Origin of the sequence: Devosia sp. (assembly GCF_014860165.1) — a bacterium.
Taxonomy (GTDB): Bacteria; Pseudomonadota; Alphaproteobacteria; order Rhizobiales; family Devosiaceae; genus Devosia.
Genome location: NZ_JACZKG010000021.1, coordinates 1 through 51,272, shown reverse-complemented (window position 1 = coordinate 51,272; position 51,272 = coordinate 1). Strand labels below are relative to the sequence as shown.

The 51,272-nt window shown below is 63.1% G+C and carries 46 protein-coding genes and 1 pseudogene; 25 read left to right on the top strand and 22 right to left on the bottom strand.

The window, feature by feature from the left end:
• Positions 1-188: 188 nt before the first annotated feature.
• Entirely contained in the window at positions 189-515 is a 327-nt protein-coding gene (locus IH615_RS05620) for a hypothetical protein (RefSeq protein WP_291360510.1), read from the bottom strand.
• Positions 516-648: 133 nt separating this feature from the next.
• Here IH615_RS05620 and IH615_RS05615 point away from each other — a divergent pair, with 133 nt between their 5' ends.
• From IH615_RS05615 to IH615_RS05605, 3 genes are all read left to right on the top strand, one after another.
• On the top strand, positions 649-1,269 hold the full coding sequence (locus IH615_RS05615) for a hypothetical protein (protein WP_291360507.1): 621 nt from the start codon (positions 649-651) through the stop codon (positions 1,267-1,269).
• A gap of 332 nt (positions 1,270-1,601) precedes the next feature.
• The gene (locus IH615_RS05610) at positions 1,602-3,011 is read left to right on the top strand and encodes an HD domain-containing protein (protein WP_291360505.1); all 1,410 of its coding nucleotides are present in this window, start codon (positions 1,602-1,604) and stop codon (positions 3,009-3,011) included.
• A complete protein-coding gene (locus tag IH615_RS05605) occupies positions 3,008-3,523 on the top strand; it encodes a hypothetical protein (RefSeq protein WP_291360503.1) in 516 nt (171 codons plus the stop codon). Before IH615_RS05610 ends, IH615_RS05605 begins: the two co-directional genes overlap by 4 nt.
• 41 nt (positions 3,524-3,564) lie before the next feature.
• Here IH615_RS05605 and IH615_RS05600 read toward each other — a convergent pair whose 3' ends face one another.
• From IH615_RS05600 to IH615_RS05585, 4 genes are all read right to left on the bottom strand, one after another.
• On the bottom strand, positions 3,565-4,161 hold the full coding sequence (locus IH615_RS05600) for an ImmA/IrrE family metallo-endopeptidase (RefSeq protein WP_291360501.1): 597 nt from the start codon (positions 4,159-4,161) through the stop codon (positions 3,565-3,567).
• A gap of 134 nt (positions 4,162-4,295) precedes the next feature.
• The gene (locus IH615_RS05595; RefSeq protein WP_291360499.1) at positions 4,296-8,012 is read right to left on the bottom strand and encodes a vitamin B12-dependent ribonucleotide reductase; all 3,717 of its coding nucleotides are present in this window, start codon (positions 8,010-8,012) and stop codon (positions 4,296-4,298) included.
• A 561-nt stretch (positions 8,013-8,573) separates the two neighbouring features.
• A complete protein-coding gene (locus IH615_RS05590; RefSeq protein ID WP_291360497.1) occupies positions 8,574-9,758 on the bottom strand; it encodes an MFS transporter in 1,185 nt (394 codons plus the stop codon).
• Positions 9,758-10,543 carry an APH(3') family aminoglycoside O-phosphotransferase gene (locus IH615_RS05585; protein ID WP_291360495.1) on the bottom strand — a complete coding sequence of 262 codons (786 nt, stop codon included), beginning with the start codon at positions 10,541-10,543 and terminating at the stop codon, positions 9,758-9,760. Before IH615_RS05585 ends, IH615_RS05590 begins: the two co-directional genes overlap by 1 nt.
• 86 nt (positions 10,544-10,629) lie before the next feature.
• Between IH615_RS05585 and IH615_RS05580 the strand changes: the two genes are divergently transcribed.
• Entirely contained in the window at positions 10,630-11,202 is a 573-nt protein-coding gene (locus IH615_RS05580) for a TetR/AcrR family transcriptional regulator (RefSeq protein ID WP_291360494.1), read from the top strand.
• Positions 11,203-11,355: 153 nt separating this feature from the next.
• On the opposite strand, the gene IH615_RS05575 is transcribed toward IH615_RS05580, so the two are convergent.
• Entirely contained in the window at positions 11,356-11,829 is a 474-nt protein-coding gene (locus tag IH615_RS05575) for a nucleoside deaminase (protein ID WP_291360492.1), read from the bottom strand.
• Between the two features lie 197 nt (positions 11,830-12,026).
• Complete coding sequence (locus tag IH615_RS05570) at positions 12,027-12,605, bottom strand: hypothetical protein (RefSeq protein WP_291360491.1); 579 nt, start codon at positions 12,603-12,605, stop codon at positions 12,027-12,029.
• A gap of 127 nt (positions 12,606-12,732) precedes the next feature.
• On the opposite strand from IH615_RS05570, the gene IH615_RS05565 reads away from it, so the two are divergent.
• Positions 12,733-13,101, top strand: a complete 369-nt coding sequence (locus IH615_RS05565) for a c-type cytochrome domain-containing protein (RefSeq protein WP_291360490.1) — start codon at positions 12,733-12,735, stop codon at positions 13,099-13,101.
• Positions 13,102-13,272: 171 nt separating this feature from the next.
• Here IH615_RS05565 and IH615_RS05560 read toward each other — a convergent pair whose 3' ends face one another.
• Positions 13,273-14,337, bottom strand: a complete 1,065-nt coding sequence (locus IH615_RS05560) for a DMT family transporter (protein ID WP_291360489.1) — start codon at positions 14,335-14,337, stop codon at positions 13,273-13,275.
• Between the two features lie 174 nt (positions 14,338-14,511).
• Between IH615_RS05560 and IH615_RS05555 the strand changes: the two genes are divergently transcribed.
• From IH615_RS05555 to IH615_RS05540, 4 genes are all read left to right on the top strand, one after another.
• Positions 14,512-14,895, top strand: coding sequence for an NADH:ubiquinone oxidoreductase subunit NDUFA12 (locus tag IH615_RS05555; protein WP_291360516.1), 384 nt, complete (start codon positions 14,512-14,514; stop codon positions 14,893-14,895).
• Between the two features lie 64 nt (positions 14,896-14,959).
• Positions 14,960-15,337 carry a DUF2155 domain-containing protein gene (locus tag IH615_RS05550; protein WP_291360514.1) on the top strand — a complete coding sequence of 126 codons (378 nt, stop codon included), beginning with the start codon at positions 14,960-14,962 and terminating at the stop codon, positions 15,335-15,337.
• A gap of 189 nt (positions 15,338-15,526) precedes the next feature.
• On the top strand, positions 15,527-16,312 hold the full coding sequence (locus IH615_RS05545) for an SDR family oxidoreductase (RefSeq protein WP_291360488.1): 786 nt from the start codon (positions 15,527-15,529) through the stop codon (positions 16,310-16,312).
• Between the two features lie 63 nt (positions 16,313-16,375).
• Complete coding sequence (locus IH615_RS05540) at positions 16,376-16,867, top strand: GyrI-like domain-containing protein (RefSeq protein ID WP_291360486.1); 492 nt, start codon at positions 16,376-16,378, stop codon at positions 16,865-16,867.
• On the opposite strand, the gene aat is transcribed toward IH615_RS05540, so the two are convergent.
• The 5 genes from aat to IH615_RS05515 form a co-directional block, all read right to left on the bottom strand.
• On the bottom strand, positions 16,860-17,498 hold the full coding sequence (aat, locus tag IH615_RS05535) for a leucyl/phenylalanyl-tRNA--protein transferase (RefSeq protein WP_291360484.1): 639 nt from the start codon (positions 17,496-17,498) through the stop codon (positions 16,860-16,862). The two genes, IH615_RS05540 and aat, sit on opposite strands and share 8 nt — an antisense overlap.
• Before the next feature lie 49 nt (positions 17,499-17,547).
• Positions 17,548-18,894 (bottom strand): acetyl-CoA carboxylase biotin carboxylase subunit, encoded by a 1,347-nt coding sequence (gene accC / locus IH615_RS05530; RefSeq protein ID WP_291360482.1) that lies wholly within the window; start codon positions 18,892-18,894, stop codon positions 17,548-17,550.
• Positions 18,895-18,904: 10 nt separating this feature from the next.
• A complete protein-coding gene (accB, locus tag IH615_RS05525) occupies positions 18,905-19,399 on the bottom strand; it encodes an acetyl-CoA carboxylase biotin carboxyl carrier protein (protein ID WP_291360481.1) in 495 nt (164 codons plus the stop codon).
• Positions 19,400-19,433: 34 nt separating this feature from the next.
• Complete coding sequence (gene aroQ, locus IH615_RS05520; RefSeq protein WP_291360479.1) at positions 19,434-19,871, bottom strand: type II 3-dehydroquinate dehydratase; 438 nt, start codon at positions 19,869-19,871, stop codon at positions 19,434-19,436.
• 91 nt (positions 19,872-19,962) lie between these two features.
• A complete protein-coding gene (locus IH615_RS05515; protein WP_291360477.1) occupies positions 19,963-20,832 on the bottom strand; it encodes a DsbA family protein in 870 nt (289 codons plus the stop codon).
• Between the two features lie 158 nt (positions 20,833-20,990).
• Between IH615_RS05515 and IH615_RS05510 the strand changes: the two genes are divergently transcribed.
• Both IH615_RS05510 and IH615_RS05505 read left to right on the top strand, forming a co-directional pair.
• Positions 20,991-22,136 (top strand): aminotransferase class I/II-fold pyridoxal phosphate-dependent enzyme, encoded by a 1,146-nt coding sequence (locus IH615_RS05510; protein WP_291360475.1) that lies wholly within the window; start codon positions 20,991-20,993, stop codon positions 22,134-22,136.
• A gap of 122 nt (positions 22,137-22,258) precedes the next feature.
• A complete protein-coding gene (locus IH615_RS05505) occupies positions 22,259-22,843 on the top strand; it encodes a hypothetical protein (RefSeq protein WP_291360473.1) in 585 nt (194 codons plus the stop codon).
• A gap of 69 nt (positions 22,844-22,912) precedes the next feature.
• Here IH615_RS05505 and IH615_RS05500 read toward each other — a convergent pair whose 3' ends face one another.
• The 3 genes from IH615_RS05500 to IH615_RS05490 form a co-directional block, all read right to left on the bottom strand.
• The gene (locus IH615_RS05500; protein WP_291360471.1) at positions 22,913-23,284 is read right to left on the bottom strand and encodes a VOC family protein; all 372 of its coding nucleotides are present in this window, start codon (positions 23,282-23,284) and stop codon (positions 22,913-22,915) included.
• Between the two features lie 63 nt (positions 23,285-23,347).
• Positions 23,348-24,037: a YafY family protein gene (locus tag IH615_RS05495; RefSeq protein WP_291360469.1), complete on the bottom strand. Its 690-nt coding sequence runs from the start codon at positions 24,035-24,037 to the stop codon at positions 23,348-23,350.
• A gap of 45 nt (positions 24,038-24,082) precedes the next feature.
• Positions 24,083-26,752 (bottom strand): ribonuclease E/G, encoded by a 2,670-nt coding sequence (locus tag IH615_RS05490; protein WP_291360468.1) that lies wholly within the window; start codon positions 26,750-26,752, stop codon positions 24,083-24,085.
• A gap of 605 nt (positions 26,753-27,357) precedes the next feature.
• Between IH615_RS05490 and IH615_RS05485 the strand changes: the two genes are divergently transcribed.
• The 4 genes from IH615_RS05485 (at position 27,358) to prfB (ending at position 33,005) form a co-directional block, all read left to right on the top strand.
• The gene (locus IH615_RS05485) at positions 27,358-28,623 is read left to right on the top strand and encodes an N-acetylmuramoyl-L-alanine amidase (RefSeq protein WP_291360466.1); all 1,266 of its coding nucleotides are present in this window, start codon (positions 27,358-27,360) and stop codon (positions 28,621-28,623) included.
• A gap of 178 nt (positions 28,624-28,801) precedes the next feature.
• Positions 28,802-31,309: a penicillin-binding protein 1A gene (locus IH615_RS05480; protein WP_291360464.1), complete on the top strand. Its 2,508-nt coding sequence runs from the start codon at positions 28,802-28,804 to the stop codon at positions 31,307-31,309.
• 11 nt (positions 31,310-31,320) lie between these two features.
• The gene (locus IH615_RS05475; RefSeq protein WP_291360463.1) at positions 31,321-31,806 is read left to right on the top strand and encodes a peptide deformylase; all 486 of its coding nucleotides are present in this window, start codon (positions 31,321-31,323) and stop codon (positions 31,804-31,806) included.
• Between the two features lie 73 nt (positions 31,807-31,879).
• A protein-coding gene (prfB, locus tag IH615_RS05470; protein WP_291360462.1) for a peptide chain release factor 2 occupies positions 31,880-33,005 on the top strand; the annotation gives its coding sequence in 2 pieces (ribosomal slippage) (positions 31,880-31,948 and positions 31,950-33,005; 1,125 coding nt in all).
• Here prfB and IH615_RS05465 read toward each other — a convergent pair.
• Together IH615_RS05465 and IH615_RS05460 are read right to left on the bottom strand one after the other, a co-directional pair.
• Positions 33,002-34,147: a M23 family metallopeptidase gene (locus IH615_RS05465; protein ID WP_291360461.1), complete on the bottom strand. Its 1,146-nt coding sequence runs from the start codon at positions 34,145-34,147 to the stop codon at positions 33,002-33,004. The genes prfB and IH615_RS05465 overlap by 4 nt on opposite strands.
• A gap of 64 nt (positions 34,148-34,211) precedes the next feature.
• A complete protein-coding gene (locus IH615_RS05460; RefSeq protein WP_291360459.1) occupies positions 34,212-34,700 on the bottom strand; it encodes a peroxiredoxin in 489 nt (162 codons plus the stop codon).
• 147 nt (positions 34,701-34,847) lie between these two features.
• On the opposite strand from IH615_RS05460, the gene IH615_RS05455 reads away from it, so the two are divergent.
• Positions 34,848-38,339 (top strand): AsmA-like C-terminal domain-containing protein, encoded by a 3,492-nt coding sequence (locus IH615_RS05455; protein ID WP_291360458.1) that lies wholly within the window; start codon positions 34,848-34,850, stop codon positions 38,337-38,339.
• A gap of 134 nt (positions 38,340-38,473) precedes the next feature.
• Here IH615_RS05455 and tyrS read toward each other — a convergent pair whose 3' ends face one another.
• Positions 38,474-39,724: a tyrosine--tRNA ligase gene (gene tyrS, locus IH615_RS05450; RefSeq protein WP_291360456.1), complete on the bottom strand. Its 1,251-nt coding sequence runs from the start codon at positions 39,722-39,724 to the stop codon at positions 38,474-38,476.
• A gap of 151 nt (positions 39,725-39,875) precedes the next feature.
• Entirely contained in the window at positions 39,876-40,538 is a 663-nt protein-coding gene (locus IH615_RS05445) for an alpha/beta hydrolase (protein ID WP_291360454.1), read from the bottom strand.
• 286 nt (positions 40,539-40,824) lie between these two features.
• On the opposite strand from IH615_RS05445, the gene IH615_RS05440 reads away from it, so the two are divergent.
• The 9 genes from IH615_RS05440 to aroA all read left to right on the top strand — a co-directional run bounded on the left by IH615_RS05440 (position 40,825) and on the right by aroA (position 49,736).
• The gene (locus IH615_RS05440) at positions 40,825-41,964 is read left to right on the top strand and encodes an aminotransferase class V-fold PLP-dependent enzyme (protein ID WP_291360453.1); all 1,140 of its coding nucleotides are present in this window, start codon (positions 40,825-40,827) and stop codon (positions 41,962-41,964) included.
• Positions 41,965-42,031: 67 nt separating this feature from the next.
• Positions 42,032-43,534 carry a Fe-S cluster assembly protein SufB gene (sufB, locus tag IH615_RS05435; protein ID WP_291360451.1) on the top strand — a complete coding sequence of 501 codons (1,503 nt, stop codon included), beginning with the start codon at positions 42,032-42,034 and terminating at the stop codon, positions 43,532-43,534.
• Positions 43,531-44,007: a cupin domain-containing protein gene (locus IH615_RS05430; RefSeq protein WP_291360450.1), complete on the top strand. Its 477-nt coding sequence runs from the start codon at positions 43,531-43,533 to the stop codon at positions 44,005-44,007. The genes sufB and IH615_RS05430 overlap by 4 nt, the downstream gene beginning before the upstream one ends.
• Positions 44,008-44,084: 77 nt before the next feature.
• Positions 44,085-44,834: a Fe-S cluster assembly ATPase SufC gene (gene sufC, locus IH615_RS05425; protein ID WP_291360512.1), complete on the top strand. Its 750-nt coding sequence runs from the start codon at positions 44,085-44,087 to the stop codon at positions 44,832-44,834.
• Positions 44,835-44,837: 3 nt separating this feature from the next.
• On the top strand, positions 44,838-46,049 hold the full coding sequence (sufD, locus tag IH615_RS05420; protein ID WP_291360449.1) for a Fe-S cluster assembly protein SufD: 1,212 nt from the start codon (positions 44,838-44,840) through the stop codon (positions 46,047-46,049).
• 160 nt (positions 46,050-46,209) lie between these two features.
• Entirely contained in the window at positions 46,210-47,430 is a 1,221-nt protein-coding gene (locus IH615_RS05415) for a cysteine desulfurase (protein ID WP_291360448.1), read from the top strand.
• Positions 47,431-47,442: 12 nt separating this feature from the next.
• The gene (locus IH615_RS05410; RefSeq protein WP_291360446.1) at positions 47,443-47,853 is read left to right on the top strand and encodes an SUF system Fe-S cluster assembly protein; all 411 of its coding nucleotides are present in this window, start codon (positions 47,443-47,445) and stop codon (positions 47,851-47,853) included.
• Between the two features lie 50 nt (positions 47,854-47,903).
• The gene (locus IH615_RS05405; RefSeq protein ID WP_291360444.1) at positions 47,904-48,284 is read left to right on the top strand and encodes an iron-sulfur cluster assembly accessory protein; all 381 of its coding nucleotides are present in this window, start codon (positions 47,904-47,906) and stop codon (positions 48,282-48,284) included.
• Between the two features lie 174 nt (positions 48,285-48,458).
• On the top strand, positions 48,459-49,736 hold the full coding sequence (aroA, locus tag IH615_RS05400) for a 3-phosphoshikimate 1-carboxyvinyltransferase (protein ID WP_291360442.1): 1,278 nt from the start codon (positions 48,459-48,461) through the stop codon (positions 49,734-49,736).
• Here aroA and IH615_RS05395 read toward each other — a convergent pair.
• Both IH615_RS05395 and IH615_RS05390 read right to left on the bottom strand, forming a co-directional pair.
• A complete protein-coding gene (locus IH615_RS05395; protein ID WP_291360440.1) occupies positions 49,733-50,803 on the bottom strand; it encodes a GGDEF domain-containing protein in 1,071 nt (356 codons plus the stop codon). The two genes, aroA and IH615_RS05395, sit on opposite strands and share 4 nt — an antisense overlap.
• Before the next feature lie 145 nt (positions 50,804-50,948).
• Positions 50,949-51,272 (bottom strand): annotated as a pseudogene (locus IH615_RS05390) (hypothetical protein); the annotation flags it as partial.

Genomic DNA, 51,272 nt, shown 5'->3' with positions numbered 1-51,272 from the left:
TGGGGTTTTGGGCAGGTTCGGGCCAGGTACGCTGTGTCGCAAGCGCAGCTGCCGGGTTTCCCCTGCCTGGACCAGGCGACCCCGATCCACCCATCTCCCCGCCCGATGCTTCGTCGGCACCGCGTGAGCGGCGGGAATGGGTGGAGTATGGCATGGGGATCTGGCGCGGGGATAAGTCGCTCCGTATCTTAGCGCGGCAGCGCGGAGGGCGCGCGGGAATCGAGTTCGGGATAGCGCTCCTCGAAACGCAGGGCGGCGATGGCGAGTTCATCGACCACCAGCGCCAGGTCGATGGCCGAAAGCGGCGCCTGGGCGGGCAGGGACGGCAGGCGGCCGAAATCGCGCTCGCGGGAAAACACGGCATTGGCAGCCGCGATCACGGCATTGCAGCGCGCCACAGTGGCCGGGCCGACCGGCCCGGTGGCTTTGCCGCGGGTGACTTTCATCAGGGCCGCAAGTGGCTTGGCGAGGCGGCGATAGGCGCGGATGGTACGTTGGCTGGGCGATGTGGCCATGGTGGTTCCCCCTGATGAAAGACCCAGTGTAACCCCGGCCGGAACGGCGGGGACAAATCCATGCGCCTTCACAGCCGCGCGATCGGGCCCTCGGCGCGTTGCCCGGCGGCCCCAACTCGCCTATCTGGGCAGCATGGCGCGCGTGAAGAAGATCGATGACGGACCGGTCCTGACCCGGGAATGGCCGCTGCCGGCTGCCGCCACGCTGGGCTCGTCGGTGCGTGCCAGGGGCATCATGCTGGAAGTGCGGGCGCGCCTGCCGATGGCGCTGCGCAAGGCGATAGAGGTGCGGGCCGGGGTGCTTGTTCTCAGCATGCCCGAAAGCGCGGCGGCGGAATTTGCCGTTGCAGCCGGGATCGTGACCGGGGTGCTTGACGGCATCGAGAGCCTGCCGGTCATCCCGCGCGAGATCGAGGATATCCTCGATATCAAGACCTCCGAGCGGCATCGCTGGCTCAAGGACGGGCGACTGCCCAGCGCCGGAACCCGGACGGTGAAGCTGCGCGGGCGGGCAAGAAAGATCACCTTTCACGTCTTCGATCCGCGCCATGTGGAAGAGCTGCTCGACAGCGGCGTGATCGACGACTGGCGCGAGCAGGACGCCGAGACGGCGCGCGAGAACCGGCGCCGCGCGGCGTGGCAGCGCAAGCTGGTGCGAGCCGAGAAGGCCGGAACGGCAGCGCCCGAGGCGAGCGGCGAGCAGGTGCAACTGGTGGGCTGGGACGCGTTCGAGCGGCTGGGGCTGTTGCGGTAGGCTGCCGGCTGCTTAGAGCGCGCCTATTGATGCCGGCACACGGCTGGGAGCGACCCATGGGATCGGTTCGGTGGTTGGTACCGCTGCCGCTGGCGGCGGCTTTGGCGGCTGCGGCAAGCCGGCGCCGCCGGAGGACCGGGCGAGCCTGATCGGCAGACGTGTTGGGATGATATCCGGCTAGCAGCGGGTTTCATGTTGATAGCTGCCTCTCCATTTAAACGGTCTGTTTACGGAATCGGCCAAAGCTGCAACTGGGGTAGATATCGGCATCATTCGAGCTTCTCAGACTCGTGTGTACGTAGTATGTTCTGCGTGAACAAAGTGAGAACAAGATGATTTCCGGATCGAGCTATCAGGGGCAGAGGATAAGGGATCCCCTCCATGATCTTATCGAGTTCCGCGAAGCTGCCGATGAATTCGAACATATGCTCTGGAGGGTTGTTCAGACTGAGCCATTTCAGAGGCTTCGCCGCATAAAGCAGCTAGGCTTTTCGGAGTTCGTTTATCCTGGCGCAACGCATTCTCGCTTTGCTCATAGCTTGGGGGTCTTCCACACCGCTAGACGGCTAATGGAAGTCGTAAAGCGACATGTGCCACGTCCATCAGAAAGCAAAATTCAACGGGCGTTGGCAGCCGCGTTAGTGCATGACGTTGGCCACGGTGCATTTAGCCATGCTTTTGAGACGGTCGGAAAGCGTCTTAAACTTAAGATGGCGGATCATGAGCACGTCAGCAATGAGCTGATACGGAACAGCGAAATTTCCAAAGAATTGAATGAGCTAGGAAGCGGCTTCGCTACCGACGTGGCGGATATCATTCAAGGATCTGGCAAGAAGACCGTCTATAGAGCCGTAGTTTCCAGCCAATTCGATGCGGATAGGTTGGATTACATGCGTCGCGACCGTCTTATGACTGGCACTCAACATAGCGCCATCGATTTTGAATGGCTTATTGCCAATCTTGAGGTTGGTAAGGTCGCGGTTGGAATGGATGACGAAAAGCTAGGTGAGGTTGAGACCTTTGTCCTAGGGCCGAAGGCCTTCTTTGCCGCTGAGGCATTTGTTCTTGGACTTTTTCAGCTCTATCCGACGGTCTATCTTCATAAGACGACGAGAGGCGTTGAGAAGATATTTGTCGAGCTTCTCGCTCATGTTTTTGAACTCGGGCGCCAAGGGCATTGGCAGAAGACCGGTCTGCCGGAAAACCATCCTCTAATTCAATTCGCAAAAAACGCGGATGATCTATCTCGCGCCCTACTGCTGGACGATTCAGTGGTTTCTGGTGCGCTTCCAATGATGATGGATGCCGACGATCCTCTCATCGCGGACTTCTCTAGGCGGTTGCGCACTCGCGATCTTTATAAGTGCATGGACGTTCGTGCGGGTGTCACGCAGACAATTGATCCAGATGGCGTCGGCGACGACGAGAAGGTGAATGAGATCGATGCTGCCTGCGAGCGAATAAACCTGAAGCTCACTGACTGGTCGTCGGCAAGTGGATCGGTGCCGCGCGCACTTTTTGATAGTGCGGAGCGTTCCCCTTATAAGGAAATCGGGCAGACAAAAGGTCCCTTGGATCAGATCAATATCCGCACGGAAGGCGACAAACTTGTAGACCTTAAAAGCCGGTCGCAAGTTGTTGCCTCACTGAAAACGTTCAAACTTGCTAGAGCCTACGTGAGCCGGGAGGACCCGGAGGCAGTGGAAATGGTGGAGAAGTTAACTAAGGAATTAGGGAAATGAGTATGCAACAGAAAGCTCAAAGTGCCGCGCGCATAATTCAGGATGCGGGTGGTCGAGTTGTGGGGCGTACAAGGTTGCAGAAGATTGCATATCTTCTGCACGCTGCTGGATTAGAGGGAGAGTTTTCCTTCGTCTACAAGCATTACGGACCTTTTAGTGAGGACTTGGCCCAATATACGAGGATTGGTGAACTGCTGGGTCTCTTGTCCGCCACTGAGCAGCAGGCGCAGTGGGGAGGTTCGTATTCGACTTATACAGTTAATGAGCAGCACGTTGATCATGTTAACTCCGCTCGCAATCAGCTGGCGCATATAGCTGCGGAAGCAGATGCCGTTGAATTGGAATTAGCGGCTACCGCTGTCTTCCTGCAAAAGGAAGGTTATCCAGATCCGTGGGCGGAGACTGCTCGGAGGAAGCCTGAGAAAGCAGAGGGCGGACGTATAAAAAAAGCAAAAGTCTTGTACCGGCAATTGCAAGCCGTCCAAGTACCAACTGCTCTTCCTAATATCTGAAAAGAAGGCCCCGACTAGGGGCCCTCTCTATTGGGTATGAATTACGAGTTCCAGGTAATGGTGTTAAACCGCATCAATCCCATGGCTTCCGCGTAGTTGTCCTCCGGCTCCGCTGCGTCCTCCAAACGATTGGGATACTTTGAATACCGCTGGAGACTTATCATTCGTCGCTCTGCCATTGCCACGGATAGGCCAAATTGCTGGGCAAGAGCGTCAGCGTCGTAGATATCTAGATTTGAGGCTGACCTAAGCGGAATCGCGAAAGCCAAAGCAAAATCATCCGCCTCCTGTTCGTCAAATTCGATCGAACGACCGAACTGACGTTTGCCAGCTATTTTTCGGTTGCGAGCTGCGTGTCCCAAAACAGCATGCCCAATCTCGTGAAAGACCGTGAACCTGATCTCCGGATCAGCATGTTCGAGGCCCTCCCAAAGCGCGTCGGACAGCACAATTGTTCTGGTGGAATCGTCCCACATCGCCACCGCATCGGCGAGAACGTGGTCTTCGTCGCGCCGGTAGTCCGAGATGATCCCGGCGATCTTCATTCGGCGCAAAGTATCAAGCACATCAAGTAGCGTGTCGTCCGGAATGCCTAAATGTGCCCGAAGTCGCAGCACCAACTCTTCGATACTATTCAAGGTAGTTCTCCGTACTTGGTTTGTTCAATTCTTGATTTGGCTGCGGAGCGTATTCGCACCGCAGCCTTCGTTGCCGACTACTAGTCAGCTAGAACAACAACACACGCACGCAAGCCAGCTCCTCCTGCCAGTCCTCAGCTACACCCAGTCGTCGTCCCGCACGTATCGCACTTCAAACACGTGCCGTTCCGCACCATCGTGAAGTTATGGCACTCGGTGCACTGGTCGCCCGTATAGCCCTTCATCTGGGCCTCGGCCCGGAGCAGTCCCGCGTCCTTTGAGGGCGGCGGGCTGGGGATGGGGCTGAGTTCAGCCGGCGCGAAGGCGGCCGGGGCGATCTGGGTGTCCACCTTGAGGGCGGTGGCGGAGCGGAGCGCCGTCACGGTGGAGGTCTGCATCGCCTGGACCGGATTGTACTGCGTCTGGTCGCCCGAGACGATCATCAGGTTCTTGTTGGCAACACGGCCGCGGGTCATGCCGCGGGAGACAAAGCGCTCGGCGGGCACCGGGGCAGGGGCGGCGGCCGCAGCGCGCGGCGCACCCTTGTCCTCGGCTACGCCCTTGCCGAGCGAGGTGGGGCTGTCGGGATTGACATGGGCGAGGTCATCCCGGTCGAGATAGGAAACGGCCAGTTCGCGGAACACGTAATCGAGGATCGAGGTCGCGTTCTTGATGCGGTCATTGCCCATGACCATGCCGGCGGGCTCGAAGCGGGTGAAGGTGAAGGCCTCCACATATTCGTCCAGCGGCACGCCATATTGCAGGCCCAGCGAGATGGCGATGGCGAAGTTGTTCATCATGGCGCGGAAGGCGGCGCCTTCCTTGTGCATGTCGATGAAGATTTCGCCGAGACGGCCATCGTCATATTCGCCGGTGCGCAGATAGACCTTGTGGCCGCCGACGACGGCTTTCTGGGTATAGCCCTTGCGGCGATCGGGCATTTTCTCGCGGTCACGGACCTGCTCGATGATGCGCTCGACAATGCGTTCGGCCACGACAGGGACGCGCTGGGCAGCGGTCATCGCCGCCAGTTCCTCGGCGGCATCTTCCTCGTCATCTTCATCGGCGGCAGACAGCACCGAGGAATTGAGCGGCTGGCTCAGCTTGGAGCCATCGCGATAGAGCGCGTTGGCCTTGAGAGCCAGGCGCCAGCTCAGCATATAGGCTTCCTTGGCGTCTTCGACGGTCGCATCATTGGGCATGTTGATGGTTTTCGAGATCGCACCCGAGATGAAGGGCTGCGCGGCCGCCATCATCAGGATATGCGACTCGATCGAGAGCGAGCGCTTACCGATCTTGCCGCAGGGAGCGGCGCAATCGAACACCGGCAGATGCTCGGCCTTGAGATGTGGCGCGCCCTCGAGGGTCATGGCGCCGCAGACGTGGATATTGGCAGCCTCGATATCCTTCTTGCTGAAGCCCAGATGGGCCAGCAGGTCAAAGGAGAAATCGGCCAGGTTCTCGTCGGTAACGCCGAGCGACTTCAGGAAATCAACGCCCAGCGTCCACTGGTTGAAGATGAACTTGATGTCGAAGGCCGAGGCGGTCGCGGCATTGAGCGCGGCGATCTTCTCGTCGGTGAAGCCCTTGGACCGCAGGGTGGACGGATTGATGCCCGGAGCCTGGTTGAGATTGCCATGGCCGACGGCATAGGCCTCCATCTCGGCGATCTGGCTCTCCGAATAGCCCAGGGTGCGCAGGGCCGGGGGCACGGCGCGGTTGATGATCTTGAAGTAGCCGCCACCGGCGAGCTTCTTGAACTTGACCAGGGCGAAATCGGGCTCGATGCCGGTGGTGTCGCAATCCATCACCAGACCAATCGTGCCGGTCGGGGCGATCACCGAGACCTGGGCATTGCGGTAGCCATGCTTTTCGCCGAGGGCGAGGGCATTGTCCCAGGCGGCCTTGGCGCGCTCGGAGAGCTGGGCATCGATCAGCGATGCATGGTCGAGCGGCACCGGATTGATGGAGAGGCCTTCATAGCCCTCGGCATGGCCATGGGCGGCGTTGCGATGATTGCGGATGACGCGCAGCATATGCTTGGCATTGCGCTTGTAATCCTTGAACGGGCCCAGCTCCTTGGCCATTTCGGCCGAGGTGGCGTAGCTGACGCCGGTCATGATGGCGGTGACGGCGCCGGCAATGGCGCGGCCTTCGGCGGAGTCATAGGGGATGCCTGAGGTCATCAGGAAGCCGCCGATATTGGCGTAGCCGATGCCGAGGGTCCGGTATTCAAACGAGCGCTCGGCAATCGCCTTGGACGGGAACTGCGCCATCATGACCGAGATTTCGAGCACGATGGTCCAGAGGCGGACGGTGTGCTCATAGGCTGATGTGTCGAACGAGCCATCGGCATTGCGATAGGGCAGCAGGTTCACCGAGGCCAGGTTGCAGGCGGTGTCGTCGAGGAACATGTATTCCGAGCAGGGATTCGATGCATTGATCGGACCGGCCTCGGGGGAGGTGTGCCACTCGTTGATGGTGGTGTGATACTGGATGCCGGGATCGGCCGAGGCCCAGGCGGCATAGCCCACCTGTTCCCACAGGTCACGTGCCTTGAGCGTCTTGGTGACCTTGCCCGACGAGCGGGCCTTGAGCTGCCAGTCGCCATCGCCTTCGACGGCGCGCAGGAAATCATCAGTCACACGGACGGAGTTATTCGAATTCTGGCCCGAGACCGTGAGATAGGCCTCGCTGTCCCAATCGGTGTCGTAGACCGGGAATTCGATATCCTTGTAGCCCTGCTTGGCGAACTGGATGACGCGGTAGATGTAGTTCTCCGGCACCAGCGCCTTCTTGGCGGCGCGGACTTCGCGCTTGAGGGCGGGGTTCATCGCCACGTCGAAGCAATCGTCGCCCGACCCTTCGCAGTTCACGGCGGCCTTCATGATCAGCTTGAGGTGCTTGGAGACGACCTTGGAGCCGGTCACGAGGGCGGCAACCTTCTGCTCCTCCTTGACCTTCCAGTTGATGTATTCTTCCACGTCCGGGTGATCGATATCGAGCACCACCATCTTGGCGGCGCGACGGGTGGTGCCGCCCGACTTGATGGCGCCGGCAGCGCGATCGCCGATCTTGAGGAAGCTCATCAGGCCGGATGACTTGCCGCCGCCCGAGAGCTTTTCGCCCGAGCCGCGCAGGGCCGAGAAATTGGTGCCGGTGCCCGAGCCATATTTGAACAGGCGCGCTTCGCGGACCCAGAGGTCCATGATGCCGTTTTCGTTCACCAGGTCGTCATTGACCGACTGGATGAAGCAGGCATGCGGCTGCGGATGCTCGTAGGAACTCTTGGACGAGACAAGCTTGTGGGTGAAGGGGTCGACATAGAAATGGCCCTGGCCGGGACCATCAATGCCATAGGCCCAGTGCAGGCCCGTGTTGAACCATTGCGGGCTGTTGGGGGCAACGCGCTGGGTGGCGAGCATATAGGCGAGTTCGTCGAAGAAGGTGCGGGCATCCTCTTCACTGTCGAAATAGCCGCCCTTCCAGCCCCAATAGGTCCAGGTGCCGGCCAGGCGGTCGAAGACCTGGCGCGAATCCATTTCCGAGCCATAGCGCTCGGCTTCCGGCAGCTTGGCGAGCGCAGCTTCGTCAGGGACGGAGCGCCACAGCCAGGACGGCACGGAATTTTCTTCGACCTTTTTGAGGACCTTGGCGACGCCGGCCTTGCGGAAATACTTCTGCGCGATGATGTCGGCAGCCACCTGGCTCCAGGTAGACGGAATGGCGATATTCTCGAGCTTGAAGACCACCGAACCGTCGGGGTTGCGGATCTCACTCGTGGCCGAGCGGAATTCGATGGACCCATAGCGATCCTGATCGGCAGACGTGAACCGGCGTTCGATGCGCATTCGTATTCCCCAATGTAACGAGCACGATTGTGCCCGCGAGCCGAAACCCGGCTTCTCATCCAAATCTGTGTTGACGCTTCACCAACCGAGCCCGGGAGGCGGGCTCGAGAAACTTGCCTGTCGCCCAGGTCCGGCGCCGGTCTTGTGCCAGCGCTCCACCCAGGGCTTGCCCGCTACAACTGATGTACCGGACCGTCGAAAACACTCTGCCGATTCAAACGAGGCGTCAACGCCAGAAATCACAAGGTCTAGTGTCCAAGGTGGTCGTCGCGACAACCACTAGTAGGCCTAATATGTGGATTACGGGGACAAACTGCAAGGAAAACGCGGTGTTGAGCGAGGAGATTTACCTGAGCTGAGACAATGGGTGAGGACCCAAAACGTGAGCAGAGAAAGCCTCGCTAAAGCCAAGCGAATCCTAGGGGATCGTGCTTTGCCGATGGCCCTTAATAGTGCGCTAACCATGCTGCCGATTGCCAGAATCGGCGGGTGACAAAGCTGTCAAGCGCAGAAATTTTGGCCCAATAGTGGCAATCGTGGTTTGACTACCAGTGGTGGTGCTCAGTCGATGGCGGCCATGCCGCGACGATGGCCCAGCACCACCCAGAGCGCCACAGGCACCATGGCCAGCCCGGCCCAGCCATAGGCAGGAAGAATGCCCAGCCAATCGGCCAGAAATCCAAACAGCAGGGTTGCGCCGATGCCGACGACATTCTCGGCGACGATCAGCGCCGAAGTCGTGGTGGCGCGGCTGCGCCCATCCATGAGGCGGTGAAAGCGCGCTTCGGCCAGCACGGCCACCGGAGCGATGGCGACATAGGCCAGCTCAAGCGCCAGCACATACCAGGGATTGTCCCCAAGTGAGGCCACGACGAGCAGGGCGCCACCCAAAAGGGGCAGGGCCCAGGCCAGCCAGCGACGGCCAGCAAGCCGGTGGGCAGCGACGCTGGCATAGGCGTAGACCAGTTCGACCCCGCCGGCCAGCACGCCCCAGAGCCAGATCGGCACCGCCACGGCGAGATAGTAGAGCTGGTCGAACTCCTCCAGCAATTCAAAGGCAATCAGCCCCACCGCCATGTAGACGGTGACGAACCGCAGATCGGCGTGACGGCGGAATTCACCAATGGCATCGGCGAAGTGCGAGAGATAGGTGATCGGTGCCTCGCCGGGCTCGGCGACCCGTGCCTGCCTGACATCGCGCAACCCCAAGGCCAGGACCGCGCCGATCAGCAGGGGCGGAATGGACCACCAGATCGCCCAATCCATATTATATTGGGCGACGAAGCCACCAACCAGCGCCCCGGCACCGATTCCCAGCCCCTCGGCGGCATTGTCGCGCCCCAGCACCTTGTCGAAATCTTCACTGCGGCCGGCCGCGGCCAGGCGCTCATAGAGTAAGGCCTCGCGGCTGCCCGATTGCAGCGCCTGTCCGGCGCTCCAGAACAGGAAGCCCAGGCCATAGAGCCAGAAATTGCCCTGGGCCACGCCCCAGCAGACGAAGGTGAGCGCCTTGAGCAGCGGCGCTGCTATCAGAAGGGTGCGGCGGTCGAAATGATCGGACAGGGCGCCCGAAGGCATTTCGAGGACAATGGCCGAAGCCGACCAGAAGGCGAGGAGCACGCCGATCTCCCCGACCGAAATGCCCTCCAGCGCGAACAGCGCCGTATAGATGGCGTAGGCCAGCATGAAGTCGAACAGGAAAACATAGGCGTAGTAGAGGCCGAGGAATCGCCGCAGGCTGCCCATCAGAACAGCTCGTCCAGCGTGCAGTAATATCGATAGCGCTCTTCGTCCCAGGCGGCTCCATAGGCGGCAAGGAAAGGGGCCACATGCTCCTGCCCGCAATTGTAGATGATGCTGCGACAGGCGAGGGCGAGATCCTGCCAGCGATCGGCGACGCCCAGCCGTCCGCAGTCGATGACGCCAGAGAAGGCGCCATGCAGCGCCATGATGTTGGGGAGGCTCGCATCGCCATGGGCGACGACGAGGTCCTCGCTGTCTGGCCGGTTTTCCAGCAGCCAATCCATTACCTGCTGCGCCGTCCATCCCTCGCGGGACGCATCGAAGTCGGTTTCATCGACGCGACCGGCGGCCACGTTGGCGCCACCGCTCGCCAGCTTGACATCGAGTTGATTCCCAAACGGGCAAGTGGCGGGATCGAGCGCATGCAGGGCGCGCAGACCCGTCGCCAGAGCGTTACGCAAGACTTCGGGTTGATTGACCAGGTGCGTCAGGTCGATGCCGGGCAGGGCGGTCATCAGCAGCCAGTCCTGCCCATCCGCTGTGAAGCTGTCGAGCAGTCGCGGCGCGGGAACCGGCGTGGTGCCCAGCCAGGACAGGCGTTCGGCCTCGCCGGGCAATTCGCTCAGCGCGTGCTGGGGCGCGGCCTTGAGGAACAGCGTTTCGCCGGCGTCCTCGATGCGCCAGACCGATGCGTCCGATTGGCCAATCGTCACCAGATGGCTCGGACGGCCGGCAAGCGCCGAAAGCCGGGCGGGAAAAACAGGGCTGCCAGCGAAACCGGTAGACATCGGACGATTCCTGTTTCAGAACGATAGGTGAATAACTCCGGTCGAGACGGTGGTCAATGAATTTCAGAATGATCGGTCTGTTATAGATGGCGCGGCCCAGAACCTATGAGCGCGGCGAGGTGCTGGACAAGGCGATGAGCCTGTTCTGGCGGCTTGGCTACGAGGGCGCTCATCTTGCCGCATTGGTAGAGCATACCGGCCTCAACCGCTTCAGCCTCTACAAGGAATTCGGCGGCAAGGCCGGGCTCTACGAGGCGGCTTTGGAGCGGTTCCTGGGCTACCTGCTGGGGCAGTATCGCGAGATACTCACCCGCCAGCCGCTGGGGCTGGAGAATATCGAGGCCGTGCTGCGCTCGCTGCAATATGGCAGCGAATACTATGGCTGCTTCATGATCAACACCCTGACCCAGCGCGACACGGTGCCTGAAGGCGCCTATGGCAAGGCGCTGGCAGCTGGCGAGGAAATCGAGGCGCTCTATGCCGGCAACCTGGCCAACGCACTGGCGCGCGGGCAAATCGCTGATGGCAGCAATGTCTCGGGCCTGGGCAAGATGCTGCAGACGCTGGACCAGGGACTGCACATCCAGGGCCTGGCCGGGGCGACCGATGCGCAGAAGGACCGGGTGATCTCGGCGGTGATGGCGGGGCTGAGGGTTTAGTCGGGGGCAGGTCCGGTTCCGACCCCATAGTGGCCGTTCGGCCGGCCGTAGCTGCTTCCTAGAAGCGGACATTGGAGGGGTCGGGCAAGACGGCACGCTTGCACGGGAAGCGGGCGCTATCCGGCGCTGTTACGGCATACTCTGGCGTAGCCGCTAGGCCTTGCCCAGATGCCTCGGCCAGAATTCCTGATGCACCTTGGCAGCCTCCTCTTCGAGGTCCGTCGGGCCAACCACGTCGACCGAGCGCGCACCCGTCTGCAGAACAGCCCGGGTCGGCACGTTCAAACCGATTCCAGCAATCTCGCCAAGCCGCTCTTCAGAGCAAGCGAACACCACACGCCCGATGCCTGACCAGTAAATTGCCCCTGAGCACATCGCGCACGGCTCAGTGCTGGAATACAGTGTGCAGTCGGCGAGAAATGCGGGGTCGTAATGCTGTGCGGCAAGTTTGACTAAGTTCATCTCGGCGTGGTTCGTCATGTCGTGGCCGCTGAAGACGCTGTTTTCAGCGCGCAAGATGACTTCGCCGTTCTTCACGAGCACGGAGCCAAACGGCTCGCCACCGTGCTGCAAGGCAGATTTCGAGAGGGCGATCGCCTCGCGTAAGAATGACGCGTGGTTGTCCATCGGATTTTCCCAGAGACCAGACTGGAAGAGCTTAACTGGAACCCTACAGATTTCCAAGGGACGGCGGTCATCCTTGCTGGAAGCTCGGCAACTTCGGGCCTCGTATCCGCCATTGCGGCACCTAGGACGACCTTTGTGAGAACCGACCGGAGACGTCAGTGTCCGTCAGGATAGGCAGGCGGACACTGACCGCTATTTCAGGGTTTATGATGATCACACGCGGCGTTGGGGTTGAACGGCATCAACTCGCCCATCGGGTTTTCCCGGAAAAGCCAGACATGCTGATCGTAGTGGGGCATGAAGCCGTGTGCCTCATCGCCCGGCGTCGATGCATCGTCGGCCATGTGATCCCACTTGCGGCCGTTGAGGACCAACTCCTCACTTTTCGCCGCGCCGTTCCAAGCGGCTTCGAACACCAGGTTCTCGACCGCCACCAGCTCAAGCGAGCCGTCCTCCTGGGGTTCGTAGATCAGTACCGACGGCTGCTTCCAGTCCGTATAGGTCGACTTGCCGTCAACGCGCGGCGCCGTTGCAGTAATCTCGAGCAGCATGGGGTTTATGTAGTGAAGGCCCATAGCGCCCAATTCGGGCGGCAGACCTTCCCCTTTCGCCGAGACGCAGTGATTTTCGGGTAAAATATATCCGTCGGCGAGCGCGACGGTCACATCCTTGTACTTCGCGACATCGCTGCGAAGCTGGTCCAGGTCGACATCCACAGCAAAGGCCGAGGTTGCAAATGTCGACGCTATAAGCGTGAGAGACACATACCCATTCATAGTCCCCTCCCATCAGACGCGAGCGTGGATGCCGCGTCGTGCAGGGGAAGTTTAGCACCGGGAGATATAAACGCGCGAGCCGAAGTTATGTTATTATCGTGCGCGGTCACGGGGCGGGGATGCCGTCATGAGACTTGTGTGTGCACTGCTGATCTGGCCGATCATGTCGTTTGCAGCGCATGCGGGAGACGATCAATCGGAAGCCTCACCGCCAGACTGGTCCACCGTTGGGGTCATTTTCTCCGAGCATTGCACGATGTGCCACGGGCCACAGGGCGCAGCTCGTGGTTTGCGGCTAGATAACTACGCCGATGCGGTTGCCGGCGGTGACAACGGTCCAGTTCTACTCGGTGGCAACGCTAAGAGCAGTGAGTTGATCCGGCGCCTGCAGGGCGTCAGCACACCGCGGATGCCGTTCCTCAGCTACCCCTTGTCGGACGAGACGATCGAACTCATCGCGCGCTGGATCGACGCTGGCATGCCCGATGCCAAATGAAGGTGATTCTCAGATAAGTCGGAACACCAATGACTGAGAGGAGATTTGCGAACATCGAATGCGGCCAATGACCGCTCTTGGCGCCAAGCGGTCGTTGTGCCCTCGACACCGGCCTGTCCGCAATCCACCCCTCAGCAGACACCATAGCGCCGCTGCTCCGCATCCGCCCCCCTAATGCCCATGCCGGTGATGCAAGTCGGGATAGTGCGGGTGCTTGTGGCGGAGCGGTTCGTGCCGGTGGGCATGGGAATGTGGCTCTGACACCGGTCCATCATGGGCATGCTGATGATGATCATCGTGGATATGCGCGTGATCGTGCTCAAGCGCTTCGTGATCGTGGACATGCTCATGCCGCTCCGAAAGGTGCAGCCACAGGCCCAGGCCCATCAACAGCCCGGCCACGACGAGCTGGACAGTCAGGTCGTCCCGGAACAGCAGCAGCGCCAGCACGGCCCCTATGAACGGGGCGAGGCTGAAATAGGCGCCCGTGCGGGCGGTGCCGAGGTGGCGCAGCCCCAGCATGAACAGGACAAGGCTTACGCCGATGCCGAGGAAGCCGACAACGGCGCCTCCCGCAATGATGGGGAGGCTCGGCAGTCGGGCGCCGAGCGCGAGGGCCATGGCAAAGTTGGTCGCGCCGGCCACCAGGCCCTTGATCATGGCAATCTGCACCGGGTCTGCCGACGAGAGCTTGCGCGTCAGGTTGTTGTCGATGCCCCAGCAGAGGCACGCGGCGGCAATGAACAGCCCGCCCGTATCCAGTTGCAGGCCCTGGCCGGTCCATGACAGCAGCACCGCTCCGGCCAGAATCGCGGCCGCGCCGAGCAGCAGGCGACGATCGACATTTTCCCGGAACACGATCCAGGCAATCGCCATGGTCGCCAGCCCCTCCAGATTGAGCAGCAGAGACCCCGAGGCGGCCGAAGTCTGGGACAGGCCAAGCATCAGGAAGAGCGGCCCCAGCATGCCGCCAAAGACGATCACGGCAGCCAGCCATGGCATATCGGGCCGCTGCAGGGGCGCTTCGACAATGGCTAGGCCCAATACCGGCCGCCCCCAATGGACGAGAGCCAGGCCCAGGCCGGCACCAAGATAGAGGATGCCGGCGAGCAGCCACGGATCGACGACGCCAAGCAATATCTTGGACAGGGGAGCCGATGCGCCAAACAGCACGGCCGCGCCAAGGGCGAGCGGAACGCCGGGCCAGAGGTGGGAATGGTTATGGTTCTCGATCATGCCCGGCAGGCTAGCATCAGGCAGCCTCGGGCGCACCCATAGGTGCCGCCGGTTTGCAGCCGACGATTTCCCGATCACACAACCGCACGAGGGCTAGGCTCCCACCGTGCACCATGATAAACCCGCCCCAACTCGCATTTTCGACGGCGGAATCGACAATTGGCCAAACCCGGTATCAAGAGCTTCCTCACTGAAATCTTCTCCTGGTGGAGCGGCAATACCTGGGGTACGCGGCTATGGATCCGGCGCTTCGGCAACTATGTCGGCAGCGACGAATTCGGCAACAAATACTACCAGGACCGCAAGGCCGATCGGCGCTATGTGACCTATGCCGGCCCGGCCGACGCCTCGGCGATTCCGCCCGGCTGGTATGGCTGTATGCACTATCGCACCGACGTGGTGCCGACCAAGAGCAACTATGTCCCCCATGCCTGGGAGAAGCCGCACCAGCCCAACCTGACGGGCACGGCAGCAGCCTATCGCCCCGATGGCAGCCTGCTCAACAAGGGCGAGCGTCCCCGCGTCACCGGCGACTACGACGCGTGGTCGCCTGAATAAGGGCGGCGCCTTGCGCCCGAGCGCCTCAAGTCTTCTGACTCTCGCGAAACGGCTGGTTCCGGCACTGGGGTTGGCATGCCTGTCCATGGCCATGCCAGCCATGGCGCAGCCGATCGCCAATCCGGTGGCGACCTTCGCCGGGCTCGACAAGATCACTGGCCGCATCACCCGCTTCGATGTCTATATCGACGAGACGGTGCTGTTCGGTGCGCTCGAGATCACCCCGCGTGCCTGCTACAACCGGCCGCCCACCGAGGCGCAGCGCGTCTCGGCCTTTCTCGAGGTCGACCAGCGCAGCCTGACCGGCGTTTCCAAGCGCATCTTCACCGGATGGATGTTTGCCGACAGCCCGGCGCTCAATGCCGTGGACCACGCGATCTACGATGTCTGGCTGATCGAGTGCAAAACCAGCACCGACGTGCCGCCGCCGGACCAGCGCTGAACACCAAAGCTCTCACCACCCACCAGCCGTCACCCTCGGGTCAAGCCCGAGGGTGACGTGCGGTGGTTATGGGCCTGCCGCTACGGCTATGGATTCTCGCGCCGTTGTTGTCGGCTTGCCTCCAACACGTCCGTCCTTGACCTCGGGGTACCGTGGCACGAGGCTGTGGTCGGTCCGGAGGGAAATTGCATGCTGCTCAACAACAAGACCGCCATCGTCTATGGCGGCAGCGGTGCCGTCGGTGGCGCAGTCGCCAAAGCCTATGCGCGCGAAGGCGCCCGCGTCTTCCTGGCGGCGCGTAATCGCGCCGGGCTCGAGGCGGTGGCCGGGGAGATCACGGCTGCCGGCGGCCGGGCCGAGATCGCCACGCTCGATGTCATGGATCGCCTGTCGGTCGATGCGCACCTGGCCGACGTCGTGGCCAAGGCCGGCCCGGTCAAGCTGATGTTCAACGGTGTCTCCTGGGCCGATACCCAGGGTGAGCTGCTGGGCGACATGGCTTTCGAGCGCATGATGGAGCCGATCCGGCTTTCGATGCTTTCGTGGTTCAATACCGGAACCGTGGTCGCCCGGCATATGGGGGAGAATGGCGGCGGGGCCATTGTCGGCATCACCGCCAATGTCGCGCGCTGGCCGGTTGCCTATGTCGGCGGCTTTGGCATTGCCTGTGCTGCGGTCGAGAACTTCCTGCGCCAGCTGGGCATCGAGGAGGGCCCGCAGGGCGTGCGCGTCTGCTGGGTGCGCTCACCCGGCTCTCCCGACGCACCGGGCGTGCGCGAAGCCTGGCAACTGCGGGCGGACGAGAAGGGCATGACCTTCGACGAGGTCCACCAGGAATTCGCCAAGGACACGCCGCTGCGCCGGATCACCGCATTGGCCCAGGTGGCCGATGCCGCCGTGCTGCTCTCGAGCGACCTGGCGGCGGGCATGACGGCGACGCTGGCCAATGCCACGGGCGGGGCGCAGGTCGATTAGCGCAAGCCCGATCAAGCGCGGCTCGCGGCGGGCGCTAGGGTGGCTGCATCCAAGGAGGACCCCATGCTGACCGAACCAATGATCGTCGAAAAAGCCTTCCAGCCCTTTGCCGCCATCCTGCTCAAGCTGCGCCAGCCGGAAATTTCCGAGCAGGCGCCACCCCTGATCGACGATGTCATCAAGTGGGTGAAGGAGAAAGGCGGCGAGCTGACCGGTGCGCCATTCTTCAACTATGTGAGCTTCTTTCCCGGCGGTATCATGGAGATGCAGGTGGGCATGCCCACCGATCGGGTGCTGCCACCGGAGGGACGCTTTGCCACCGGCACCCTGCCGGGAGGGAAATATGCCTCGATCACGGCGACGGTGCCCTATCACGAGCTCCACGATGCCAATATGAAGCTCGATGAATGGGCGCGGGCGCAGGGCCACGACTTTGACGGTACGGTCCAAGGCGACAGTTTCGTCGGCGCCACGCGGCTTGAAATCTATCACAAGGACCCCGGCGAAGACCCCTCGGGTCATCCGGTTACCGAGATCGCCTTCCGCATCAAGTAGTGGTGCGCCGGTCCCAGGCCGACCAGTCACCCGCCACGAGCAGCGCTTCGGCGAGGCGCTCCTCGTACTCCTCGCGCGGGATCTCGATGCCGCCGAGCGAGGCCAGGTGCGGCGTCACGAACTGGGTATCGAGCAGCACGAAGCCACCAGCCTTGAGCCGCTCCACCAGATGCGCCATGGCCATCTTGCTGGCATTGGTCTTGCGGTGGAACATCGATTCCCCGAAGAAGGCCCCGCCGATGGCCAGGCCATAGAGCCCGCCGACCAGCTCTGGCCCATCCCAGACCTCCACCGTACGCGCCACGCCGCGGCGGAACAGTTCGCCATAGACGGTGCGGATGGTCCGGTTGATCCAGGTCGTGTCGCGATCCTCGCCCACGGTGGCGCAGCCCTCGATAATGGCTTCGAAATCGGTATCGACCTTGACGGTGAAGCCGGACTTGCGGATCGCCTTGCGCAGGCTGGCGGAGAGATGGAAGCCATCCAACGGGATGATGCCGCGCATTTCCGAGCTGACCCAGAACAAATCCTCGTCCTCGGCATCCTCGGACATCGGGAAGATGCCGGCGCGGTAGGCCCGGACGATCAGTTCTGGGGTGATTTCGATGTCGAAGGGGCTGGGTTTGGACATGGCGGGCTCCGCACCAGACAAAAGGGGCGCAATGCGCCCCTTCAATGCCTCAGACCTTGTTCTCGGCCAGGTATTTTTCCAGCCAGTGGATGTCGTAATTGCCGGCCAGGATATCGGGCTCGCGGATCAGGCGCTGGAACAGGGGCAGGGTGGTCTTGATGCCGTCCACCACGAATTCGTCGATGGCGCGGCGCAGGCGCTGCAGGCATTCGTCACGCGTGCGGCCATAGACGATGAGCTTGCCGATCAGCGAGTCGTAATAGGGCGGAATCTTGTAGCCCTGATAGACCGCCGAATCGACGCGCACGCCAACGCCGCCAGCCGGGTGGTAGAAGGTGATGGTGCCCGGCGAGGGCGCGAAGGTCTGCGGGTCCTCGGCATTGATGCGCACTTCGATGGCATGGCCATAGAACTGCACCTGCTTCTGCGTCATCGACAGTTTTTCGCCGGAGGCGACGCGGATCTGCTCATAGACGATGTCGATGCCGGTGATGCGCTCGGTGACCGGGTGCTCCACCTGCAGGCGGGTGTTCATTTCGATGAAGTAGAAATTGCCGTTTTCGTACAGGAACTCGATCGTGCCTGCGCCCGAATATTTGAGCTTGCGCATCGCGGCGGCGCAGATCTCGCCGATCTTGTCGCGCTCTTCGGGCAGGATGGTCGGCCCACCGGCTTCTTCCCACACCTTCTGGTGCCGGCGCTGCAGCGAGCAGTCGCGCACGCCCAGATGCACGGCATTGCCCTGGCCATCGCCGAGAACCTGCACCTCGATATGCCGCGGCTTGCCGAGGTACTTTTCCATATAGACCGAGTCATTGCCGAACGCGGCCTTGGCCTCGGTGCGCGCGGTGGACCAGGCTTCGAGTACGTCGGCCTCGGTCTTCGCCACCTTCATGCCGCGGCCACCACCGCCGGCAGTCGCCTTGATCAGCACAGGATAGCCGATTTCCCTGGCGGTCCGGATCGCCTCTTCGTCGCTTTCCACGGCGCCGGCCGAGCCGGGGACCACGGGAATGCCGAGTTCGACGGCCGTTTTCTTGGCGGTGATCTTGTCGCCCATGATCTCGATATGGTGCGACGAGGGACCGATGAAGGTCACCTTGTGCTCGGTCAGGATCTTGGCGAAGCGGGCATTTTCCGACAGGAAGCCGTAGCCCGGGTGCACGGCATCGGCGCCGGTGATCTCGCAGGCGGCCATGATCGAGGGAATGTTTAGATAGCTGTCCTTGGCGGCCGGCGGGCCGATGCAGACGCTTTCGTCGGCGAGGCGCACATGCATGGCATTGGCGTCGGCGGTGGAATGCACCGCGACGGTCTGGATGCCGAGCTCCTTGCAGGCGCGCAGGATGCGCAGGGCGATTTCGCCTCTGTTAGCGATGAGGACCTTCTGAAACATCGGGGTCCCCTTACTCGATGACGACGAGTGGCTCGCCGTATTCCACCGGCTGGGCATCCTGGACGAGGATGCGCGTGACGGTGCCCGAGCGGTGCGCCGGGATCTGGTTCATCGTCTTCATCGCTTCGATGATGAGGAGGGTCTGTCCCTCGGTGACCTTGGTACCGACTTCGGCAAAGGTCGGCTTGCCCGGCTCGGGCGAGCGATAGGCGGTGCCGACCATCGGGGAGGTGAGGGTGCCCGGATTGGAAGCCAGGTCTTCGGCGGCAGCGGGAGCCGCAGGTGGCACCGAGCCGGCTGGCGCCAGGGTCGCCGGTGCGGCGGCCGGCTGGGGCGCGAAATACTGCGGCGCCTGCGCATAGACCGGCGCTTCATTGGCATAGGAGCGCGTAACGCGGACGCGGAAATCTTCCTTCTCGATCTCGATCTCGGCGAGATTTTCCTTGTTGAGCAGCTCGGCAATGGCCCGGATCAGGTCCTGATCGTCTTGCGATGACTTGGTCATTCTTGTCGGTCTCCCGCGCGTGGCGCGTTGATCGTTATTTGAGTTTATCGGCAAGCGCCATCAGCGCCAGTCTATACCCGGTGACGCCAAAGCCGCAAATGACGCCAAATGCGACCGCCGACACATAGGAATGGTGCCGGAAGGCCTCGCGCTGGTGGATATTGCTCAGATGCACCTCCGCGACCGGCAATCCGACGGCTTTGAGGGCATCGTGGATGGCGACCGAGGTGTGCGAATAGGCAGCCGGGTTGATGAGGATGGCATCGGCAGTCTTGCGGGCATCCTGGATCCAGGTGACCAGCTCGCCCTCGTGGTTGGACTGGCGGAAGTCGACGCTGAGGCCAACCTCTTCGCCGGTCTGCTTGCACAGCGTCTCGACATCCTTGAGCGTTGCCGCGCCATAGATATCGGGCTCGCGGGTACCGAGCAGATTGAGGTTCGGGCCGTTGAGGACGAGAACGCGCTTAGCCATGATTTTGCCTTTTGCACCGGCAGTTCGTACCGGCGCAAGCGCGGTTACACGAATTGCACTGAAAAGGCAAAAATCCCGGCAAAAGTAGGGCTTAGCTCTCGCATTGGGTTTCACCGCATTTGCGCATATTGGCAATGCGGCTGCGCAGCTCATCGATGCCGATGGCGCCGGGGATGATCTCATTGCCGATGATGTAGGTCGGCGTGCCGGTGATGTTGAGCGCGCGGGCGATCTCGTAGGAGGTCTGGATCGTCTGGGAAACGGCTTCCGTTCCCATGTCCAGCTCCAGCGCCACCGGCGACAGGCCGAGTTCCTTGGCGGCGGTCAGTGCCACCTGCTTGTCGACCTGGCTGCGGCTGGTGAACAGCGCTTCGTGGAAGCTCCAGTAGTCGGCATCGGACTTCCCGACCAGCACGGCGATGCGGGCCGCATCGATCGACTCGTTGGAAAGGATCGGGAATTCCTTGAGCACGATGCGCAGATTGGGGTCTTCAGCCAGCAGGGTCGCCATATCGGGGAGGGCGGCGCGGCAATAGCCGCAATTGTAGTCGAAGAACTCCACCAGCGTCACGTCGCCGTCCGGATTGCCGAGCACGACCTGGCCCGGATCATTGAAAATGGCCTCGCGCATCGAGGCAATGGCCGTGGTCGCCTGCGACCGTTCCTCTGCCTGGATCGTGGTGTCGAGCGCCACAGACATCCGCTGCAGGATCTTGGGGTCGCTCATGAGATAGGATTCGATCAGCGGGTTGAGCACGGCGGGATCGATGGCGGCGACATCCTGAGGGATGCTGCTGGCCTGCGTGACCTGTTTGGCGTCGTAGGCGGAGATCGCTTCGTCGATCAGGGCCTGCACGGCCTGGATGTCGGTTTGCGGGGCTGGCCGGTTCAGTGCCGAATAGCCAAAGGCGCCGGCCAGGATGCCCACGAGGGCGACAAGGGCAAGAGTGACGCGCGACATGAACTGGTGGTTCCCCCATACATTAGTCGGCCAGCCTTCTAGCAGACGCAAAGCCACATTGGCAGCAGGGAGTGAACGCGGACCTGACACCCGCATCAATTGTTGTTGAGGGACGCTGTCGAAGCGGTTAGGCGAAGGGGCCAGCAAGGAACGCAGTCATGACCGAGAAGCCCGCCGACGGCCTTATGCCGTTCCACGCCATGGAAATCCTCAAACGCGCCAAGGCGATAGAGGCGACGGGCCAGACCGTCTGCCACCTGGAAGTCGGCGAGCCCGGCGCGCCACCCGCGCCACGGGTGATCGAGGCGGTCGGCAAGGCCCTGCCGCAGGCGCAGGGCTATACCAATGCCAAGGGCATGGCCGAGCTGCGTGACGGTCTGGCGGCCTATTATGCCGATTGGCACGGCGTCGCCGTCGACCCCGACTCCATCGTCTGCACCATGGGGTCGTCCGCCGGCTTCATCATCGCCTTTCACACCGCCTTCCGCCCCGGCGCCAGGATCGCCATCACCCGGCCGGGCTACCCCGCCTATGTGAACACCCTGCTGGGACTGGGCTTTGGCATCGTCGAAATCCCGCTCACCCCGGCCAATGGCTGGAAGCTGAGCGGCGCCGATATCGCCGCCGCCCACGCCGACTCGCCATTCGAGGGGCTGCTGTTTGCCAGCCCCGCCAACCCCACTGGCGCGGCTGTGGATCGGGCCGAGCTTGCCGATATTGTCGCCACCTGCAAGCGGCTGGGCGTGCGCTTGATCTCCGACGAAATCTATCACGGCCTCGACTATCGTGGCCCGTCGGTCAGCGCGCTCGAGCTGACGCGCGACGCCATCATCATCAACAGCTTCTCCAAATACTATTGCATGACCGGCTGGCGCATCGGCTGGATGGTGCTGCCCGATGAGCTGGTCCGTCGCGCCGAAATCCTGCAGCAGAATCTGTTCATTTCGGCCCCGACACTGAGCCAGATCGCGGCGACAGTGGCGCTCGGGGAGCGTGACTATGCCGAGGAGCAGAAGGCCGGCTATGCCGCCAATCGAGGCCTGCTCAACGACGGACTGCGCGCGCTGGGCTTCGACATCGGGGCCGCCTCGGACGGAGCATTCTACGCCTATGCCGGAATTTCCGACTTCTCGAATGACTCGATGAGCTTTTGCGAAACGCTGCTCGACCAGGCAGGGGTGGCGGCGACGCCGGGCATCGACTTCGACCGGGCAGGGGGCAATCGCTATGTGCGATTCTCGTATGCCGGCCGGCGCGAAACGATCGAACAAGCGCTTGAGCGCATGGCGGCGTTCCTGAAATAGGGCGGTGGCGGTCAACGCCGCGCGCTGTCCGGCGCTTCCAAATTTATCTGACCACGGAAAGCGGCCTTAATGTCCGTTCTCTATGCTTGTGCCTGCGTTGGTAAGGATGGGAGGTCCATGCCATGCATGCACATGCTGCCGACCCCGACGTGCTCGCCCATTGTGCCGCCCTGGTGGTCGCTCATGACGAGTTCGATTCTGCCGCGCTGATTTCGCTCGGCCAGAAGGTCGGCTTCGGCGTCGTTGCAGACTTTTCCCACTTCACCAATGACTGGAGCGCCCACCGGCTGCTCTTCTTCCTGGTGCATTATGGCATCGGCATCGAGGCCAAGCGGCAATTGCTGGCAAAGCTGCGCCGGGCCAGCTCGATCAATATCTGCTTCGCCCCGATCGTGCTGTTTCTGCAGGACGGACCGGCCGACGAGGTGCTGGACTATATCGAGATGGGGTTCGACGACGTCATCTGCCTGCCCGAGAACAGCCACATCCTCAGCGCACGGCTGGCGAACCAGATCGGCCAGGAACACATCTATGTCGAGACGCGCACCTATCTGGGGCCGGATCGACGGCGGATGGAACTGCCGGGACACACTCACCCGCAGCGGACCGGCCAGGCCGATTATACCAACCTGACCTTGCTGCGAACGCCCGAGGAGGGCGTGCAGATCCTGCGGCGGCAACTGGTGGTGAAAAGCCGGCAGGTCTGAGCCGGAACGAAAAAGGCGGCCCGGGGGCCGCCTTCGTCGCTCTAGGCCGCAAGCGGCAAATCGGTTCCGTCAGCGCGGGCGCGGCGCTGGTGCAAAGACGCGAAGGCGGTGGCCATCGGGATCCTCAACGACGAAGGTGAAGCCGAAATCCATCTCGGTCGGCTGCTGGATGATCCTGGCCTTCTGCTCCCAGTCATCGAAGGTCGTGCGGACGGCGTCGTAACCGTCTTCGCTGAAGCAGACTTCGATGCCGCCAGCCGCGCGCGGCGCAGGCTCGATCTCGCCCTTGATCCACAGACCCAGCTTGATGCCATTGGGCAGCACATAGAGCACGAAGGTCGGCGAATTCTCCACCGGCTGGACGCCGAGCAGTGCAGAGTAGAAGCTGGCACTCGCGGCGGGATCGGCGACGGCGAGCAGGATGTAGTTGAGTGTGCGCATGTCTGTCTCCTTGTTGATGGGGAGACGTTACCGGCCGGGACTGCCAGTTTTCGGCAGTGGCTGTCAGACGGGTGGCACATTCTGTTGCGCGCGCCACTCCTTGAGCATGACGGCGCGCCGGCGCGGGTAGCGGATGTCGGTCGCTTCGAGCCGGGTAATGCGATCAACGCGGAAATGGCGGTAGTCCTGCCGCAATTCGCACCAACCGGCGACGACACGGACCTGTTCGAAAAAACCGATCATAAACGGCCAGATGGTTCGGTTGGTTTCGCCGCCATCAGGTCCCCTATAGGTGATCACCAGCTTGCGCTCATTGCGGATGGCCAGCCGGATTACCCCGGCATCTATGCTGGCCGACGCCAGGCCCATGCGTGCCACGAGCAGGTTGGTGGCCTCGGCGCGCTCGCGCAATTCGGCAGGCAACACGGCGGTGATCTTGCTCAGGGCCTGGCGGGCCGACTGGCTGAGCCTGCTGTCATCGGCGCGGGCCGCCACCCAGCGCGAGCCCAGCACGATAGCCTCGATCTCGTCGGCCGAGAACATCAGCGGCGGCAGCGTGAAGCCGGGTCTGAGCACGTAGCCCAGGCCCGGTTCACCGACGACGTCGGCGCCTTGCGCTTGCAGGGTCGCGATGTCGCGGTAGAGCGAGCGGATGGAAATGCCGAGTTCCTGCGCCAGCGCCGGACCGGTAATCGGGGTCGATCGGTTGCGCAGCAATTGCAGCAGGTCGAGCAGGCGGGCGGTGCGGGACATGGCGGGATAATGAAAAAGGCGGCCCGGAGGCCGCCTTTGTTGTTCCTAGCCCAGACCGAGGCGACGCTGCCACCAGCCGGCCTTCTTCTTGGGGGCCTCGGCCTGCTCGCCTTCGGCTTCCGCCTTGGGCGCGCTGGACGAGACGACGATGCCTTCGGCCGGCAGTTCCTTCTTGGCGCGGCGCGGCTTCGGGGTCTCGGCGGGTGCAGCTTCCGCTGCTGCCACCGGAGCCGGTGCTGCTTCGCTGACCGATGCGGCGGGCGCCGCCTCGGTGGTCTCTGCCTTCGGCTTGCGGGCCCGCGGCTTGCGCTTGGGCTTGTCCTCGGTCGCAGCCGCCTCGGCCTCGGCCGCAGGCGTCTCGATCTCGGCCGGAGCCGCGTCAACCGGAGCCGCGTCGACCGGGGTTCCCTCGGCGGTCTCCTCGACCTTCTTGCGGCGCGTACGCCGGGGCTTCTCGACCGGTGCGGCCTCGGCAACGGCCGGCTCGGCCGCCACGATCTCGTCCTGTGCCAGCAGATCACTTGCCACGGCCGAGGTTTCCGCGACCGTCAGGCCGCCTTCGCCTGCCGGGGACGGTGCCCGTTCGGCACCTTCCTCGCCATCACGGCGATTGCGACGACCGCCGCGACGCCCGCGACGGCGGCGCTTGCGGATTTCGCCTTCGGCCTGGGTCTCGCCGGCGGGACGCGCGGAATTCTCATCCTCGTCGCCTTCGCCATCCTCGTCGGTCGCTTCGGCTTCGACGCTCGGTGCCTGCGCCGCACGCTGCTGCTGTGGCGGGCGCTGGCCAGTGTCGTCACCGCGATCGGCACCGCCACGGCGGCGACGACGGCGACGACGGCGACCTTCGCCTTCGGCACCCTCGGCGGCTGCGGCAGCCGGACGCTCTTCGGCGTCCTCGTCTTCGCTCTCCTCGACGACTTCGTCTTCCTCGACCTCATCATCGATGACGGCGCTGTCGACACGGACATGTTCGGTGACGCGCTGTTCGGCATAGGCCATCACGCGGGCCTCGCCCTTTTCGATGGCGAACTGGTTGCCGGTCATCTTGCCGTCGGCGGTGATGGTGATCGACAGCTGGTTGCGAATTTCCAGCGCCGTCAGCGTCTCGCGCTTGAAGTTGAGGATGTAGAGGGCAACCTCGACCGGTACGCGGACATTGATCGACTGGCCCTGGCGGCGCAGCACATGGTCCTCGATGTGACGCATGATCATCAGCGCCAGCGACTCGACCGAACGCACCAGGCCCGTGCCTTCGCAGATCGGGCACTTGTGGGTGGAGCTTTCGACCACGCCGAAGCGGATACGCTGGCGGCTCATCTCCATCAGGCCGAAATGGCTGATGCGGCCGACCTGGATGCGGGCGCGGTCGTCCTTGAGGCAATCCTTGAGCTTGCGTTCGACCGCGCGGTTGCTGCGGTTCTCCATCATGTCGATGAAGTCGATGACGATGAGGCCGGCCAGGTCGCGCAGGCGGAGCTGGCGGGCGACTTCCTCGGCGGCTTCCAGATTGGTCTGGAGCGCGGTGTCCTCGATATTGTGCTCCTTGGTGGAGCGGCCCGAGTTCACGTCGATGGAAACGAGCGCTTCGGTCGGGTTGATGACGATATAGCCGCCAGAGGGCAGGGTGACCGTAGGCGAGAACATCGAGTCGAGCTGCTGCTCGATGCCGTACTTGGAGAAGAGCGGCTGATCTTCCTTGTAGAGCTGCACGTTCTTGGCGTGGCTCGGCATGATCATCTTCATGAAGTCCTTGGCCTCGCGGAAGGCCTCGTCGCCCGCCACGAAGACTTCGTCGATCTCCTTGTTGTAGAGATCGCGGATGGTCCGCTTGATCAGCGAGCCTTCCTCATAGACCAGGCACGGCGCCTGCGACTTGAGGGTCAGCGAACGCACGCTTTCCCACAGGCGCATCAGGTATTCGAAGTCGCGCTTCACTTCGGCCTTGGTGCGCGAGGCACCGGCCGTGCGCAGGATCACGCCCATGCCCTGCGGCACCTCGAGATCGCTGGTTATTTCCTTGAGGCGCTTGCGGTCGGCAGCGTTGGTGATCTTGCGCGAAATGCCGCCGCCACGGGCGGTATTGGGCATCAGCACCGAATAGCGGCCGGCCAGCGAGAGATAGGTGGTGAGAGCCGCGCCCTTGTTGCCGCGCTCTTCCTTAACCACCTGCACCAGCATCACCTGCCGGCGCTTGATCACTTCCTGGATCTTGTAGTGGCGGCGATTCTGGCTCTGGCGACGGCGCTCCGGCACTTCCTCGAGCGCGTCCGAACCACCGATCGACTCGACCGGCTCGGCATTGGCCGGCGCCTGCTCGATATGGCTGGCGTCGTCGGTTTCCTGCGGATCGGCCTCGGCGTCAGGCTCGCTCACGCCCTCGGGCAGCGAGACGATCTCTTCGGCTTCGTCGTGATGATCGTCCTCGGCCTCTTCGTCGCGCAGCAGCGCTTCGCGGTCGGCGACCGGGATCTGGTAATAGTCGGGGTGAATTTCGCTGAAGGCGAGGAAGCCGTGGCGATTGCCGCCATATTCGACAAAAGCCGCCTGCAGGGACGGCTCAACGCGCGTGACCTTGGCGAGGTAAATATTGCCCCGCAACTGGCGGCGGGTCGCCGATTCGAAGTCGAACTCGTCGAGCCTGTTACCCGATGTGACGACAATCCGTGTTTCTTCCGGGTGGATGGCATCCACCAGCATTCTCTTGGTAGCCATAATGAACTCCGCGCGCTCGCGCGCCGACAAGAGGCCGCCGGAAGACCGGCATCCTTCTGGTGGCGCTATGCGAGGCGAATGGTTTGGGGGGTGTGGCGCGCAGAAGCTCTGCCTTGAACGCGCCGATATGTGTGGTCATGGCCGGAAGATGCAGCGCAGCAAAACGGCAATCGGTAATCTCGATCGCGTCGCGTTTTGTCCGCCTGCGGGCCATCTGACCTCTTCCTATTGGGCCGCCCTTGCATCCGCGGATGAATGGCAGCCGTCCGGTCCACAGGGACCGAAATTCGTGCGAAGCGCAGGATTTGCCGCTTCTGAACCAGAGTCGGGAGCTCTCTTCGTTCCCTGTCCGGCCACTTCCCGTACCGCCGTCGTTGGCCCTGGAGCCACGCAAACTGGTTCTGCGGGAAGCATGCGCTTCACGTCTAGCGTGTAGGGATGTTGCGACCGATTGGCAACAGGAAAGTCAGAACCGGCAGCGGCAAGCCAATTCACCGCAGGTTTATTGGCCCGGCCAGCAAATCATCGCATAAGAGCCGTTGCGCCGCAGAATCGCCAGAACCTGGTGACACACGGCACGTGCGAGATATCGGGGCCTTCTGCGCTTGTTGAAAACCACCCGTCTTTTTATCCTGTCGCTGCTGGTGGCGTTGCTTGGTGCAGCAGTACTGTCGGCGATGCCGCAGGCGCAGGACAGCACGCCCGTGGCGGCCCCTGCCGCCGCTGCGACGGTGGCCCTGCCCAATGTCATGGATGTCCGCGTCTCGGCGACGCCCGAGCGCGCGCGGCTGGTGATCGACCTCGCTGCCAAGACCGAGTTCGCCCTCGTTTCGCTGAGTGAACCGGACCGGTTGGCGATCGACGTGCGCGCCGCGACCTTTTCTGTACCCGAACCGTCAGGCAAGCCGGCCGGCGAGGGCATGGTCGCAGAATATCTGGTGGAGCAGGCCGCTCCAGACCGGGTTCGCACCACGCTGACCCTGTCGGCGCCGGCCCAGGTGCAGCAGGCCTATATGCTCGACCCGTTCGAGGGGCAGCCGGCCCGCCTGGTCGTCGACGTCATTCCCGCCACTGCGGAGGAATTCGCCGCCAATGTTGCCAAGGACCTGGCGGCGTCGGGCTCGGCGACACCGCCGCCGGCCACGCCTACACCCGCTGGCGGTTCGGAACTGCCCATCGCCACGCGGCCCCTGGTGGTCATCGACCCCGGCCACGGCGGCATCGATAGCGGTGCCGAAACGGCCGACGGGATCAAGGAAAAGGACATCGTCCTCGCTTTCGCCCTCCGGCTCCAGGAACTGCTGGTCGCGTCCGGCCGCTTCGACGTGGCGCTGACCCGCGAGGACGACACCTTCCTGCGGCTTGAGGAACGCGTAGCCCTGGCCCGGACCAACAAGGCGGACCTGTTCATCTCTGTGCATGCCGACAGCTTCCAGCAGTCCGAGATACGCGGCGCCAGCGTCTACACACGCGACGAGAATGCGACCGATGTACTCGACAAGGTGTTGGCCGATAACGAGAACAAGACCGATATCATCGCGGGCTTTGCCATGCCGCAGATGGCGCCTGAAGTCGTCGACATTCTGCTCGACCTGATGCGGCGCGAGATGCGCCACCAGTCCTTCATGGCCGCCCAGGCTATCGTGCACCAGCTGCAACCCAGCGTCGAACTCAGGCGCTTCCCCGTGCGGCAAGCAGATTTCTTCGTGCTGCAGGCGCCTGATGTGCCTTCGGTGCTGCTGGAACTGGGCTTTCTTTCCAATGCCTCCGACATGGCCAACCTGCTGCAGGGCGAGTGGCAGGACCGCACGGCGGACGCCCTGGCACGCGGGGTCTCGGCCTATTTCGACGGCCTCGCGCCCGAGGAGTGATGTGACAATTCCGTCACGCGGCCGGAACCTGTCCGCAGGTCGACCGCGGGATGGCGGGCTTGTGATCTACTTTCGGCAGGCCCTCTGCTATGATTCTGCACTGAATCCGGCGCAGTCAGGCAAGGCGCCGAGAGGCGTGAATAGACGGGCGGCGACCCGCTCGGGAGAGAATGACTAGATGCTGCGCTTGCTCGGCTGGATCTTTGGCTTTGGGATGTTTGCGGCGCTGGCCGGCATCGGCGTGGCCGCGGTCTACCTCACCACGGTTGCCGCTGCGCTGCCCGACTATACCGTACTCAAGGATTACCAGCCGCCGGTGACCACCCGGGTGCACGCTGCCGATGGCACGCTGCTGGCCGAGTTCGCCAGGGAACGCCGGCTGTTCCAGCCGATCGAAACCGTGCCGCCATTGCTGGTGCAGGCGTTTCTCTCGGCCGAAGACAAGGATTTCTACTCGCATGGCGGCATCGCCATCGATGGCGTCTTCCGCGCCGTGCGCGACAATCTGCTGGCGCGCATGGACGGCGACAGTTCCATCCAGGGCGGCGGCTCGTCTATCACCCAGCAGGTCGCCAAGAACTTCCTGCTCACCTCCGAACAGACCTGGGACCGCAAGCTGCAGGAGGCGCTGCTTGCGGTCAGGATCGAGTCGACCTTTTCCAAGGACCGCATCCTCGAGCTTTATCTCAACGAGATATTCCTCGGCCTCAACTCCTATGGGGTTGCGGCCGCGGCGCTGAACTACTTCGACAAGGCGCTGTACCAGCTCACGCTGAGCGAGGCGGCCTATATCGCGGCGCTGCCCAAGGGTCCCAACAACTACCACCCCTTCCGCCGCCCGCAGGCCGCCATCGAGCGTCGCAACTGGGTGATCGATCGCATGGTCGAGAATGGCTATGTGACGCTGGAAGAGGGCTCGATCGCCAAGGACGAGCCGCTCAACGTCATTCCCCGCGCCGGTGGCAGCCAACTCTATTCCGCCGAGTACTTCACCGAGGAAGTCCGCCGCGAACTGGCCAAGCTCTATGGCGAGGACCAGCTCTATGGCGGCGGTCTTTCCGTCCGCACCACCCTTGAGCCCAAGCTGCAGGAATATGCGCGTCGCGCGCTGATGAACGGCCTGATCGCCTATGACCACGGCAAGGGGTTCCGCGAGCCGGTGGCCAGCATCGAGATCGGCGAGGATTGGGGGCTCGATGTCGCAAAGATCGTGCCCTTGAGCGACGTACCGGAATGGCAGCTGGCTGTCGTGCTGGAGATGAGCGGCAACGAAGCACGCATCGGCCTGCGGCCGGATGGGCTCGCCGATGGCGCTGTTGCCGACGACCGCGTCGTGGGGACACTGTCGGGGCCGGAGATCAAGTGGGTTTCCAAGCCATTGCAGGAAATCCTTAAGGTAGGGGATGTGGTCTATGTCTCCCCTGTGGCGGGGAAGACTGGCATCTATACGCTCGAGCAGGTGCCCGAGATCGAAGGTGCCCTGGTGGCGATGGACCCGCGCACCGGGCGTGTGCTGGCCATGGTCGGTGGCTTCTCCTACGCCATGAGCGAGTTCAACCGCGCCACGCAGGCCCTGCGCCAGCCCGGCTCGTCGTTCAAGCCCATCGTCTATGCCGCCGCGCTCGACAATGGCTATACGCCAGCCTCGGTGGTGCTCGATGCGCCGGTCGAAATCCGCAATGGCGACGGCTCCATCTGGCGGCCGGAAAACTATGCGCAGGAGTTCTATGGCCCGCAGACGCTGCGGCGCGGCATCGAACGCAGCCGTAACGTAATGACGGTGCGCCTGGCCAGGGATATCGGCATGCCACTAGTGGCCGAATATGCCCGCCTGTTTGGTGTCTATGACACCATGCAGCCGGTACTGGCGATGGCGCTGGGCGCCGGCGAAACCACCGACATGCGGATGACTGCCGCCTATGCCACCATCGCCAATGGTGGCCGCAAGATCGTGCCGACGCTGATCGACCGGGTGCAGGATCGCTATGGCGTCACGGTCTACAAGCACGACCAGCGCCTGTGCCAGGGCTGCAAGGCCACTGAATGGACCGGGCAGGGCGAGCCACTCATCGTCGACAACCGGGAGCAGGTTCTCGACCCGATGACCGCCTATCAGATCACCTCGATGATGGAAGGCGTGGTGCAGCGCGGCACCGGCACGGCCGCAAAAGTGCTCAATCGCCCCGTCGCCGGCAAGACCGGCACCACCAACGACTACAAGGATGCCTGGTTCGTCGGCTTCACACCTGAACTCGCCGTTGGCGTCTATGTCGGCTACGACCAGCCGCGCTCGATGGGCAGCTCGGTCACCGGCGGCACTTTCGCCGTGCCCATCTTCACCGAATTCATGGCCAAGGCGCTCGAAGGCAAGCCGGCGACCCCGTTCAACGTGCCGCCGGGCATGAGCACGGCCTGGATCAACCCCAATTCCGGCGTTCAGGCCTTCGAGGGCGAGGCCGGCATCCGGGAAGCGTTCAAGCCCGGCACGGGGCCGAACCTGATGACCTCGGTGATCGGCGTCGACGTCAATGCCTTCGACGCCCTCCAGCGCCAGCAAATGATGCAGCAGCAGTACAACTCCGGCTTTGTGACCCCGCAGGCGCCGACCGAGAGCATCGGCAACCAGCTCGTCTACGACCCCAATACCGGCCAGTGGGTTAGCCCGGGGCGCGGCGGCCTCTTCTAGTGGCCGATTTCGTGACCTACCCACATGTGGCCCTGGTGCGGAAGGCAGCGCCACGGCCCGTCGATGGGGTGATGCTCGCGGCGGGCGAGCGCCTGCTGGAGGCAGCACGAAGTGTGCAGGCCTATGGGCTGGCGGCAGCCCATCTCGGCCTCGATCAGCCCTTGGTGGTGATCAGCGTGACCAGCGACCCGACCCAGCGCGACTATCGCGTGCTGTACAATCCGGAGGTTGTACTGGCTTCGGGCAACAGCAGTGTCGGCCCGGAAGGCTCGGTATCGCTGCCCGGCATCGAAGTGCCGGTCGAGCGCGCGACCTGGGTCGAAATCGCCTATGACAATGCCGATGGCATCAGGGAAACCGCGCGGTTCGAAGACTTCGTGGCGCGGGTGGCGCAGCACGAGATCGACCAGATGAACGGCGTGTTCTTCCTCGCCCGCATATCGCGGCTCAAGCGGGACACCGCCCTGCGTAAGTTCGAGAAGAGCCGGCGTGTCTGAAAGCGTGGCAGGCCGAGGTTGATCCCTGCCGCCGCCTCCGCTAAACGGGACGCCACTCTGAAGGAATTGACCAATGCGTACGGAAATCGAAAAGACCGTCGCCGAAATCGAGCAGGTTCTGACCCTGCTGAGGAGGCATCTTTGACTGGGATACTGCTGAACTGCGCCTCGACGCGCTGACCGCCGAGACCGAATCTCCCGATTTCTGGAACGACCCCGAAAAGGCCCGCGCCAAGATGCGCGAGCGCGACGAACTCGACGTGGCCGTCAAGGCCGTGCGCGAGCTCGAAACCGGCATTCGCGACAATGTCGAACTGATCGAGATGGGCGAAGCTGAAGGCGATGCCGAGATCGTCAAGGATGCGGAAAACGCGCTGATCGAACTCAAGGCCGTGGCCAAGCGGCGCCAGATCGAGACCCTGCTGTCGGGCGAAGTCGACGCCAATGACTGCTATGTGGAAATCCACTCCGGCGCGGGCGGCACCGAGAGCCAGGACTGGGCCAACATGCTGCTGCGGATGTACACCCGCTGGGCGGAACGGCGGAAGATGAAGGTCCAGGTGCTCGAAATGCATGACGGCGAAGAAGCCGGCATCAAATCGGCCACGATTCAGGTTTCCGGGCACAATGCCTATGGCTGGCTCAAGACCGAGAGCGGCGTGCACCGACTGGTCCGCATCAGCCCCTACGATTCGGCGGCGCGGCGGCATACCAGCTTTTCCAGCTGCTGGGTCTACCCTGTCGTCGACGACTCGATCGACATCGAAATCCGCGAAGCGGACCTCAAGGTCGACACCTATCGCGCCTCCGGTGCCGGCGGGCAGCACGTCAATACGACGGACTCCGCCATCCGCATCACCCATATTCCGTCAGGCATCATCGTGGCCTGCCAGCAGGAGCGCAGCCAGCACAAGAACCGCGCTACGGCCATGGCCATGCTCAAGTCGCGTCTCTACGAGGCCGAATTGCAGAAGCGCGAGGAGGCGGCCAACGCCCAGGCGGCCAGCAAGACCGATATCGGCTGGGGCCACCAGATCCGCAGCTACGTGCTGCAGCCCTACCAGATGGTCAAGGACCTGCGCACCGGCGTCGAAAGCGGCCAGCCCTCGGTGGTACTGGATGGCGACCTCGACGAGTTCATGGAAGCGGCCCTGGCCCAGCGCGTGGGCGTGGCAACGGATGTGACGGCCGAGGACTAACCGAGAAGCGCCAGCAGGCGCTTGCCGGCCTCGATGAACGCCTTGGGATTGATGGCACTATCGGCCTTGCGCACCTCGAAGTGGAGGTGCGGGCCGGTGGAGCGGCCGGTGGAGCCAACCTTTGCGATCGGCGTGCCGGTATTGACAGCCTGGCCTTCCTCACTGAGGAACCCCGACAGATGGGCATAGCGCGTGATCAGGCCATTGGCGTGGGTCACCTCGACCACGTTGCCATAGCCCGATTTGGTGCCGACAAAGCTGACGATTCCCTTGCCGGCGCTCAGCACCGTAGTGCCCTTGGGCGCCGCGAAATCGAGTCCGGAATGGAAGGCCCGCCCGCCGGTGAATGGGTCGCTGCGGTTGCCGAAACCCGAGCTCTGGCGGAAATTGCCCGATACCGGCATGTGGATGGGAGCGCCCTCGATGCTGTCCCGCGCCGCCTTGTAGCGGACCAGGGCCGCCATGACTGCGTTGGCGTCGTTGATCATGGGTGAAGCATCGCCGCCTTCCAGGGGCGCCAGCAGCGGTCCGCCCACGCCGTCCAGGCCTTCGGGCAGGTCAACCTCGATACCGAGGTCGCCCAGTTCGGCGACGATGCTGGCCGTGCGCTCCGACGCCGTTTCGGCAATGGAAGTCATGGCGAACTCGGTTTCGCCCATCATCTGCGCCACTGCGGCGGCGGTGGCGTCGATGTCGGGATTGCCCGAGGCGAGGGGGGCGAGAGCCACGTCTCCGGCTGCCGGTGTGGCCAGCGCGGCGGCCTCGATGCCCAGTTCACCGGCCTTGTCGACCAGCACACGCACCAGCTGGTGCTGTTCCAGCAGCACTTCCTGCTGCTGCGCCAGCTCCTGCAATTGCAGGTTGATGTCGCCCGCCTGCGCATAGCTGCGCGAGTGCAGGCGATCGACCTCGACGCGCAGCTGCGCGATGCGGTTTTCATAGGCCTCGATGACCTGCTCGTTCTGGCCGCTGAGCAGGCGGGCAATATCTGATGACAGGAGGAACGCGGTGACCAGCAGGGCATTGCCGGCCAGCAGCACCGCGAACATGCCGTAGAAGAGTGCCGGGGGAATGCCGTGGCGGGAAGCCCTGGCTTGCTGCGGTCCGCTGTCGGACCGTCCGAAACTGGCCTGGTTACGCACCCAACATACCCCGCAACGCCACAAATATGGTGAGCAGAGTATGACCGGTTGTGGTTAACAAAGGCTATTTGTGGGGCGCGCCAGCCACATGCGCCTCAAGCGCTTCCAGCATTTTCTGGGCATGACCGAGGATGCGCGTGGCGCGAATGATGCGCGCCACCCTGCCATCGGCATCGATGATGAAGGAGGTCCGGATCAGCCCCATGAATTCACGGCCATAGAGCTTCTTGAGTTTCCACAAACCGAACGCCTCGATGGCCTGGTGCTCCGGATCGGCAGCCAGCGGCGCGACAAGGCCGTATTTCTTGCGGAACTTGACGTGGCTCTCGACGCTATCAGGAGAAATCCCCACCATCCTGGCGCCCAGGGCGGCGAATGCGGAGGCCCGGTCCGAGAACTCCCGGTTCTCGTCAACGCAGCCGCCGGAATCGTCTTCCGGGTAGAAATAGAGCACCACAGGCTTGCCCCGCTGGGCCGATAGCTGGAACGTGCTGCCATCATCGAGAGGCAGGGTGAAATCGGGGGCGATATCGCCTTCGCTCAGTTCCGGCATGCATAACGCTCCGTTGAACAGTCCCAGTGCACCATAATGTGGGTGTCAGTGCCATATTCCAGCCGGTATCATTGGGCAAGAGACCGCCTTCTGCGGTTGATTCTTGAGGTGCCGGCAGATAGCGGCAGAGCCTCGTTCTGGAAGCAAGTGAGCGCGTCAACCCTACCCGCAGACACTCCGGTTTCGCCCTCGGCGCAGCGCAAGCGACCTCCCGCGCGCCACGCGGCAAAGCTGGCCGTCTGGGTGCTGGGTATTCCCTCGGTCCTGCTGCTGCTGCTCTACCTCGTGCTGCTGGTTACCCCCATCCGCCTGCCATTCGGCGGGCAGGCCGTCCGCTCCCTGATCCAATCGGCCCTGCCGCCGACCTCCCGCCTCGAACTGGGTGAAATGAACCTGGCGCTGGAGGGCGGCGTGTGGCCGGTCATCCAGTTCGCCCCGGTACTGCTGACCGATGGCAAGTCAGGCGCACGGGTGGCGATGGATGCGCTCGAAGTCGGCTTCTCGCCCGCGCGCGCCCTGTTCGGCCAGCCCGGCGCCACGGTGACGATCGTCCGGCCGCACATCCAGATGGTGCAGGACCTGTTCGGGCCGCGCATTACCAGCTTCGAGTTGCTCGACGATCCCGAGGGCGGTCCACCGGTTTTGCGGGTGCAGGAGGGACAGGACGCCTTTCCCACCGTCGCGATCTCCACCAGCGGCATTGGCATCGCCGGCACCGGTGAGCCCCCGGCGATGCGCTCGGACAATGACTGGCTGATCTATAACCTGGAGGCCAGCGAGCAGGGCATAGCCGACATCGTCGAACAGGCGGCGCAGGGGCGGTTTTCCAAGCTCGTCATCCGTGACGGCATCGTCGACATGAGCGACACGGTCTATGGCCTGTTCCGGCGCTTCGAGGCCATCAACCTCGAAATCGGCCCGACACCCGACCGCCGCAATACCAATGGCCGGTTCTCGGCGACGCTGGGCGGTCGCACCATGACCGGCAACCTGTCGCGTACCGTCGATGATGCAGGCAATTCCCGGCTCGAGGCGGACGTCACCAATATCGATTTCGCGGCGCTGCTGCCCTTCATCGACGATGCCACCAGCCTCGCCGCCATGCGGGGAGCGGGGGCGCTCTCGATCGACGTCAACTTTGAGCCGGCGGGCGGCAAGCTGGTCGATGGCCGGTTCAAGATCGACCTCACCGGGCTCGACCTGCGCATCGCCGACGCCTATTTCCCCATCGCCAGCTCGATCCTCGATATCACATGGAATCCGGCAGCGGGCCAGTTCACCCTGGGCGACGGTGCGCTGCAGATCGGGCAGAGTTCAGCCCGTGTCTCGGGCACCTTCGCCATGGGCCTCGACCCCAAATTCGGCCCCACCATCGGCATTGCCCTCAGCGCCCGCGACGTGGTCATCCACCCCAACGATATGGCAGCACCGGCCGAGCCGTTCGAAAGCATGGAATTCTCCGGTTGGTCCGCGCCCCTGTACGGCGCCCTGGGCATAGACCGCTTCCTGGCCCGCAAGGGCGACGCCACCGTGGAAACGACCGGCCGCATCGACATGCTGCAGGCCGGTCTCGGCATCGATATGACATTGGCCGGGCAGGGGGTCAGCGCCGACGACCTCAAGCGCCTATGGCCCTATGTCATGGGCGGCGACAGTCGGGACTGGTTCGTCGCCAACGTCACCGAGGGCACGGTGGTCCGCTCGCGCATGGAGTTCAAGTTCCCCGTCGGCAGCCTGGGGCTGGGCAACGAGGACAAGCCCATCCCCAAGGACAGCATGCAGATCGACATGATTGGCTCGGGCGTTGCCATCAAGCCGACGGCGCAGATGGACCCGATCGCCATCGATGGAGAGACCCGGCTGCAGGTGGACGACAGCAACGTCATCATCTCGGCCGGCGGCGGCAAGCTGGCGACCGGGGGTGGAGAAATCCAGGTCGCCAATCCGGCCCTGGTGATGGACAATTCCAACCCCGATGAGAGCATTATCGAGATATCGGGCGATATTTCCGCACCGATTCCGGCGCTGCTCGATCTTGCCAGGACCCAGCAGCCCGACGCCCTGACGGCCGTGCAGTTGCCGGTCGATCTTGAATCGATCACCGGCGCCGTCGATCTGGGACTGGTTGCCACCATCAACCTCGCCGACGAGGCGAGCGGCCGGCCGATGGACATCGACTATGTCGTCAATGGCACGGTCGCCGATTTCGCCAGCGCGCAGCCGATCCAGAATCGCAGCATCGGCAATGGCCAATTGGCCTTCAGCGCCAACCAGGACGGCTATCAGCTCGGCGGCACCGCCGATATCGACGGAATGCCCGCCGAAGTCGAAATCTCAGGCACGCCGACCACTGAACCGGCCTTCCGCCTGTCCTCGACCATCGACGTGGCGGACCTGGCCAGGATGGGCTTTGATGCCTCCGAATTCCTCTCCGGGCGCGTTCGCTTCGTGGCCAAGCCTCTTGCCGACGGTTCACTGCAGATGGCGGTGGACCTCAAGGAGGCGGCGCTCAACATCAAGGATATCGGCATCAGCAAGGCGGCCGGCACATCGGGCACACTCAGCGCCATCATCACGCCGTCGGGCGAGATCACCCAGCTCAACAATATCGACCTGTCCTTTGGCACGGTCCGCGCCATTGGCGACATCACCTATCACGCCACCAATGGCTTGCAGGCCGCCAGCTTCAGCCGTTTTGGTTTGAGCGAGGGCGATGATGCCCAGCTCGACCTGGCGCCGATGCAGGGCGGCTATGCCGTGCGCATCAGCGGCAGCCAGCTCGACCTCAAGCCCATGCTGCGCCAGTTCTTCGGGCTGGGCGAGGGCGCCGGTGGCGTGCAGGCGACACAGTTCGACCAGACCATCGCGCTCGACGTGAAGCTCGATCGGGCGATTGGCTATTACGCCACCACGGCCTTCAACCTGGACCTCGACCTGCTGCTGACCGGTGGCGACATGCGGCGCGCCAATCTGACGGCGCAGTTCAGCGACGGCAATGCCCTCTCTGTGACGACCAACCCCGCACCGAACGGGCGCACGCTGTCGGTCGCCTTCAACGACGCCGGCACCATCCTGCGCCTGCTTGGGGTCTATTCCCAGCTTGCTGGCGGCTCGGGCAGCCTCGTGCTGACGACCGACCGGGATATCGACTCGGAAGCCGGGCAACTGGTGATGCGCGATTTCGCCATTGTCGATGAGGCCAACGTGGCGCAGATCCTGGGCAATCATTCCGACTCCCGCGCCGCCATCGCGCAGCAGAACCGGCTCGACTTCGACGTTGCCCAGGTGGAGTTCCAGCGCCGTTCGGACCGCGTCGAGGTCACCAATGCCATGCTGACCGGCGACACCGTCGGCGGTACTGCGCGGGGCTTCATCTACACCGATCGTCGGCAATGGGATTTGACGGGGACCTATGTGCCGTTATTCGGGCTGAACAACGCCTTCCAGCAGATTCCGATCCTGGGGCCATTGCTCGGTGGCCGCGAGGGCGAGGGGCTGGTCGGCGTGACCTTTGCGGTGCAGGGGCCGCTGGACAATCCGCAATTCCGCATCAACCCGCTGTCGATGCTGGTGCCAGGGGCCTTCCGCGAGCTGTTCGAGTTCCGTGCCAAGGAGCAGCCGCCGGCCCCGGCGCAATAAGGCGATCCCAACGCCGCATCGCTCTCCCCCGGTGCCATCCCCGCGAAGGCAGGGATCCCCGTTTGCGATAGTCAAGCAAACCGAGATTCCCGCCTTCGCGGGAATGACCCGGTGGTGGATGGAGGATGTGAGCCTCAGACCGGCTTGATCAGAGCGTGGCGCTTCTTGCCGACCGAGAGTTTGATCACGCCCTCGCTGAGCAGGGCATTGTCGCCGATGCTGAGCTTGTCGTCATCGATGAGAGCGTCGTTGACGCGAACCGCACCCGACTGGATATGGCGGCGCGCCTCGCCGTTCGAGGCGGCCAGCCCGGCCGTGACCAGGGCCGCCAGGATGCCAAGACCATTGGCCAACTCGGCATGCGATACCGTTGCCGTCGGCAGCGACAGATCGATGCCGCCGGCTTCGAACGTATTGGCAGCGGTCGCCGCCGCCTGGATCGCAGCGTCCCTTCCATGCACGATGGCGGTGACTTCCGTGGCCAGCACCTTCTTGGCCTCGTTGATTTCATTTCCGCCAAGCGCGCCCAGCTTTTCGATCTCCGAAATCGGCAGGCGGGTGAAGATCTTGAGGAACTTGACGACGTCGGCGTCTTCCGTGTTGCGGAAATACTGCCAGAAATCATAGGGGCTGAAGAGGTCGCCATTGAGCCAGACAGCGCCGGAGGCCGACTTGCCCATTTTCTCGCCGGATGACTTGGTCAGCAGCGGCGTGGTCAGCGCGTAGAGCTGCGGCCCACCCATGCGGTGGCTGAGGTCGACACCATTGATGATGTTGCCCCACTGGTCAGAGCCGCCCATCTGCAGCACCGTGCCATAGCGCCGGTTGAGCTCCACGAAGTCATAGCCCTGCATGATCATGTAGTTGAATTCGAGGAAGCTCAGCGACTGCTCGCGGTCGAGCCGGAGCTTGACCGAGTCGAAGCTCAGCATGCGATTGACCGAGAAGTGCCGGCCGACATCGCGCAGGAATTCGACATAGTTCAGCTTGAGCAGCCAATCGGCATTGTTGACCATGATGGCCGGGTTGGAGCCGCCATAGTTGAGGATATTGCCGTAGACGCGCTGGATGGAGTCGATGTTGGTCTGGATCTGCTCAACCGTCAGCAGCTTGCGCTGGTCGTCGCGGAACGAGGGGTCGCCGACCATGGAAGTGCCGCCGCCCATCAGGCTGATCGCCTTGTGGCCAGTTTCCTGCAGCCAGTAGAGCATGGTGACGGTGATCAGATTGCCGATATGGATCGAGGTCGCCGTGGCGTCATAGCCGACATAGCCCGAGATCGGCCCTTTGAGGGCCAGGGCATCGAGCCCTTCGGGATCGGAAATCTGGTGGATGAAGCCGCGCTCGTCGAGGACGCGCAGGAAATCGGATTTGAACTTGGTCATCGGGTGCGATCCCTGAATGCCGCCCACCCACCGGGTCATTCCCGCGCAGGCGGGAATCTCCGTTTGACTGGGCTCGATAGAGAAACAGAGGTTCCCGCCTGCGCCGGAATGACTCCGTGGGTTTGAAGCGATCGCGCGAATACGCCCGAAACTAGCGCCCGCCGCCGGCGGCGATCTCCTGCCGGCGACGGTCGAGATAATCGGCCGAGCGGGTGGTCAGTTCGTCGATCTTGCCTTCGAAGAAGTGGTTGGCGCCTTCCACGATCTGCTGCTCGATGACGATGCCCTTCTGCGTCTTGAGCTTGTCGACCAGCTTCTGCACCGAGGTGGGCGGCGCCACGCGATCCTTGTCGCCATGGATGATCAGGCCCGAAGACGGGCAGGGGGCCAGGAACGAGAAATCGTAGAGGTTTTCCGGCGGGGCCACCGAGATGAAGCCCTCGACCTCGGGGCGACGCATCAGCAGTTGCATGCCGATCCACGCGCCAAACGAAAAGCCGGCGATCCAGCAGCCGCGCGACTCGCGGTTGATGACCTGCAGCCAATCGAGCGCAGCGGCGGCATCGCTCAATTCGCCAATGCCGTGGTCGAACATGCCCTGGCTGCGGCCGACGCCGCGCGAGTTGAAGCGCAGCACGGCAAAGCCGCGCTCGGCGAACATGTAGAAGAGATTGTAGACGATCTGATTGTTCATCGTTCCGCCGAACTGCGGATGTGGATGCAGCACGATCGCTATAGGCGCGTTGGGCTCTTTGCCCGGCTGGTACCGGCCTTCGAGACGCCCTTCGGGCCCGTTGAAGATCACTTCTGGCATGGTCTTGTTCTTCCGGCCGTTCGGCTCTGTTGGTGCGGTTTTGCGAGGCTCCGTGCGACGGCGTTGCGGCTTGACTAAGGCCGCTCCGCTGCCTAAAACATGGGTCGCAAAATCAGTTTAGAATTGTTCGAAACTCGGTTTAAGGCCGCCATACGGCCTGCAAGAGCGCCCCTTGTAATGAAGTTGGGCAGCAAATTTCAAGAAGTGTTTGAGTCGACAGCCGCGTGAGCGCTCCGGCTCCTGCATGGAATACATGACCGGCGCGCATGCGCCACACGGGAAACCGATGACCAGACCGGCGATCTATCTTGATCATAATGCCGCGTCCCCGCTTCTGCCGGAAGCGCGGGCGGCGCTGGTTGCTGCGCTCGATCTGACCGGCAATGCTTCATCGGTGCACGGCCATGGCCGCGCATTGCGTAATCTCATCGATACCGCCCGCAGCCAGGTGGCAGCCCTCGCGGGCGCCGAGCGCAAGCAGGTGGTGTTCACCGGCTCGGCGACCGAGGCGATCACCCAAGCCATTGTCGGCGGCGCGAAGGCCTTCGCGTCCACGGCCGTAGTTATCAGCGCCGGTGAGCACGCGGCGGTCGGCAAGGCCGCCGAGGCGACCGGACTTCCCATCATCACCATAGGGCTTCTGCCCGATGGTGGAATTGACCTGGATCAACTGGCGTCCGTGATTGCCGGGGCCGAGGGCAACCTGCTGGTGGCCCTGCATTGGGTGAACAACGAGACCGGAGTGGTGCAGGACATCGCCCGGATCAACGCCCTGGTTGGCCCGACCCGCCACACGCTGTTCATCGACGCCGTACAGGCATTCGGCAAGCTCGAGCTGGATTTTGCCGCCTCAGCTCCCGATATGATGGCTGTGAGTGGCCACAAGATTGGCGCGCCCGCGGGCATTGGCGCCCTCTTGGTCAAGGCCCATGCCGATACCGTTCGGCTCATTCCCGGCGGCGGGCAAGAGCAGGGCCGGCGCGGCGGCACCGAAGCGGCGGCGCTGATCGCAGCCTTTGGCGCGGCGGCGGCGGCCATCGAAGCCAGATATCGCGCTGCCGATCCGGCCCGGCTGATCAATCGGCTCGAAGCCGACCTCGGATCGGCCATTCCGGGCCTGGTGGTGTTCGGCGCCAACCGCCTGGGCAATGTGACCAATTTCGCGGTGCCCGGCATCAAGAATGCCACGGCGATGATGGGGCTGGATCTGATGGGCCTCTCGGTGTCGTCGGGCTCAGCCTGTTCGTCCGGCAAGGTCGGACCCAGCCATGTGCTGGCAGCGATGGGCGTCGCGCCCGAACTGGCCGAATGCGCCCTGCGCGTCAGCCTGGGCTGGAATTCGACGGTGGACGACGTCAATGCGTTCGTTGCCGGTTACCAAACGATCCTTGAGCGCCATCGGGCGCGCCAGGGGCAGGCGGCGTAAGCCGTCACGACCTTATACCGCTCGCGGCGACCTTGAATCGCCACCGGGCAAATAGGAGAAGCCAATCATGGCCGACTACGCCGATATCCCGACGCTCAAGGAAAACATCGATCGCGCCACCGTTGACTCGGTGCGCTCGCTCGACGTGGACAAATACAAGTACGGCTTCGAGACAGATATCGAATCCGACATGGCCCCCAAGGGCCTGAGTGAGGATACCGTCCGCTTCATCTCGGCCAAGAAGAACGAGCCGCAATGGATGCTGGACTGGCGCCTGGAAGCCTATGCCCGCTTCCTGACCATGACCGAGCCGACCTGGGCCAAGGTGCATTATCCGCAGATCGACCTGCAGGACATGTACTATTATGCGGCGCCCAAATCGTCGCCGGCGCCCAAGAGCCTGGACGAAGTCGATCCTGCGTTGATTGCCATGTACGACAAGCTCGGCGTGCCGCTGCGCGAGCGCGAAATCCTGGCCGGCGTCGAGCGCCCGAACGTGGCTGTCGATGCGGTGATGGACTCCGTCTCGGTCGTCACGACCTTCCGCGAGGAATTGGCCAAGGTCGGCATCATCTTCTGCTCGATCTCCGAAGCCATCCGCGAATACCCTGAATTGGTGCAGAAGTACCTGGCTTCGGTGGTGCCGGTTTCGGACAACTACTATGCCACATTGAACTCGGCGGTCTTCACCGACGGCTCGTTCGTCTACATCCCCAAGGGCGTCCGCTGCCCGATGGAGCTGTCGACCTATTTCCGCATCAACGAGAAGAAGACTGGCCAGTTTGAGCGCACGCTGATCATCGCCGAAGCCGATAGCTATGTGAGCTATCTCGAAGGCTGCACGGCGCCGATGCGCGACGAAAGCCAGCTGCACGCTGCCGTGGTGGAACTGGTCGCCCTCGACAATGCCGAGATCAAGTATTCCACCGTCCAGAACTGGTATCCAGGTGACAAGGACGGCAAGGGCGGCATCTACAATTTCGTCACCAAGCGTGGCGATTGCCGTGGCGCCAACTCCAAGATTTCCTGGACCCAGGTGGAAACCGGCTCGGCCATCACCTGGAAATATCCCAGCTGCATCCTGCGCGGCGACGGTTCGCGCGGCGAGTTCTATTCCATCGCCATTTCGAACGGGCACCAGCAGGTCGACAGCGGCACCAAGATGCTGCATCTGGGCAAGAACACGTCCAGCCGCATCATCGCCAAGGGCATCGCTGCCGGCTTCTCGGACAATACCTATCGCGGCCAGGTCTCGGCGCATGCCAAGGCCAAGAACGCCCGCAACTTCACCCAGTGCGACAGCCTGCTGATCGGCGACAAATGCGGGGCCCACACCGTGCCCTATATCGAGAGCCGCAACGGCACGGCCGTGTTCGAGCACGAGGCCACCACGTCCAAGATTTCCGACGACCAGATGTTCTACTGCCAGCAGCGCGGCCTTTCCGAAGAGGACGCCGTGGCGCTGATCGTCAACGGCTTCGTCCGCGACGTGCTGCAGCACCTGCCGATGGAGTTCATGGTCGAAACCCAGAAGCTGATCGCGATCAGCCTCGAAGGCTCTGTCGGATGACCGGGCAGGCAATCGAACCGGTCGTTGCCCTGGACCGGCTGGAGCTTAGGCGGCAGGACAGGGCGCCAGGAATTGGCTCCGATGGAGCCAACTTTTCCCGGGCCATGGGGCTCACCATGTTGGGGGCGAGCTATTTCGAGGTGCGTCCGGGCGAGTCTGCGTTCCCATTCCACGTGCACTACCTGGAGGATGAGATCATCGTCCTCCTCTCGGGCGAGGGTACATATCGGTTTGGTGATACCACCAGGAGCGTCACCGTCGGAGACGTCCTGGGAGCGCCCGCCGGCCGGGCGGAATGGGCCCATCAGCTGACCAATACCGGCTCCGAGCCACTGAAATACATCTGCGTCGCCAATCAGACCGAGACCAATGTGGTCGAGTTGCCCGAAGAAGGGCTGCTGCGGGTCCATCATCGCAAGTCTGGCGGCCATGAGAGCATTGAATTGAGCAAGCCGGGCAAGGCCCAGGCGTAGATCGAAATGGACCCAGTCCTGCGCGATGGCCATCAGGCCGCGTCGACTGAAGAAGGTAAAAGAAAATGACTACCCCCATCCTTGAAATCCGTAACCTGCATGCCCGCATCGAAGAGCGTGAAATCCTCAAGGGCGTGAACCTCACCATTCCAGCCGGCCAGGTTCATGCCATCATGGGCCGCAACGGTTCCGGCAAGTCGACCCTGAGCTATGTGCTGGCCGGCAAGGAAGACTACGAGATCACCGAGGGCGAGATCCTGCTCAATGGTGTCGATATCCTCGACATGGAGCCGTCCGAGCGCGCTGTGGCAGGTATTTTCCTCGCCTTCCAGTACCCCATCGAAATCCCCGGCGTGGCGACCATGACCTTCCTCAAGGCCGCCATGAACGCCCAGCGCAAGGCGCGCGGCGAGGTCGAGATGACGACCCCGGACTTCATGCGCGCGGTCAAGGAGGCCGGCGCCCAGCTCAATATCGACAGCGATATGCTCAAGCGCCCGCTCAATGTCGGGTTCTCCGGCGGCGAGAAGAAGCGTGCGGAAATCCTGCAGATGGCCTTGCTCAAGCCGGCGCTCTGCGTGCTCGACGAGACCGATTCCGGGCTCGATATCGATGCCCTCCAGGTGGTCTCGCGTGGCGTCAATGCGCTGCGGGCCGAAAACCGCTCCATGCTGGTCATCACCCACTATCAGCGCCTGCTCAACCACATCGTGCCCGACGTGGTGCATGTGTTCAGCGACGGCCGGATCGTCGAGAGCGGCGACAAGGACCTGGCGCTCCAACTCGAAGCCAAGGGCTATGCCGACTTCGACGCGACGGCGGCCTGACCCATGCGCCAGACCATGCCAGTCCGGCTCGGAGCCGCCGAAGATACACTGATCGCCCAGCTCAAGAGCGTCGGCGCCCATGCCGACGCCGAGCGCATTACCGTGGCCGGCCTGCCGACGCGTCGCGTCGAGAGCTATCACTACACCGATCTCAAGACCCTGCTGCGGACCATCCCGCCGCTGGCCAAGGCCGCCAATGAGGCCAGCGCCCCGGCTTTGCGCGTTCCGGGCGCCTATCAGCTGATGATCGCCAATGGCGTGATCCAGTCCGCCTCGACCGCCCCGGCCGGCATTATCGTCGGCAAGGCCGCTGGCAGCGCGCTCAGCACCCGCGACGACGTGCTGGTGCATCTCAACGGCGCCCTCGCCAAGGAAAGCCTGACCCTGACGCTGGAAAGCAGCGTCGACCCGGTGATCCAGATCGACCGTCGCACCGAGGGTGAGGCGGCCCATGTTGCGGATTCGCTCAAGATCTACGTCGCTGACGGCGCCTCTGCCATCATCCTCGAGACCTTTTCTGGTTCCGACGCCGCCCATGTCGGCAATCACGCCACCTATATCGCACTCGGCAAGAATGCGGTCGTCACCCACATCACTGTGGACCTGTCCTTCCGCGCGACCAGCCACTTTGCCACCAACGAGTATCATGTCGGCGAGGGCGCGAAGCTCCGCACGCTGGTTATCCATGCCGGCGCCGGGCTGAGCCGCACGCAACTGTTCCCCCGCTACGAGGGCGCTGGTGCCCATGGCGACATCACGGGCCTTAACCTGGTCTCCGATGGCCAGCATGCCGATATCACCATGGACGCGACCCATGCCGTACCCGGCACGTCGTCGCAGCCGCTGTTCAAGTCGATTGCGCGTGGCCGCGGCAAGGCCGTGGTGCAGGGCAAGCTGGTGGTGGCCCGGGATGCACAGAAGACCGATGCCAAGTTCATGCATCAGGGTCTGATGCTGTCGGACGAGGCGGAAATCCTCTCCAAGCCCGAGCTGGAAATCTATGCCGACGACGTCGTCTGCGGCCATGGTTCGACCTGCGGCAAGCTGGACGAAGACAGCCTGTTCTACCTGATGAGCCGCGGCATTCCGCAGGAGGAAGCCGAGACCATGCTGGTGCGCGGCTTCCTGGAAGAACTCGTCGATTCGATCGAGGACGCGGCGCTCGCAGAGGCCCTGCATGGGGTCATCGACGGATGGCTGCTGGGCGGCAAGTAGGGGCTATGTCTCTTCACCTCTCCCTTTGGGGGAGAGGTCGGCGCGCAGCGCCGGGTGAGGGGGTCTTTACTGGGTGAGGTGCTTGAGGAAGGCCCACTCACCCGACCCGAAGGCGGGTCGACCTCTCCCCCAAAGGGAGAGGTGAAGAACGGAATTGAACATGACCTTCGACCTAGCCAAAGTCCGTGCCGATTTCCCGATCCTCTCCGAGGTCATCCACGGGAACCGGCTGGTCTATCTCGATAGCGGCGCATCGGCGCAGAAGCCGTTGCAGGTGCTCGATCGCATGGATCATGCCTTCCGGCACGAATATGCCAATGTGCACCGCGGCCTGCACACGCTCGCCAATCGGGCCACCGAAGCCTATGAGGGCGGCCGGCATGCGGCGCAGGCCTTCCTCAATGCTGCCCGTCCGGAAGAGATCATCTTCACCCGCTCGGCCACCGAGGCGATCAACCTCGTCGCGTCGTCCTTTGCCGGCCCGCGCATTGGTGAGGGCGACGAAATTGTCCTCTCCATCATGGAGCACCACTCCAACATCGTGCCCTGGCATTTCCACCGCGAGCGCAAGGGCGCGGTGATCAAGTGGGTCGATGTGGGCGACGATGGCAGCTTCGATCTCGACGCCTTCGCGGCCACGCTGACCGATCGAACCCGTATGGTTGCGGTTACCCATATGAGCAACGTGCTGGGCACGGTGACGCCAATCAAGCAGGTCATCGAGATCGCCCATGCCCGCGGTATCCCCGTACTGATCGATGGCAGCCAGGGCGCCGTCCACACCAGCGTCGACGTGCAGGACCTCGATGCCGATTTTTACGTCATGACTGGCCACAAGCTCTATGGGCCCACCGGCATCGGCGTGCTCTACGGCAAATACGACCTGCTGGCCGAAATGCAGCCCTATCAGGGCGGCGGCGAAATGATCGACGTGGTGACCATGGAGACGGTCACCTATAACGAACCGCCGCACCGTTTCGAGGCGGGAACGCCCCCAATCGTCCAGGCCATCGGGCTGGGCGCGGCGCTAAACTACATGAACGAACTCGGTCGTGACGCCATCGCCGCCCATGAGCACGACGTCGCCCAATATGCCCTTGAGCGCCTCAGCCGCATCAATTCCCTGCGCCTGATCGGCACGGCGCCGGGCAAGGGCGGCATCTTCTCCTTCGAGCTCAAGGGCGCCCACGCCCATGACGTCTCGACTATTCTCGACCGCTACGGCATTGCCGTGCGTGCCGGGACGCATTGCGCCATGCCGCTCCTCAAACGCTTTGGTGTCACCTCTACCTGCCGCGCCTCCTTCGCCCTATATAACGGCAAGGACGACGTCGACGCGCTGGTGGATGGCATTGAACGTGCCCAGAAATTTTTCGCGTAAGCGGGGACTATGATGACCGACGAACTCGAAATCGACGAATCCAAGATCGCCCCGGCGCCTGCTCTTCCCGAGCCGCGCATTACACCCAATGTCGGCGGCGGCCTGCCGGAGGCTGAGGTGGAGCGCATCACATCCGACCTGATCGGCGCGCTCAAGACCGTCTATGACCCGGAAATCCCGGTCGACATCTATGAGCTCGGCCTGATCTACAAGGTCGATCTCGATGATGACAGGAACCTGACCATCGACATGACGCTGACCGCCCCGGGTTGCCCGGTGGCCGGCGAAATGCCCGGCTGGGTGGAGAATGCCGCCCGCGCCGTCGAAGGCGTGCAGGATGTGACGGTCAACATGGTCTTCGATCCTCCGTGGGATGCTTCGCGCATGAGCGAAGAGGCTCAGGTCGCCTTGAACTGGTGGTAATCTCACGCGTTTCGTCCTATATATCGTGAAACGCCGATAGAAAGTTGCCCATGGCCTTCAAGATCATGTCGCTGACCGATGCCGCTGCCGAGCGCATCAACGAGATCATTGAGGACTCCGACAAGCCGGTGATCGGCGTCCGCGTCGGCGTCAAGAATGCCGGCTGTGCCGGCATGGCCTATACGCTCGACTACGTCACCGAGCCGGTCAAGGGCGACGACCATGTGGTGGACAAGGGCGTCGAGGTCTATATCGAGCCCAAGGCGACCATGTTCCTGCTCGGCACGGTCATGGATTTCGAACAGTCCAAGATGAGTTCGGGCTTCACCTTCAAGAACCCCAACCAGACCGGCGAATGCGGCTGCGGCGAAAGCGTCCAGCTCAAACCGGCAGACCTGAAGGCCATCGCCGAGGCGCGGGCAGGGGCATGACTGGCTCTCCATCCCCAACATCCGCCGCGTTCCCTCGGGCTTGACCCGAGGGCCGCTTTCAAAAGAGTGCAGGCGGCGAATGGCCCTCGGATCAAGTCCGAGGGAACGCAGAGTTCGTTATGGCAACGCGGGCCAATTGCATCACGCGGCGTGATGCCCTAACACCACGCCATCATGCCCAGCCCGCTCCCAGCCGCCCTCGCCATTGTCCCGCCCAACCGTCCGCTGGTCGGCCGCGTTTCTCCGCCGGGAAGCAAATCCATCACCAACCGCGCCCTGCTGCTGGCAGCGCTCGCCAGTGGCACCAGCCGGCTGACCGGCGCGCTCAAGAGCAAGGACACGGTGCTCATGGCCGCCGCCTTGCGACAGATGGGCGTGACCGTGGACGAGCCGGACGCCACCAGCTTCGTTGTCACCAGCACCGGCCGTTTGCAGCGGCCCGAGGCACCGCTGTTCCTCGGCAATGCCGGCACGGCGACGCGCTTCCTGACAGCGGCCGTGGCAACGGTGGATGGTGAGGTTATCGTCGACGGTGACGAGGAAATGCGCCTGCGGCCCATCGGCCCCCTGGTCGCTGCACTGCAATCGCTAGGCATCGACGCCAGCAGCCCCACCGGTTGCCCGCCGGTTACCGTTCGCGGCCGCGGCAGCTTCGGTTCGGGCCGGGTCGAGATCGATGCCGGTCTCTCCAGCCAGTATGTTTCGGCGCTGCTGATGGCCGCGCCGCTGGGCGATGGCCCGATCACCGTAGCCCTGTCGGGCAAGGACATTGGCGCCCGCGGCTATGTCGATCTGACGCTGGCGGCCATGCGCAGTTTTGGCGCCTCGGTGGAACAACTCGATGCCGGCACCTGGCTGGTGCAGCCCACCGGCTACACCGCCACCGACCTGCTGATCGAACCCGATGCCTCCGCCGCCACCTATCTCTGGGGCGCCGAGGTCCTGACTGGTGGTCGCATCGACCTCGGCGTCGCCGCTGATGCCTTCACCCAGCCAGACGCCGCCGCCCAGGCAATCATTGCGCAATTCCCCAGCATGCCTGCGGTCATCGACGGCTCGCAGATGCAGGATGCGGTCCCCACGCTGGCCGTGCTGGCTGCGTTCAACAACCATCCGGTCCGCTTCGTCGGTATCGCCAATCTGCGCGTCAAGGAAACCGACCGCATCCGAGCCGTCGCCAACGAACTCAATCGCATCCTGCCCGGCCTGGGCACTGAGGAGGGCGATGATCTGCTGGTCGCCGCCGACCCCGATCTTGCGGGCAAGGTGGCGGGACACAACAGCCGCATCAAGATCGAAACCTATCACGATCACCGCATCGCCATGAGCTTCGCCCTGGCGGGTCTGCGCATTCCCGGCATCGTGATTCTGGATCCCGCCTGCACCGGCAAGACCTATCCTGAATATTGGGACATGCTGGAGGGGCTGGGGGTGGAGTTGCAGCCGGCCTAAGCGGCGGAAACGCCCTGGGCTTCGGCGACGGCCTGCAGGGCCAGCAACTCGCTCTCGCTGATCACGCGATTGCGGCCGGCATGCTTGGCCGCATAGAGGCAGCGGTCCGCGCGCTCGATCAGCATGGCCGGCGTATCGCCCGGCTGATAGGCCGCCACCCCGAACGAGGCCGTGATGCGGCCCAGCTTCTCATTGGTCGAGCGCTTCAGCAATTCCTTGGCCTGGATCGCCCGGCGGATATTCTCCGCCACGATCACCGCGCCTTCCATGTCGGTCGAGGGCAGGATGGCGACGAATTCTTCGCCACCATAGCGGGCCGCCAAATCCTTGCCCTTGATGTTGGATTTCAGCGTCATCGCCACCAGGCGCAACACCTGGTCGCCAGTCTGGTGGCCATAGGTGTCGTTGAAACTCTTGAAGTGGTCGATATCGATGATCATCAGGCAGAGCGGCGAATTGGTCGCGCTGGCCTCGGCGATCGCTCCCTCCATGCCCTCGTCGAAGCTCTTGCGGTTGGCAATCTTCGTCAGCGGATCGAGCAGCGACTCGCGTCGCACATCGTCCAGGTCTCGCTGCAGCGAGGCAATGTCGTCGCGCGAGGCCTCGAGCTTCTGTTCGAGCGCGCGATTGGTTTCCTGCATGCGTCGGGTTTCGGCCAGCAGCCGGTCCGCCAGTTCCTTCATCGCAGGAACGGAGATTTCCCGCTCCAGGTCGCCGCTGGCCGACTGCAGCGAGCCGGAATAGGCATTCGCCGTGGTCATCGCGGTGTCGATCGCCTCATACACCGCCTCGATGCGCGCATGCATGCGCTCCGAGACGTTGGTCATGCGGTCGTTCACGTCGGACTTGAGGAACTCGTTGTAGAGCGTCTCGGCCAGGTTGGTCGACGGCGAATCGCCATTGCGGAAAATGGCGTTGATCCGATTGTTCAGTGTCGGATTGACACCCGTGGAATAGGTGTAGAGCAGCTCATAGAACTGGGGATAGGGCGGAATTCCACTGCGCTTGAGCAGGTCAAATGCAGAGTTCGCATAACCGAGCGCGCGTTTGAATTCCTGTTCGGACACTGCTTCCCTCGCGCCTCGTTGCGCCGACTCCGCCGCGGCTTCTGTCCGCAGCCGAGTCACCACTGATAAATACCGTCCCAGCGTTAATGAACACAACTACACGCCCGCAATAAAAACCGGGCGTGCACAGTCAAATAGTGTTCAGTCAGCTGACTGCGCGCGTTGGCCGCAGCAAAAACGCCGGGATAGGACCGTCATTACCAAAAGGCGAGTTGCTGTCATTGCCTTCCGACTCGGCTGCCTCGGCCTCGGGCCGCTGCCTGCCGCGACTGCGTGGCGGACGCTGCTGGCCCCGTTCGGGGGATGGCGACTGAGCCTCGGCTTCTGCCTCCGCCCGCGTCTTGCCCGTTCTGGTCCGAGCCGGCTTTGGCTTTTCGAGTGCAGGCTCGGCGGCCGGAACGGGTGCAGCGGCGGCCGCCTCGGCATCGGCCCGGGTCCGCGGACCGCCACGGCGCGAACGGGCCGGACG

Coding starts and splice junctions, on each gene's coding strand:
- IH615_RS05480 (WP_291360464.1), top strand. CDS start 28,802: ATGCTGCGCTTGCTCGGCTGGATCTTTGGCTTTGGGATGTTTGCGGCG.
- tyrS (WP_291360456.1), bottom strand. CDS start 39,724: ATGACCAAGTTCAAATCCGATTTCCTGCGCGTCCTCGACGAGCGCGGC.
- IH615_RS05440 (WP_291360453.1), top strand. CDS start 40,825: ATGACCAGACCGGCGATCTATCTTGATCATAATGCCGCGTCCCCGCTT.
- accC (WP_291360482.1), bottom strand. CDS start 18,894: ATGTTTCAGAAGGTCCTCATCGCTAACAGAGGCGAAATCGCCCTGCGC.
- IH615_RS05585 (WP_291360495.1), bottom strand. CDS start 10,543: ATGTCTACCGGTTTCGCTGGCAGCCCTGTTTTTCCCGCCCGGCTTTCG.
- IH615_RS05610 (WP_291360505.1), top strand. CDS start 1,602: ATGATTTCCGGATCGAGCTATCAGGGGCAGAGGATAAGGGATCCCCTC.
- IH615_RS05605 (WP_291360503.1), top strand. CDS start 3,008: ATGAGTATGCAACAGAAAGCTCAAAGTGCCGCGCGCATAATTCAGGAT.
- IH615_RS05540 (WP_291360486.1), top strand. CDS start 16,376: ATGCTGACCGAACCAATGATCGTCGAAAAAGCCTTCCAGCCCTTTGCC.
- IH615_RS05620 (WP_291360510.1), bottom strand. CDS start 515: ATGGCCACATCGCCCAGCCAACGTACCATCCGCGCCTATCGCCGCCTC.
- IH615_RS05595 (WP_291360499.1), bottom strand. CDS start 8,012: ATGCGCATCGAACGCCGGTTCACGTCTGCCGATCAGGATCGCTATGGG.
- IH615_RS05415 (WP_291360448.1), top strand. CDS start 46,210: ATGACCTTCGACCTAGCCAAAGTCCGTGCCGATTTCCCGATCCTCTCC.
- IH615_RS05430 (WP_291360450.1), top strand. CDS start 43,531: ATGACCGGGCAGGCAATCGAACCGGTCGTTGCCCTGGACCGGCTGGAG.
- IH615_RS05510 (WP_291360475.1), top strand. CDS start 20,991: ATGACCGAGAAGCCCGCCGACGGCCTTATGCCGTTCCACGCCATGGAA.
- IH615_RS05565 (WP_291360490.1), top strand. CDS start 12,733: ATGAGACTTGTGTGTGCACTGCTGATCTGGCCGATCATGTCGTTTGCA.
- IH615_RS05445 (WP_291360454.1), bottom strand. CDS start 40,538: ATGCCAGAAGTGATCTTCAACGGGCCCGAAGGGCGTCTCGAAGGCCGG.
- aat (WP_291360484.1), bottom strand. CDS start 17,498: ATGTCCAAACCCAGCCCCTTCGACATCGAAATCACCCCAGAACTGATC.
- IH615_RS05500 (WP_291360471.1), bottom strand. CDS start 23,284: ATGCGCACACTCAACTACATCCTGCTCGCCGTCGCCGATCCCGCCGCG.
- IH615_RS05575 (WP_291360492.1), bottom strand. CDS start 11,829: ATGGACAACCACGCGTCATTCTTACGCGAGGCGATCGCCCTCTCGAAA.
- IH615_RS05560 (WP_291360489.1), bottom strand. CDS start 14,337: ATGATCGAGAACCATAACCATTCCCACCTCTGGCCCGGCGTTCCGCTC.
- IH615_RS05460 (WP_291360459.1), bottom strand. CDS start 34,700: ATGCCGGAACTGAGCGAAGGCGATATCGCCCCCGATTTCACCCTGCCT.
- IH615_RS05590 (WP_291360497.1), bottom strand. CDS start 9,758: ATGGGCAGCCTGCGGCGATTCCTCGGCCTCTACTACGCCTATGTTTTC.
- IH615_RS05515 (WP_291360477.1), bottom strand. CDS start 20,832: ATGTCGCGCGTCACTCTTGCCCTTGTCGCCCTCGTGGGCATCCTGGCC.
- sufD (WP_291360449.1), top strand. CDS start 44,838: ATGCGCCAGACCATGCCAGTCCGGCTCGGAGCCGCCGAAGATACACTG.
- IH615_RS05615 (WP_291360507.1), top strand. CDS start 649: ATGGCGCGCGTGAAGAAGATCGATGACGGACCGGTCCTGACCCGGGAA.
- IH615_RS05405 (WP_291360444.1), top strand. CDS start 47,904: ATGGCCTTCAAGATCATGTCGCTGACCGATGCCGCTGCCGAGCGCATC.
- IH615_RS05570 (WP_291360491.1), bottom strand. CDS start 12,605: ATGAATGGGTATGTGTCTCTCACGCTTATAGCGTCGACATTTGCAACC.
- IH615_RS05545 (WP_291360488.1), top strand. CDS start 15,527: ATGCTGCTCAACAACAAGACCGCCATCGTCTATGGCGGCAGCGGTGCC.
- IH615_RS05490 (WP_291360468.1), bottom strand. CDS start 26,752: ATGGCTACCAAGAGAATGCTGGTGGATGCCATCCACCCGGAAGAAACA.
- IH615_RS05505 (WP_291360473.1), top strand. CDS start 22,259: ATGCATGCACATGCTGCCGACCCCGACGTGCTCGCCCATTGTGCCGCC.
- accB (WP_291360481.1), bottom strand. CDS start 19,399: ATGACCAAGTCATCGCAAGACGATCAGGACCTGATCCGGGCCATTGCC.
- aroQ (WP_291360479.1), bottom strand. CDS start 19,871: ATGGCTAAGCGCGTTCTCGTCCTCAACGGCCCGAACCTCAATCTGCTC.
- sufB (WP_291360451.1), top strand. CDS start 42,032: ATGGCCGACTACGCCGATATCCCGACGCTCAAGGAAAACATCGATCGC.
- aroA (WP_291360442.1), top strand. CDS start 48,459: ATGCCCAGCCCGCTCCCAGCCGCCCTCGCCATTGTCCCGCCCAACCGT.
- IH615_RS05410 (WP_291360446.1), top strand. CDS start 47,443: ATGACCGACGAACTCGAAATCGACGAATCCAAGATCGCCCCGGCGCCT.
- IH615_RS05580 (WP_291360494.1), top strand. CDS start 10,630: ATGGCGCGGCCCAGAACCTATGAGCGCGGCGAGGTGCTGGACAAGGCG.
- IH615_RS05495 (WP_291360469.1), bottom strand. CDS start 24,037: ATGTCCCGCACCGCCCGCCTGCTCGACCTGCTGCAATTGCTGCGCAAC.